The sequence below is a fragment of the Cellulosimicrobium sp. CUA-896 genome, from assembly GCF_001942335.1.
GTDB lineage: Bacteria > Actinomycetota > Actinomycetes > Actinomycetales > Cellulomonadaceae > Cellulosimicrobium.
Window position 1 is genome coordinate 57672 of record NZ_MKKH01000078.1, and the last position, 56870, is coordinate 114541.

At 73.8% G+C, this 56870-nt stretch carries 45 protein-coding genes, 2 tRNA genes and 9 pseudogenes (2 of these 56 cut by a window edge); 26 read left to right on the plus strand and 30 right to left on the minus strand.

The annotated features are described in order from the left end of the window. Positions 1 to 332: the 3' end of an aldo/keto reductase gene (locus BJF88_RS17155; RefSeq protein ID WP_075829679.1), read on the plus strand. Its footprint begins 688 nt before the window's first position; only the last 332 of its 1020 coding nucleotides appear in the window; its start codon lies beyond the left edge, outside the window; it ends in the stop codon at positions 330 to 332. 78 nt (positions 333 to 410) lie between these two features. Here the strand turns inward: BJF88_RS17155 and BJF88_RS17160 are convergent, their stop codons facing one another. Next, on the minus strand, positions 411 to 1601 hold the full coding sequence (locus BJF88_RS17160) for a heparan-alpha-glucosaminide N-acetyltransferase domain-containing protein (protein WP_075829680.1): 1191 nt from the start codon (positions 1599 to 1601) through the stop codon (positions 411 to 413). 95 nt (positions 1602 to 1696) lie between these two features. On the opposite strand from BJF88_RS17160, the pseudogene BJF88_RS17165 reads away from it, so the two are divergent. From BJF88_RS17165 to BJF88_RS17180, 4 genes and pseudogenes are all read left to right on the plus strand, one after another. Continuing rightward, positions 1697 to 2592, plus strand: a pseudogene (locus tag BJF88_RS17165) (methyltransferase domain-containing protein). A gap of 55 nt (positions 2593 to 2647) precedes the next feature. Further along, positions 2648 to 3430, plus strand: coding sequence for a fumarylacetoacetate hydrolase family protein (locus tag BJF88_RS17170; protein ID WP_075829716.1), 783 nt, complete (start codon positions 2648 to 2650; stop codon positions 3428 to 3430). Positions 3431 to 3483: 53 nt separating this feature from the next. Next, positions 3484 to 4988: pseudogene (gltX, locus tag BJF88_RS17175) on the plus strand (glutamate--tRNA ligase). A gap of 14 nt (positions 4989 to 5002) precedes the next feature. After that, complete coding sequence (locus tag BJF88_RS17180) at positions 5003 to 5785, plus strand: HAD family hydrolase (protein WP_255372143.1); 783 nt, start codon at positions 5003 to 5005, stop codon at positions 5783 to 5785. A gap of 98 nt (positions 5786 to 5883) precedes the next feature. Here BJF88_RS17180 and BJF88_RS17185 read toward each other — a convergent pair whose 3' ends face one another. After that, positions 5884 to 7161, minus strand: a complete 1278-nt coding sequence (locus tag BJF88_RS17185) for a YeiH family protein (protein ID WP_083649243.1) — start codon at positions 7159 to 7161, stop codon at positions 5884 to 5886. Between the two features lie 11 nt (positions 7162 to 7172). On the opposite strand from BJF88_RS17185, the pseudogene BJF88_RS23960 reads away from it, so the two are divergent. The 6 genes and pseudogenes from BJF88_RS23960 to BJF88_RS17210 all read left to right on the plus strand — a co-directional run. Further along, positions 7173 to 7373, plus strand: a pseudogene (locus tag BJF88_RS23960) (LysR family transcriptional regulator); the annotation flags it as partial. A 149-nt stretch (positions 7374 to 7522) separates the two neighbouring features. After that, positions 7523 to 8107 (plus strand): LysR substrate-binding domain-containing protein, encoded by a 585-nt coding sequence (locus tag BJF88_RS23965; RefSeq protein WP_369824667.1) that lies wholly within the window; start codon positions 7523 to 7525, stop codon positions 8105 to 8107. Between the two features lie 42 nt (positions 8108 to 8149). Beyond that, complete coding sequence (locus BJF88_RS17195; RefSeq protein WP_075829682.1) at positions 8150 to 9127, plus strand: aldo/keto reductase; 978 nt, start codon at positions 8150 to 8152, stop codon at positions 9125 to 9127. A gap of 201 nt (positions 9128 to 9328) precedes the next feature. Then, positions 9329 to 9400 (plus strand) — tRNA-Gln (locus tag BJF88_RS17200). Between the two features lie 99 nt (positions 9401 to 9499). Next, positions 9500 to 9572 (plus strand) — tRNA-Glu (locus BJF88_RS17205). A 124-nt stretch (positions 9573 to 9696) separates the two neighbouring features. Further along, positions 9697 to 10119: a phage holin family protein gene (locus BJF88_RS17210; RefSeq protein ID WP_075829683.1), complete on the plus strand. Its 423-nt coding sequence runs from the start codon at positions 9697 to 9699 to the stop codon at positions 10117 to 10119. Between the two features lie 53 nt (positions 10120 to 10172). Here BJF88_RS17210 and BJF88_RS20060 read toward each other — a convergent pair whose 3' ends face one another. The 3 genes from BJF88_RS20060 to BJF88_RS17220 all read right to left on the minus strand — a co-directional run bounded on the left by BJF88_RS20060 (position 10173) and on the right by BJF88_RS17220 (position 12120). After that, a complete protein-coding gene (locus BJF88_RS20060) occupies positions 10173 to 11084 on the minus strand; it encodes a PH domain-containing protein (protein ID WP_222844047.1) in 912 nt (303 codons plus the stop codon). Between the two features lie 4 nt (positions 11085 to 11088). After that, on the minus strand, positions 11089 to 11256 hold the full coding sequence (locus BJF88_RS20065; RefSeq protein WP_171905256.1) for a hypothetical protein: 168 nt from the start codon (positions 11254 to 11256) through the stop codon (positions 11089 to 11091). 144 nt (positions 11257 to 11400) lie between these two features. Next, positions 11401 to 12120: an IclR family transcriptional regulator gene (locus BJF88_RS17220; protein WP_024840729.1), complete on the minus strand. Its 720-nt coding sequence runs from the start codon at positions 12118 to 12120 to the stop codon at positions 11401 to 11403. Positions 12121 to 12281: 161 nt separating this feature from the next. Between BJF88_RS17220 and leuC the strand changes: the two are divergent. After that, positions 12282 to 13762: pseudogene (leuC, locus tag BJF88_RS17225) on the plus strand (3-isopropylmalate dehydratase large subunit). A gap of 62 nt (positions 13763 to 13824) precedes the next feature. Beyond that, on the plus strand, positions 13825 to 14463 hold the full coding sequence (gene leuD / locus BJF88_RS17230; protein WP_075829685.1) for a 3-isopropylmalate dehydratase small subunit: 639 nt from the start codon (positions 13825 to 13827) through the stop codon (positions 14461 to 14463). A 1-nt stretch (position 14464) separates the two neighbouring features. Here the strand turns inward: leuD and BJF88_RS17235 are convergent, their stop codons facing one another. The 4 genes and pseudogenes from BJF88_RS17235 to BJF88_RS17250 all read right to left on the minus strand — a co-directional run bounded on the left by BJF88_RS17235 (position 14465) and on the right by BJF88_RS17250 (position 20498). Then, positions 14465 to 15376 (minus strand): LLM class flavin-dependent oxidoreductase, encoded by a 912-nt coding sequence (locus tag BJF88_RS17235; protein ID WP_255372145.1) that lies wholly within the window; start codon positions 15374 to 15376, stop codon positions 14465 to 14467. A 45-nt stretch (positions 15377 to 15421) separates the two neighbouring features. Next, positions 15422 to 16729 carry a hemolysin family protein gene (locus tag BJF88_RS17240; protein ID WP_075829686.1) on the minus strand — a complete coding sequence of 436 codons (1308 nt, stop codon included), beginning with the start codon at positions 16727 to 16729 and terminating at the stop codon, positions 15422 to 15424. A gap of 47 nt (positions 16730 to 16776) precedes the next feature. Continuing rightward, on the minus strand, positions 16777 to 17721 hold the full coding sequence (locus BJF88_RS17245) for a DUF808 domain-containing protein (protein WP_075829718.1): 945 nt from the start codon (positions 17719 to 17721) through the stop codon (positions 16777 to 16779). Between the two features lie 210 nt (positions 17722 to 17931). After that, positions 17932 to 20498, minus strand: a pseudogene (locus BJF88_RS17250) (leucine--tRNA ligase). 282 nt (positions 20499 to 20780) lie between these two features. On the opposite strand from BJF88_RS17250, the gene lpdA reads away from it, so the two are divergent. Then, positions 20781 to 22184: a dihydrolipoyl dehydrogenase gene (gene lpdA / locus BJF88_RS17255; protein WP_075829687.1), complete on the plus strand. Its 1404-nt coding sequence runs from the start codon at positions 20781 to 20783 to the stop codon at positions 22182 to 22184. 183 nt (positions 22185 to 22367) lie between these two features. Here the strand turns inward: lpdA and BJF88_RS17260 are convergent, their stop codons facing one another. The 3 genes from BJF88_RS17260 to BJF88_RS19785 all read right to left on the minus strand — a co-directional run bounded on the left by BJF88_RS17260 (position 22368) and on the right by BJF88_RS19785 (position 25048). Next, complete coding sequence (locus BJF88_RS17260; RefSeq protein ID WP_222844048.1) at positions 22368 to 23300, minus strand: nucleotidyl transferase AbiEii/AbiGii toxin family protein; 933 nt, start codon at positions 23298 to 23300, stop codon at positions 22368 to 22370. Between the two features lie 30 nt (positions 23301 to 23330). Next, the gene (locus BJF88_RS17265) at positions 23331 to 23906 is read right to left on the minus strand and encodes a type IV toxin-antitoxin system AbiEi family antitoxin domain-containing protein (protein WP_222844049.1); all 576 of its coding nucleotides are present in this window, start codon (positions 23904 to 23906) and stop codon (positions 23331 to 23333) included. 359 nt (positions 23907 to 24265) lie between these two features. Then, positions 24266 to 25048 (minus strand): hypothetical protein, encoded by a 783-nt coding sequence (locus BJF88_RS19785; RefSeq protein WP_158068970.1) that lies wholly within the window; start codon positions 25046 to 25048, stop codon positions 24266 to 24268. Positions 25049 to 25214: 166 nt separating this feature from the next. Here BJF88_RS19785 and BJF88_RS17275 point away from each other — a divergent pair, with 166 nt between their 5' ends. Genes BJF88_RS17275 through BJF88_RS22660 form a run of 3 tightly spaced genes read left to right on the plus strand, consistent with a single transcriptional unit; the run spans position 25215 to position 28115 of the window. Beyond that, complete coding sequence (locus BJF88_RS17275; protein ID WP_075829690.1) at positions 25215 to 26153, plus strand: AAA family ATPase; 939 nt, start codon at positions 25215 to 25217, stop codon at positions 26151 to 26153. Continuing rightward, positions 26078 to 27931, plus strand: coding sequence for a hypothetical protein (locus BJF88_RS22655; protein WP_075829691.1), 1854 nt, complete (start codon positions 26078 to 26080; stop codon positions 27929 to 27931). Before BJF88_RS17275 ends, BJF88_RS22655 begins: the two co-directional genes overlap by 76 nt. Before the next feature lie 16 nt (positions 27932 to 27947). Then, positions 27948 to 28115, plus strand: a complete 168-nt coding sequence (locus BJF88_RS22660) for a response regulator transcription factor (RefSeq protein WP_255372146.1) — start codon at positions 27948 to 27950, stop codon at positions 28113 to 28115. A 14-nt stretch (positions 28116 to 28129) separates the two neighbouring features. Here the strand turns inward: BJF88_RS22660 and BJF88_RS17290 are convergent, their stop codons facing one another. After that, positions 28130 to 28402: a DUF4242 domain-containing protein gene (locus BJF88_RS17290; RefSeq protein ID WP_075829692.1), complete on the minus strand. Its 273-nt coding sequence runs from the start codon at positions 28400 to 28402 to the stop codon at positions 28130 to 28132. A gap of 160 nt (positions 28403 to 28562) precedes the next feature. On the opposite strand from BJF88_RS17290, the gene BJF88_RS17295 reads away from it, so the two are divergent. Further along, positions 28563 to 29603 (plus strand): adenosine deaminase, encoded by a 1041-nt coding sequence (locus BJF88_RS17295; protein WP_075829693.1) that lies wholly within the window; start codon positions 28563 to 28565, stop codon positions 29601 to 29603. Between the two features lie 135 nt (positions 29604 to 29738). Here BJF88_RS17295 and BJF88_RS17300 read toward each other — a convergent pair whose 3' ends face one another. Further along, a complete protein-coding gene (locus tag BJF88_RS17300; protein WP_369824668.1) occupies positions 29739 to 31100 on the minus strand; it encodes an MFS transporter in 1362 nt (453 codons plus the stop codon). Positions 31101 to 31464: 364 nt separating this feature from the next. Here BJF88_RS17300 and murA point away from each other — a divergent pair, with 364 nt between their 5' ends. Beyond that, positions 31465 to 32781 carry a UDP-N-acetylglucosamine 1-carboxyvinyltransferase gene (gene murA, locus BJF88_RS17305; protein ID WP_075829695.1) on the plus strand — a complete coding sequence of 439 codons (1317 nt, stop codon included), beginning with the start codon at positions 31465 to 31467 and terminating at the stop codon, positions 32779 to 32781. Between the two features lie 66 nt (positions 32782 to 32847). Here murA and BJF88_RS17310 read toward each other — a convergent pair whose 3' ends face one another. Continuing rightward, a complete protein-coding gene (locus tag BJF88_RS17310) occupies positions 32848 to 33294 on the minus strand; it encodes a hypothetical protein (RefSeq protein ID WP_075829696.1) in 447 nt (148 codons plus the stop codon). Positions 33295 to 33478: 184 nt separating this feature from the next. Between BJF88_RS17310 and BJF88_RS23970 the strand changes: the two are divergent. From BJF88_RS23970 to BJF88_RS17335, 4 genes and pseudogenes are all read left to right on the plus strand, one after another. After that, positions 33479 to 33688 (plus strand): annotated as a pseudogene (locus BJF88_RS23970) (histidine kinase); the annotation flags it as partial. A gap of 451 nt (positions 33689 to 34139) precedes the next feature. Further along, positions 34140 to 34745, plus strand: a complete 606-nt coding sequence (locus BJF88_RS17325; protein ID WP_075829698.1) for a DNA-binding response regulator — start codon at positions 34140 to 34142, stop codon at positions 34743 to 34745. Between the two features lie 22 nt (positions 34746 to 34767). After that, positions 34768 to 35493, plus strand: a complete 726-nt coding sequence (locus BJF88_RS17330; RefSeq protein ID WP_075829721.1) for a 1-acyl-sn-glycerol-3-phosphate acyltransferase — start codon at positions 34768 to 34770, stop codon at positions 35491 to 35493. Positions 35494 to 35546: 53 nt separating this feature from the next. Then, positions 35547 to 36557, plus strand: coding sequence for an NAD(P)H-dependent glycerol-3-phosphate dehydrogenase (locus BJF88_RS17335; protein ID WP_075829720.1), 1011 nt, complete (start codon positions 35547 to 35549; stop codon positions 36555 to 36557). Positions 36558 to 36583: 26 nt separating this feature from the next. On the opposite strand, the gene BJF88_RS17340 is transcribed toward BJF88_RS17335, so the two are convergent. The 9 genes and pseudogenes from BJF88_RS17340 to BJF88_RS17375 form a co-directional block, all read right to left on the minus strand. After that, on the minus strand, positions 36584 to 37270 hold the full coding sequence (locus BJF88_RS17340) for a hypothetical protein (RefSeq protein WP_075829699.1): 687 nt from the start codon (positions 37268 to 37270) through the stop codon (positions 36584 to 36586). 142 nt (positions 37271 to 37412) lie between these two features. Continuing rightward, on the minus strand, positions 37413 to 38657 hold the full coding sequence (locus tag BJF88_RS17345; RefSeq protein WP_083649246.1) for a PLP-dependent aspartate aminotransferase family protein: 1245 nt from the start codon (positions 38655 to 38657) through the stop codon (positions 37413 to 37415). Between the two features lie 79 nt (positions 38658 to 38736). Beyond that, a complete protein-coding gene (locus tag BJF88_RS17350; protein WP_075829723.1) occupies positions 38737 to 39912 on the minus strand; it encodes an acyl-CoA dehydrogenase family protein in 1176 nt (391 codons plus the stop codon). A gap of 120 nt (positions 39913 to 40032) precedes the next feature. After that, on the minus strand, positions 40033 to 40371 hold the full coding sequence (locus BJF88_RS22670; protein ID WP_369824671.1) for an ATP-binding cassette domain-containing protein: 339 nt from the start codon (positions 40369 to 40371) through the stop codon (positions 40033 to 40035). Positions 40372 to 40490: 119 nt separating this feature from the next. Next, positions 40491 to 40727 (minus strand): annotated as a pseudogene (locus tag BJF88_RS22675) (ATP-binding cassette domain-containing protein); the annotation flags it as partial. Positions 40728 to 40806: 79 nt separating this feature from the next. Then, a complete protein-coding gene (locus BJF88_RS17360; protein ID WP_075829700.1) occupies positions 40807 to 41565 on the minus strand; it encodes an ABC transporter ATP-binding protein in 759 nt (252 codons plus the stop codon). Beyond that, positions 41562 to 42734 carry a branched-chain amino acid ABC transporter permease gene (locus BJF88_RS17365; RefSeq protein WP_255372149.1) on the minus strand — a complete coding sequence of 391 codons (1173 nt, stop codon included), beginning with the start codon at positions 42732 to 42734 and terminating at the stop codon, positions 41562 to 41564. The genes BJF88_RS17360 and BJF88_RS17365 overlap by 4 nt, the downstream gene beginning before the upstream one ends. Before the next feature lie 149 nt (positions 42735 to 42883). Next, a complete protein-coding gene (locus tag BJF88_RS17370) occupies positions 42884 to 43768 on the minus strand; it encodes a branched-chain amino acid ABC transporter permease (RefSeq protein ID WP_075829701.1) in 885 nt (294 codons plus the stop codon). A gap of 7 nt (positions 43769 to 43775) precedes the next feature. Beyond that, on the minus strand, positions 43776 to 45035 hold the full coding sequence (locus BJF88_RS17375; protein WP_187346248.1) for an amino acid ABC transporter substrate-binding protein: 1260 nt from the start codon (positions 45033 to 45035) through the stop codon (positions 43776 to 43778). On the opposite strand from BJF88_RS17375, the pseudogene BJF88_RS17380 reads away from it, so the two are divergent. Next, positions 45017 to 46260, plus strand: a pseudogene (locus BJF88_RS17380) (LacI family DNA-binding transcriptional regulator). The gene BJF88_RS17375 and the pseudogene BJF88_RS17380 sit on opposite strands and share 19 nt — an antisense overlap. 99 nt (positions 46261 to 46359) lie before the next feature. Here the strand turns inward: BJF88_RS17380 and BJF88_RS17385 are convergent. The 3 genes from BJF88_RS17385 to BJF88_RS17395 all read right to left on the minus strand — a co-directional run bounded on the left by BJF88_RS17385 (position 46360) and on the right by BJF88_RS17395 (position 53023). Beyond that, the gene (locus tag BJF88_RS17385; RefSeq protein WP_083649250.1) at positions 46360 to 50262 is read right to left on the minus strand and encodes a PQQ-dependent sugar dehydrogenase; all 3903 of its coding nucleotides are present in this window, start codon (positions 50260 to 50262) and stop codon (positions 46360 to 46362) included. A 263-nt stretch (positions 50263 to 50525) separates the two neighbouring features. After that, positions 50526 to 51557, minus strand: coding sequence for a CNNM domain-containing protein (locus tag BJF88_RS17390; RefSeq protein ID WP_075829702.1), 1032 nt, complete (start codon positions 51555 to 51557; stop codon positions 50526 to 50528). Then, positions 51554 to 53023: a hemolysin family protein gene (locus tag BJF88_RS17395; RefSeq protein WP_075829703.1), complete on the minus strand. Its 1470-nt coding sequence runs from the start codon at positions 53021 to 53023 to the stop codon at positions 51554 to 51556. The genes BJF88_RS17390 and BJF88_RS17395 overlap by 4 nt, the downstream gene beginning before the upstream one ends. Positions 53024 to 53231: 208 nt before the next feature. On the opposite strand from BJF88_RS17395, the pseudogene BJF88_RS17400 reads away from it, so the two are divergent. Further along, positions 53232 to 54403: pseudogene (locus BJF88_RS17400) on the plus strand (D-alanine--D-alanine ligase family protein). A gap of 40 nt (positions 54404 to 54443) precedes the next feature. Here the strand turns inward: BJF88_RS17400 and BJF88_RS17405 are convergent. Beyond that, on the minus strand, positions 54444 to 54956 hold the full coding sequence (locus tag BJF88_RS17405; protein ID WP_255372150.1) for a DUF3515 family protein: 513 nt from the start codon (positions 54954 to 54956) through the stop codon (positions 54444 to 54446). Between the two features lie 55 nt (positions 54957 to 55011). Here BJF88_RS17405 and BJF88_RS17410 point away from each other — a divergent pair, with 55 nt between their 5' ends. Continuing rightward, complete coding sequence (locus BJF88_RS17410; RefSeq protein WP_222844050.1) at positions 55012 to 56061, plus strand: thiamine-phosphate kinase; 1050 nt, start codon at positions 55012 to 55014, stop codon at positions 56059 to 56061. A gap of 17 nt (positions 56062 to 56078) precedes the next feature. Here BJF88_RS17410 and BJF88_RS17415 read toward each other — a convergent pair whose 3' ends face one another. Together BJF88_RS17415 and rpmB are read right to left on the minus strand one after the other, a co-directional pair. After that, the gene (locus tag BJF88_RS17415; RefSeq protein WP_075829704.1) at positions 56079 to 56594 is read right to left on the minus strand and encodes a GNAT family N-acetyltransferase; all 516 of its coding nucleotides are present in this window, start codon (positions 56592 to 56594) and stop codon (positions 56079 to 56081) included. Between the two features lie 200 nt (positions 56595 to 56794). Beyond that, a protein-coding gene (rpmB, locus tag BJF88_RS17420) for a 50S ribosomal protein L28 (RefSeq protein WP_075829705.1) crosses the window boundary here: on the minus strand, positions 56795 to 56870 show its 3' portion. Its footprint extends 116 nt past the window's final position; only the last 76 of its 192 coding nucleotides appear in the window; its start codon lies beyond the right edge, outside the window — the gene reads right to left on this strand; it ends in the stop codon at positions 56795 to 56797.

Below are 56870 nucleotides of genomic sequence, written 5' to 3' on the forward strand. Positions count from 1 at the left end.
TCGCCAACGGCCTGCTCACCGGCAAGTACACGGGGGGTGGACGTCCGCAGGACTCGCGACTCGTGCGCGCCAAGCCGCACCTGCTCGAGTCCGCGCCCTGGGAGCGCCTCGACCGCCTGCACGCGTTCTGCCAGGAGCGCGGCGTCACCGAGCTGCAGGTCGCCTTCGGCTGGTTGCTCGCGCAGCCGCAGGTCACGAGCGTCATCGCCGGTGCGACGCGCCCCGAGCAGGTGGTGCAGAACGTCGGCGCCGCTGCGTGGCGCCCGACGGCCGACGACCTCGCCGCGCTCGACGAGATCTTCCCGGCGGCGGAGAAGGTCGCGCTGTTCTGACGGTTCGCCCGCGACGCCGAGATCCTTAGCTCACTGAGCGACACGGTTCCGCAGACTCGTGGGTCGGGCGGCGCGCAGCTACGGGCGCGCCCGCACGCCCGCGTCGGCGCTCCGGCGCGCGACGGACGCGACGAGCCGCTCCAGGGGGCCACGGCCGAACGCCCAGCGCCACGCCGTCGCGGCCGCGAGCGTCACGACGACGAGCACCAGGAGCGGGGCGTTCGTCGTCTGCTCGTACGCCTCCTCGCCCCACGCCCACAGCGCCACGATCTGTGCTGAGTACACGCTCAGGGCCATCGCGCCGACCGCGGCCAGCGGGGCGAGCACCCAGCGCCCGACCCGGCCGGCGAACAGGCACAGGCCGAGCAGCGCGACCGCGAAGCCGCCCGAGCCCACGACCTCGGGCAGCGTGTCGGTGTGCGGCCCGGCGAGCCACAGGTAGACCGACGTCGGCCACGGGTCCTCCCACGCGAGCGGCTCCGGCCGCAGCGTGCTCGACCACGCCGCCGCGGCGTCCTCCACCGCCCGCGTGCCGCCGAGCGGCTCGACGACGGCTGCCGAGACGCCGTACGCGATCGCCATGGCCAGCAGCCCGCCGCCCACGAGCGCGACCCGGACCGCCGTCGACGTCAGGTCCAGGCGCCCGATCGCCATCCCCGCGAGGACGTACGCCATCCACACCACCGCGGGGTAGTGCCCCGACACCAGGAAGTCCGTGAGCGCGCCGGAGCCGTCCTCGGGCAGCCGCAGCCCGGCGCGCGCGAGGACCTCCGGCCCGTAGTACGCCAGGACCGGCCCGGCGAGGGCGACCGCGCCGGCCGCGACCGCCAGACGGCCGGGCGACCACCGCAGGAAGGGCAGCGCGAGCACGAAGTACGCGGCGTAGAAGCCGAGGATCAGCAGCACGCGCGTGCCCAGCAGGTCGAGGAGGCCGACGAGCGCGAGGAGGAGGACCGCCCGCACGAGGATCCGGGTGCGGGCCTGGAGCGCGGGCAGCCCGTCGAGCGGGGTCCGGCCGCCCGAGACCAGCGCGAGCGACACGCCGGCGACGAGCGCGAAGAGGATCGACGAGCGACCGTGCGACACCGCGAGCCAGTTCGCGGCGCCGGTCACGGCGTCCGTCGTGTACCCGACGTGCGCGGTGAACATCCCGAGCACCGCGAGCCCCCGCGCCACGTCGACACCCGTGATGCGCCCGTCACCCCCGAGCAGGAGGGCGGCGTGCCGTCGCGCGAACGTCGGTGGGGCGGCCGGCGGGGCGACGGTCATGGGTGCGATTCTGCGCCCCGAACGCCGTCCGCGCACACCGCCCAGAGTGTGAGAACAGGGTCGAGAACCAGGTGAGGGCGCCCTACGGTGCGGGTATGACGGAAACCCCCACCAGCGGAGTCGGCACCAGCGGAGACTCCCGAGGCGACGCCCCCACCGGGGCGGCCGGATCCAACCCCGCCAAGGAGTCGGAGTCCTACACCCACGGCCACCACGAGTCCGTGCTGCGCTCCCACCGGTGGCGCACCGCGGAGAACTCCGCCGGGTTCCTCCTGCCGCACCTGCGCGAGGACATGGACGTCCTCGACGTCGGCTGCGGCCCGGCGACCGTCACCGTCGACCTCGCGGAGCGCGTGCCGTCGGGCCGGTCGTCGGCGTCGACGCGTCCGCCAAGGTGCTCGAGAGCGCCCGCGAGCTCGCGGGCCGGCGCAGCACCCCGAACATCACCTTCCAGCAGGCGAACGCCTACGAGCTGCCGTTCGCCGACGGCACGTTCGACGTCGTCTACGCCCACCAGCTGCTGCAGCACCTGTCCGACCCGGTCGCCGCGCTGCAGGAGATGCGACGCGTGACGAAGCCCGGCGGGATCGTCGCCGTCCGCGACGCCGACTACGCCGCCATGACCTGGTACCCCGAGTCGCCCGGTCTCACCGAGTGGAACACCCTCTACCACGAGGTCACGCACGCCTACGGGTTCGAGGCCGACGCCGGGCGCCGCCTCTTCGCCTGGGTCCAGGACGCCGGGTTCGACCCCGCGGGCATCGAGCCGTCGGCGAGCACGTGGTGCTACGCGACCCCCGAGGACCGCACCTGGTGGGGCGGGCTGTGGGCCGAGCGGTGCGTCGCGTCGAACTTCGCCGTCCAGGCCAAGGACTCGGCGCTCGCGGACGACGTCGCGCTCGAGCAGCTCGCGCAGGACTGGCTGCGCTGGGCCGAGGAGCCGGCCGGCTGGTTCGCCGTGCTGCACGGCGAGGTGCTGGCCCGCGCCTGACGTCCGGCGCGCCGACACCCGGGTGCGGGGCCCGCGCGGCCGATAGCCTGTGCCCGTGCGCATCGCGAGATTCACCACCGGAGACGACCCCCGTTACGCCCTGGTCCAGCAGGAGGGCGACCGCACCTACCTGGCGGTCCTCACCGGCGACCCGCTCTACATGCCCGTCACGCCGACGGGCGAGCGGCTCGAGCTGGGCGACGGCGTGCGCCTTCTCGCACCCGTCATCCCGCGCTCCAAGGTGGTCGCGGTCGGCCGCAACTACGCCGACCACGCCCAGGAGATGGGCAGCGAGGTGCCGTCGCGCCCGATGATCTTCCTCAAGCCCAACACGTCGGTCGTCGGGCCGGACGACCCGATCGTCCTGCCGGACTTCTCGCAGGAGGTCTCGTACGAGGCCGAGCTCGCCGTCGTCATCGGGCGGCTCGCCAAGGACGTCTCGCCCGACGCGGCGTCAACCTACGTGCTCGGCTACACCGTCGCGAACGACGTCACCGCGCGCGACGCGCAGCGCACCGACGGCCAGTGGGCGCGCGCCAAGGGCTTCGACTCCGCGTGCCCGCTCGGGCCGTGGATCGACACCGACCTCGACCCCGAGGACGTCGCCGTCCGCAGCCGCGTCAACGGCGAGACGAAGCAGGACGGGCGCACGCGCGACATGGTGTTCGACGTCGCCTACCTCGTGTCGTACATCTCCGAGGCGATGACCCTCCTGCCCGGCGACGTGATCCTCACCGGCACCCCCGCCGGCGTCGGGCGCATCGACGCCGGCGACCGCGTCGAGTGCGAGGTCGAGGGCATCGGCGTCCTCGGCAACCCGGTCCTGCGCCGCGGCTGACCGCGCGCGGGAGGCCGCCCGCGCGGGGGAGCGGGCGCCGTCGGGCAACTAGGCTGGGCGGCGTGATCCCCGCACCTGGTTCCTCGCCCGTCCGTGTCCGCTTCTGCCCGTCCCCGACCGGGACGCCGCACGTGGGGCTGATCCGCACCGCGCTGTTCAACTGGGCGTACGCGCGGCACGTGGGCGGCACGTTCGTGTTCCGCATCGAGGACACCGACGCCGCCCGTGACAGCGAGGAGAGCTACCAGCAGCTCCTGGACGCGCTGCGCTGGCTCGGGCTCGACTGGGACGAGGGTGTCGAGGTCGGGGGGCCGCACGCGCCCTACCGGCAGTCGCAGCGTGCGGACCTGTACCAGGACGTGATCCGCCGGCTGGTCGAGGGCGGGTACGTCTACGAGTCGTTCTCGACCCCGGAGGAGGCGGACGCGCGCAACGCCGCGGCCGGGATCAAGACCAAGGGGTACGACAACTTCGACCGCACGCTCACCGACGAACAGAAGGCCGCGTTCCGGGCCGAGGGGCGCGAGGCGGTGCTGCGCCTGCGGATGCCGGACGAGGACATCACCTTCACCGACCTCGTGCGCGGCGAGATCACGTTCAAGGCCGGGTCGGTGCCGGACTACGCGATCGTGCGCGCCAACGGGCAGCCGCTCTACACGCTCGTGAACCCGGTCGACGACGCGCTCATGGGCATCACGCACGTGCTGCGCGGCGAGGACCTGCTGTCCTCGACGCCCCGGCAGATCGCGCTGTACCGGGCGCTGCTCGACATCGGCGTCGCGACCGTGATGCCGGAGTTCGGCCACCTGCCCTACGTCATGGGGGAGGGGAACAAGAAGCTCTCCAAGCGCGACCCCGAGTCGAACCTGTTCCTGCACCGCGAGCGCGGCTTCACGCCCGAGGGTCTGCTCAACTACCTCGCGCTCCTCGGCTGGTCCATCTCGCCGGACAACGACATCTTCTCGGTCTCCCAGATGATCGAGGCGTTCGACGTCCACGACGTGCTGCCCAACCCCGCGCGCTTCGACCTCAAGAAGGCCGAGGCCATCAACGCGACCCACGTGCGGATGCTCGCCCCCGAGGACTTCCGCGACCGCCTCGTGCCGTACCTGCACGCCGGCGGCCTCGTGCCGGCGGACTCGTTCGCCGACCTCGAGCCCCGCCACCGCGAGCTGCTCACCGCGGCCGCCCCGCTGGTGCAGGAGCGCATGGTCCTGCTCGGCGAGTCCGTCGGGATGCTCGGCTTCCTCTTCACGGCCGACGACGCCTGGAGGTCGACGAGGACGCACGCAAGGGGCTCAAGGAGTCCGCGCCGCAGGTGCTCGACGCCGCGATCGCCGCGCTCGCCCCGCTCGAGGACTTCCGGGCCGAGCCGATCCAGGACGCGCTGAACGCGGCGATCGTCGACGGCCTGGAGATCAAGCCGCGCCTCGCGTTCACGCCGCTGCGCGCGGCGGTCAGCGGGCGTCGCGTGTCGCCGCCGCTGTTCGAGTCGATGGAGCTGCTCGGCAAGGAGTCGGCCCTCGCGCGCCTGCAGCGGCTGCGGGCCTCGCTGTGAGCGGGTCGGGCGCCGTGGCCGGTGCAGCGCCTCTCGAGGGCGTGCTGTTCGACGTCGACGACACGCTCGTCGACACGATGGCCGCGTTCGCCGACGCTATCTCCGCGGCGTCGCGCGTCTGGCTGCCGCAACTGCCCGAGGACCGGCACCCCGAGGTCCTCGCGCTGTGGCGCGCCGACCCCAACGGGCACTACCGCGCCTACACGCGCGGCGAGGTCGACTTCGACGCCCAGCGCATGGCCCGCGCCAACGAGCTCCAGGCCGCGTTCGGCGGGCGGATGCTCGACGACGCCGCGTACGTGGACTGGAAGGACCTCTTCTGGGGCACGTTCGAGCGGTCCTGGACGGCGTTCGACGACGCCCGGCCCGTGCTCGACGTGCTCGTGGCGGCCGGGCTGCGCGTCGGGTCGCTGACCAACGCGCGCGTCGAGCTCCAGACGCGCAAGCTCGCCGCCGCCGGGCTGGAGGACGTGCCCCTGCTGGTCGGCGTCGACACGCTGGGGTTCGGCAAGCCCGACCCGCGGGTGTTCGCCGAGGCGTGCCGCCGGCTCGGCACCGACCCGGCCCGCACGGCGTACGTGGGCGACGAGCTCGACGTCGACGCGCGCGCCGCGCTCGCGGCCGGCCTCGTCGGCGTCTGGCTCGACCGGCCCGGGACCCGCCGCGGCGGCCCGCACCCCGAGGACCCGGACGCCGCGCGCGCGTCGGGCGTGCACGTGCTGCACGGGCTCGCGGACCTGCCCGCCGTCGTCGGCGTCGCCGCGTCCACCGGAGAGCCCGCCCCGTCGCCGAGGTAGAGCCTCCGGCCGTGAGATAGAGCCCTGCGCGCTCTACCTCGCGGCCGGGGGCTCTACCTCGGCGCATTTTGCTCTCCGTGGGGCCGTGCTGCGCGCGGTCACGCGACAAGGAGGACGCCGGCGAGGGACGTCGTCGTCACGACGACGGCGGACAGCCCGCCCAGCGCGAGCGACCGGCGTCCGGTCCGCAGCAGGTGGGGGACGTCGACGCCGAGGCCGAGCGCGAACATCGCAGCGGTGAACGCGGTCGTCGTGGTGACTGCGGCGGCGTCGAGCGCGACGTCCGGCACTACGCCGGTCGACCGCAGGGCCACCGCCACGAGGAAGCCGACGACGAACCACGGCACGGGGCTGACGCGCGCCCGCCCGCCGTCCGCCCGCCCGCCGTCCGTGCGCCCGCTGTCCGTCCGCGGGTCGGGTCGCCCGTCCCTCCTCGCCCGTCGCGCCTCGACGAGGCCGGCGCCTGCCACCACGGGCGCGAGGAACGCGACGCGCGCGAGCTTCGCGACGGTCGCGGTCGCGAGCGCCGCCGCCGACACCGACCCGGCGGCGGTGACGACCTGCGCGACCTCCTGCACGCTCGCCCCGATCCAGAGCCCGGCCTGCTCGTCGTCGAGACCGATCGGTCCGGAGAGCCAGGGCAGCACCACGATGGCGAGCGTGCCGTAGACGGTGACGAGCGCAAGGGCGGCGGCGACGGCGTCGTCGTCCTCGCGCACCTGCACGGGGGCGCGGCCGGGCCGGGCGACGACGCCCCGCATCGCCGAGATCGCCGCCGCGCCGCAGATCGAGAACCCGGTGGCGACGAGCAGCGCGGCCGTGCGCGGCACCCGCAGCGCCCGTCCCAGCGCGAGCGTGGCGGCGAACGTCACGGCGAGCGTCGTCGTGACGACCACGAGACCGCGCCACCCCAGCGCGAGCACCTCCGGCAGCGACAGCTGCAGCCCGAGCAGCACGACGCCCGCGCGCAGCACGGTCGAGGCCGTCCACGCGACGCCGGGCCGGACGGCGTCGACCGCCGCCGTCGCGCGGGGTGCGCGCACGCGGCCGAGGACGAGCGAGCCGACCGCGGCGCCCGCGACGAGCGCGACGACCAGGGGCGAGACCCCGGGCACGAGCGGCGACGCGACGAGGACGACCGCCGCGGCGAGCGCGACCGCGACGAGCCCCGGGCGAGGGCGCGAGGCCCGGAGCGCGCGGCGGCCGCCGTGCCGGTGCCCGTTCCCGGGGGTGGGGCCGGGCCTGGGCTCGCGCCCGGGACGGTCGGGAGGGGGCGGGCGGCCGAGGCACGATCGGCCGTCGATGGATGGGTGGGCATGCTCCCAGCCTGGGCGCCGCCGTGGTAGGCCGGAAGGCCGAGCGGCGCGGCAACCCATAGAGTGGACCTATGGCATCGGGAACCCGCGCCGGACGCACGACGCTCGGCACCCTCGAGCTGCTCGTCGCCACCGACTCGCACGGCTCGATCAGTGCGGCGGCGCGCGCCCTCGGCATCGCGCAGCCCACGGCCTCCGCGGGCCTGCGCGCGCTCGAGCGGCGGGTCGGGCACGAGCTGCTCGAGCGCACGACGCGCGGGGCCCGGCTCACCGAGACCGGGCGCGCGACCGCGGCGTGGGCGCGCGAGGTGGTCGAGGCCTCCGACCGGTTCGAGCGGTCGGTCGCGTCGCTGCGCGAGCGGCCCGCGGAACGCGTGCGGGTGGCCGCGAGCCTCACGGTGGCCGAGCACCTCGCGCCGCGGTGGCTCGCGCGCCTCGCGCTGTCCGACGTGCCCGGGACCGCGGCGCGCTCGCCCCCGACGTCGAGCTCGTGGTGCGGAACTCGACGGACGTCGCGCAGGCCGTGCTCGCCGGCGAGGTCGAGCTCGGCTTCGTCGAGAGCGCGACCCTGCGGCGCGGGCTGCGCAGCCGGACGATCGCGCACGACGAGCTGGTGGTCGTCGTCGGCCCGGGGCACCGCTGGGCGCGCCGGAGCGCGCTGCGCGTCGACGAGCTGCTGACCGGTGGGCTCGTCGTGCGCGAGCGCGGCTCGGGGACGCGCGAGACGCTCGAGCGCGGGCTCGCGGCGCTGGGCGAGCGGCTGCCGGAGCACCTGCCGCACCTGGGCTCGACGGCCGCCCTCAAGACCGCGGTGCAGCACGGCGGTGCGGTGGCGGTGCTGTCCACCCTCGCGGTCGCCGACGACGTCGCGCGCGGTGCGCTCGTGCGGCTCGCCGTGCCCGGGCTCGCGCTCGAGCGGCGGCTGCGCATGGTGTGGAAGGACGGCACGGCCCTGTCCGCGGCGGCGCGCCGCATCGCGGCGGCGGCGAGCACCGTCGCCGGCTGACCTCGGGTTGCCGGGCGCGGTCCGTGCCCGGAGAGTGGGCCGATGCGCACCCTCGACCTCGGTACCCGTGTCCCCGCGTCCGTCGTCGGTCTGGGCACCTGGCAGTTCGGCTCGCGCGAGTGGGGCTACGGCGACGACTTCGCGAACCGGCGCGCCCGCGAGATCGTGCGGCGGGCGCTCGAGCTCGGCGTGACGTTCTTCGACTCGGCCGAGCTCTACGGGTTCGGCCGCAGCGAGCGCATCCTCGGCGAGGCGCTGGGGGAGCGGCGCGACGAGGTGGTCGTCGCGACCAAGCTGTTCCCCGTCCTGCCGGTGGCACCCGTCGTCCAGCAGCGGGCGGTCGCGTCCGCGGACCGGCTCGGCGTCCGGCGGATCGACCTCTACCAGGTGCACCAGGCGAACCCCGTGGTGCGCGACGGCACGACGATGCGAGGCATGGCCGCCCTGCGGCGCACGGGGCTCGTCGACCAGGTGGGCGTGTCGAACTACTCGCTCGACCGGTGGCAGGCCGCCGAGCGCGCGCTCGGCGCTCTCGTGGTGAGCAACCAGGTGGAGTACTCGCTCGTGCACCGCGACCCCGAGGTGGACCTCCTGCCGTGGGCGCGGGAGGAGGGTCGGGTCGTGGTCGCCTACAGCCCGCTCGGGCAGGGCGTGCTGTCGGGGCGCTACACCCCCGACGACCGGCCGCGCGACGCCGTGCGGCGCGCGAACCCGCTCTTCGCCCCCGAGAACCTCGAGCGGATCGCTCCGCTCGTCGACACCCTGCGGCAGGTCGGGGAGGCGCACGACCTCACGCCGACGCAGGCCGCCCTTGCGTGGGTCGTCGCGCGGCCCGGCGTGCTCGCCATCCCCGGTGCGTCGAGCGTCGAGCAGCTCGAGAAGAACGTCGAGGCGGGCTCGGTGCAGCTCGCGGACGACGAGGTGGCGGCTCTCGACGAGGCGTCCGACGCGTTCGAGCCGGTCGGGGTGCCGGAGCGTCTGCGCGGCTCGGTGCGGCGCCGGTTGCGGCGTGCGGCCTGACGCGTCGCGCTCGCCGTCACGCCCGCCGTCGCACCCGTCCGGCACCGGCGCAGGTCCGGGGCGGGACGGGCGCGCGGCGCATTTGGTCCCGGCCCGCCTCTCCGGTAATGTTCTCGGCCGGTGAGACCTCCACGGGAGGGAGCGAGGGGACGGGTGTCAGTCCGCTCCGCGACCCGCTCTCCGAGGACTCATATACCACCATGGGGTATGGTGTAATTGGCAGCACGAGTGATTCTGGTTCACTTAGTCTAGGTTCGAGTCCTGGTACCCCAGCGATGAGCTCCGGCTCCTGGAACGAGCGGTCAGAACCGCTCCGGACATGAGGTAGAGTTCTCACCGGTGAAACGGTCCCAGCGGATCGAGCAGCCACAGGCCCCCATCGTCTAGCGGCCTAGGACGTCGCCCTCTCACGGCGGTAACACGGGTTCAAATCCCGTTGGGGGTACATCGGAAAGGCGCGGTCATCTCACGATGACCGCGCCTTTCTCGTCGTGGGCCGACGGCGCGGTCACCGGGCCGGGGCGGCGTTCCCCGCGCCGGGTGTGACGCACGTCGCTACTCTCGGTGGCATGGTGCGACTGCTGATCCGCCTCGTGATCCTGCTGGCGTCGGCCGCTCTCGGCCTGCTCGTCGCCTCGTGGGTCATCGACGGCGTCGAGATCACGGCGACGGGGTTCGTCGTCGCCGTCGCGGTCTTCACGGTCGCCCAGGCGGTGCTGTCCCCGTTCATCGCCAAGACCGCCGCCCGCTACGCCCCGGCCTTCCTCGGCGGGATCGGGCTCGTCTCGACCTTCGTCGCGCTGCTCGTCGCGTCCCTTGTCGGGGACGGGCTCCGCATCACCGGCGGTGTCGTGCCGTGGATCCTCGCCACGCTCGTCGTCTGGCTCGTGACGGCCCTCGCGACGCTGCTGCTGCCGATGTTCTTCCTCAAGGAGAAGCTCGGGGAGCGCCGCGGCGACGGGGGCGGCCCGGTGGCGCGGGCGCAGGGCTGACGGACCGCGGAGCGGCGACGAGCCGTGGGGGCCGGACGGCCCGCGTGGCCCGGTCAGGAGGCGTCGTCGCGCCCGGGGCGCGCCTCGTCCGGCCGGGGGAGCGTCGAGCGCGCCTCGTCGACGCGCACGTACGGCGCGCGCTGCTCGTCCGAGACGGTCCACCCCGGCTCGTCCTCTGGGCCGCCGCCGGTCCCCGGAGCGCCGCGTCCGTGCCCGACGGCGGCGAGCGGCTGCGTGGGGCCGCTCGCCGGGCCGTCGGAGCGGTCGGGACGGGCCGCGTGCGCGGGGGGCGGCGGCACGGGCGGGAGCGGCGGCACGGGCGGGAGCGGCACCGGTGGGTGGCCGCCCCACGGCGTCGGCGGAGCAGCCGGTGGCGGTGCGCCCACGTCGTCGCGTGCGGGCGTCCCGAGCGGATCGGTGAAGGCGGCGGCCGGCGAGCGGGGGCGCGACGCGACGCCCGTCGGGCCGAACAGGGTGTCGCAGATCTGGCGGTAGGTCGCCTCGGGGCGCGCCACCCAGTCGATCTGCCGCAGCGCCTGGTCCTGACCCGCCGACTCGAGCAGGAACTGCCCGTACCCGAGCACGCGGCCGGCGGGGGAGCGCCCGTAGTTCATGTCCGTGACCTTCGTGAGCGGCATCATCGCCACCTTGTGCGTGATCAGCCCGTACAGCAGCAGCAGGCGCTTGTCGGTGGCGACGAACCACTCGTTGCGCCACTCGAACACTTTCCACACGAGGCGCGCGGCGACGACCAGCCAGAGCCACCCCAGCACGAGCACCCCGTCGCCCACCGTCGGGCCGGCCTGCGCCACGAGCCACCCCACGACCAGCAGCGCGCCGACCGTCGTGGCGACCGGCTCGATGAGCATGCCCCAGTGGTGGCGCGTCGCGACCACGACCCGCTCGCCGCCGAGCACGTAGCGGTCGAGGATCCGGCTGCGGGGCCGGCCACGGGCGGCAGCCACCGTGTCAGTCCAGGAGCGAGCTGAAGAACTGGCCGATGCTGCGGAAGGCTCCCAGGACGACGTCCCAGATCCCTTCGAGGATGTCGGCGGCGCGCTCCGGGCTCGTGACGATCGCGTACAGCGCGAAGATCACCAGCGCCCAGATGAGGATCGCCTTCACCTTCGGATGCATCAGGGTCCTCCCGTGTCGGGGGTCGGCTCGGCAGACGTACGCCCCCTTCGGACCGCGTGGGGCGGTCCGCACAGCATGCCAGCATTCGAGGTGATTTTGACAGGGGTGTCCCGTTTGGGTCACCCGTGCGCGCCGGTGTGTCGCCTACTCGCCCGCGCGGCGCAGCACCTCGGTGAGGCGGTTCGCCGCGGCGACGACCGAGCCCGAGTGCAGGCGACCGGGCTGCCGGGAGAGCCGCTCGACCGGCCCGGAGATCGACACCGCCGCCACGACGCGCCCCGACGGCCCGCGGACGGGCGCCGACACCGACGCGACGCCGAGCTCGCGCTCGGACACCGACTGCGCCCAGCCGCGCCGCCGGACGCCCGAGAGGATGGTCGCGGTGAAGACGGCCTCGCGCAGCCCGCGGTGGAGGCGGTCCGGCTCCTCCCACGCGAGGAGGATCTGCGCGGCGGAGCCCGCGTTCATCGTCAGCGTCGCGCCGACGGGGATCGAGTCGCGCAGACCCACGGGCCGCTCGGCCGCGGCGACGCAGATGCGGTGGTCGCCCTGGCGGCGGTACAGCTGCGCGCTCTCCCCGGTGTGGTCGCGCAGCGCGGTGAGCACCGGGTTCGCGGCGGCCAGCAGGCGGTCCTCGCCCGCGGCCGTCGCGAGCTCGTTGAGGCGCGGCCCCAGGACGAAGCGCCCCTGCATGTCGCGCGCGACCATGCGGTGGTGCTCGAGGGCGACGGCGAGGCGGTGCGCCGTCGGGCGGGCGAGGCCCGTGGCCGTGACGAGCTGGGCCAGGGTGGCCGGTCCCGACTCCAGGGCGCCGAGGACCGAGGCGGCCTTGTCCAGGACGCCGACTCCGCTAGTATTGTCCATAGGTCGATATTGACGTCTCACGCAATGAGATGCAAGTCGGCCGGGCACGGTCCACCCGCTGGACGGTTTCCCGAGGCGGTGCTCGAAGGGCGGACGATCGGTCCAGCGGTGCCCGTGCCCCCGCGGGAGACGCCGTGACACACGACGAGGAGTTGAGCAGCATGGCCGGCACGCTGGCGGAGAAGGTCTGGGACGCGCACCTCGTGCGCCGCGGTACCGACGGGTCCCCCGACCTCCTCTACATCGACCTCCACCTCGTGCACGAGGTCACGAGCCCGCAGGCGTTCGAGGGGCTCCGTCTCGCCGGCCGTCAGGTCCGTCGGCCGGACCTCACGATCGCGACCGAGGACCACAACACCCCGACGCTCGACATCGACCTGCCGATCGCCGACCTCACGAGCCGCACGCAGATCGACACGCTGCGCAACACGCGCGCGAGTTCGGCGTGCGCATCCACTCGCTGGGCGACGCCGACCAGGGCATCGTCCACCAGGTCGGCCCGCAGCTCGGCCTGACCATGCCCGGCCTGACGGTCGTCTGCGGCGACTCCCACACCTCGACGCACGGCGCGTTCGGTGCCCTCGCGTTCGGGATCGGCACCTCCGAGGTCGAGCACGTCCTCGCGACGCAGACGCTGCCGCTCGCGCCGTTCAAGACCATGGCGATCAACGTCGACGGCGAGCTGCCCCCGGGCGCGACGAGCAAGGACATCATCCTCGCGATCATCGCGAAGATCGGTACCGGCGGCGGCCAGGGCTACGTCCTGGAGTACCGGGGCGAGGCCATCCGCAGGCTCTCCATGGAGGCGCGGATGACGATCTGCAACATGTCGATCGAGGCCGGTGCGCGCGCCGGCATGATCGCCCCGGACGAGACGACGTTCGAGTACCTGAAGGGCCGCCCGCACGCGCCCGAGGGCACCGACTGGGATGCGGCCGTCGAGTACTGGCGCACGCTGCGCTCGGACGACGACGCCGTGTTCGACACCGAGGTGACGCTCCGCGCGTCCGACCTCGAGCCGTTCGTCACGTGGGGCACGAACCCCGGTCAGGGCCTGCCGATCTCGGCCACCGTGCCCGTCCCCGAGGAGATCGCGGACGAGAACGAGCGCGTCGCAGCCGAGCGCGCCGTCGAGTACATGGGCCTGACGCCGGGGCAGCCGCTGCGCGAGATCACCGTCGACACGGTGTTCATCGGCTCGTGCACCAACGGGCGCATCGAGGACCTGCGCTCCGTCGCGAAGGTGCTGCAGGGCCGCAAGAAGGCCGACGACGTGCGCGTCCTCGTCGTCCCGGCCTCCGCCCGGGTGCGCCTGCAGGCCGAGGCCGAGGGCCTCGACGTGATCTTCAAGGAGTTCGGGGCCGAGTGGCGCAACGCCGGCTGCTCGATGTGCCTCGGCATGAACCCCGACCAGCTGCAGCCGGGGGAGCGCGCGGCCTCCACGTCGAACCGCAACTTCGAGGGACGCCAGGGCAAGGGCGGGCGCACCCACCTCGTCTCGCCGCTCGTCGCGGCGGCCACGGCGATCCGCGGCACCCTGTCGTCGGTCTCGGACCTCGACCTGCCCGCCGACGTCGACCTCACCTCCTTCGACGGCACGCCGCTCGCGCCGCTCGACCCGGGCGTCCTCGTCCAGGTCTGACCCGACCACCGCCGCGAGCCGGCAAGCGCCCCGTCGTCCCCCGCACCCCGAAGAGGCTCACCATGGAGAAGTTCACGACCCACACCGGCGTCGGCGTGCCGCTGCGCCGCAGCAACGTGGACACCGACCAGATCATCCCCGCCGTCTACCTCAAGCGCGTCACCCGCACGGGCTTCGAGGACGCGCTGTTCGCGGCGTGGCGCGGCGACCCGACGTTCGTCCTCAACCAGGACGCCTACCGGACCGGGTCCGTGCTCGTCGCCGGCCCGGACTTCGGCACCGGCTCCTCGCGCGAGCACGCCGTCTGGGCGCTCAAGGACTACGGCTTCCGCGTGGTCCTCGCGTCGCGGTTCGCCGACATCTTCCGCGGCAATTCCGGCAAGCAGGGGCTCGTCGCGGGCATCGTCGCGCAGGAGGACGTCGAGCTGCTCTGGAAGGTCCTCGAGACCAACCCCGGCACCGAGGTGACGGTGGACCTCGTCGCGCGCACCGCGTCCGCGCTCGACGTCACCGTGCCGTTCCAGATCGACGACTACACGCGCTGGCGCCTCATGGAGGGCCTCGACGACATCGGCCTGACGCTCCAGCAGGAGGACGCCATCGCGGCGTTCGAGGCGACGCGCGCGGCGTGGCGGCCGAGGACACTGCCGGCGAAGACCCTCCCGAAGGTCGAGATCGAGGCGGCGCGCCCCGTCGGCTGAGTCAGCGCGGCGGGCCCCGGCGGATCGCGTCGAGGAGCGACGCCGGGGTCGCGCTGTCCGGGTTCCACCGGGACTCGACCCACCAGGTCGCGCCCGCCTCGGCGAGGCCCGCGAGCTGGTCCGCGGCGGCGGCACGATCCGGGGGCAGCTCGCCCTGGAGCACGACGTCGAACGGACGGTCGACGAGGCCGAGCTCGGCGCGGCGCGTGATGAGCCAGGAGACGAGGGCGGCGACGTCGTCGGGCGTCGGGACGTCGAACCCGCGCTCTCCGCCGAGCTGGACGACGATCCCGTCGTGGCGCAGCGCGCGGTCGAGCGAGCGCCGGGGCGGGCGCTCGGCGTCCCAGACGCCGACCGGCCAGACCGGGACGCGCGGGCCCCCGGCCGGGCGGTCGACGGGGCGGGGGAGGAACTGCATCTCGCCCGTCTGCAGGCGCGTGCCGGAGAAGGAGAACGGTTCGCCCGTCCACGCGCGGTCGAGGAACGCCAGCGCGTCGTCGAGCTGCTCGGCCCGGTCGCGCAGCGGCTGCGGCTGGTCGGGGACCGCGGAGAACCCGCCGTCGTCGAGCACGCCCACGCCGACCGGGAGCACGAGCCGCCCCCCGGACAGGTGGTCGACGGTCAGGGACTGCCGCACGACCTCCCACGGTCTGCGGCGGGGGAGCGCGAAGACCATCGCGCCGAGCGTGACCCGTTCGGTCCGCACCGCGGCCGCGGCGAGGACCGCCCACGGGTCGAACGTGTCGACGTCCATGATGCTCATGCCGTCCCACGTGAAGAAGCCGTCCCAGCCGTGCTGCTCGGCGGCGACGGCCATCTCGACCACCTCGGCCGCGGAGCCGAAGCTCCCGACGACGCCCACCTTCAGCCCTGACCCGGTGGCTCCTGCCTCGAGCCGCGTCGACGCGTCCATGGCGGCGACGCTAGACGCCGCCACCGACACCCGGGCCGCACCCGCTCAGGCGCGGTCGGTGAGGTCGAGCCGCACGAGCCGGCGCCGCGCGACGTCGGTGACGGTCAGGCGGTGGTCGCCGACGTCGACGTGGTCGCCCACGGCGGCGAGCCGCCCGAGCTGCGCGACGACGTAGCCCGCCACGGTCTCGTACGGGCCGTCGGGCAGCTCGACACCGGTCCGCCGGGCGAATTCCTCGATGGTCTGGCCGGCGTCGACGCTCGTCGCGCCACCGTGCTCGCGCGCCGCCGACGGCTCGTCGGGGTCGTACTCGTCGCGGATGTCGCCGACGAGCTCCTCGACGAGGTCCTCGAGCGTGACGATGCCGTCGGTCCCGCCGTACTCGTCCACCACGACCGCGATGTGCACGCCCTCGCGGCGCATCCGGGACATCGCGGGCAGCACGGTGTTCGTCGCGGGGAGCTCGAGGATGGGGCGCACGACGTCGCGCACGCGCACCGGCTCGCCCGTCGCCGCGTGGGTCTCGGGGTGCTCCGGGCGGTCGCGGCCGAGGAGGTCGCGCACGTGGAGGAAGCCGAGGACGTCGTCGAAGTCCTCGCCGGTGACCGGGTAGCGCGAGTAGTGTCCTTCCGCGACCGTCCTCGCTGCCTCGGCGAGCGTGGTCGCGCCCGGCATGAACGCGACCTCGCCGCGCGGTGTCATGGCCTCGGCGAGGGAGCGGTCGCCCGCGGCGAAGACGTCGTCGAGGATGCGCCGCTCGTCCTCGGGCAGGGCCTCGTGCGCGACGACGAGCTCGCGCAGCTCCTCCTCGCTCATCTCCTCGCTGCGCGCGGACGGGTCCCCTCCCAGCAGGCGCACGACGGCGTCGGTCGAGCGCGAGAGCAGCCAGATCACGGGGCGTGCGAGCGTCGCGAAGCGGTCGAGCGGGGGCGCGACGACGAGCGCGACCCGCTCGGAGCGCTGGAGCGCGATGCGCTTCGGGACCAGCTCACCGAGGACGAGCGACAGGTAGGCGACGAGCAGGGTCAGCACGACGAGGGCGACGGTCGAGGCGAGCGACTCGGGGAGCCCGAGGTCCTCGAGCACGGGCGCGAGGTCGGGGGCGAGCGTGGACGCGCCGTACGCGGCGGAGAAGAAGCCCGCGACGGTCACCCCGATCTGGACGGCCGCGAGGAACCGGTTGGGGTCACGTGCGACGGACGCGACGCGCGCGCCACGGGCCGACCGCCGCTCGAGCCGCGCGACCTGGCTCTCCCGCAGGGACACCAGCGCGATCTCGGTCCCGGCGAAGACCCCGCCGACGAGCACGAACACGAGGACGAGGGCGATGTTGGTCCATGTACCGGAGTCCATCGATCCATCCAAGCAGGCGGGGAGCGGTCCCGCGGGCCGGGGAAGGATCAGGCGTGCGCGCGACGGTGGCGCAGGCTGTGCACCAGGTGCACGACGGCGACGACGACCGCGCCCACGACCACGCCGACGACCGCAGAGCCCAGGGTGTCGACGAGCCAGGCCAGGAGACCGCCGACGCCCGGCACCCCGTGCACGCCGTCCTCGAGGTGGTGCAGCAGGTCGTACGGCGCGTGCCACCCGAGGTCGTACGTCCCCTGCAGGAGGATGTGGCCACCGACCCACAGCATCGCGGCGATCCCGACCGTCGAGATCACCGCCATGACGCGCGGCATCGCGACGACGAGCCCGCGCCCGAACGACTGGACCCACCCGGTGCGCCGGCTGGCGAGGTGCAGGCCGATGTCGTCCATCTTCACGATGAGCGCGACGATCCCGTAGACGAGCACCGTGATGAGCAGGGCCACGACCGCGAGGATGATCGCACGCGACCAGAAGCCCTCCGACGCGACCTCGTTGAGCGCGATGACCATGATCTCGGCGCTGAGGATGAAGTCGGTGCGCACCGCGCTGGACACGACCCGGTCCTCGTCCACCGCCTTCTTCGCCGCCACGTCCTCCGCCGCGGCGTGGTGCCGGCCCGAGACCGCCTCCCACAGCTTCTCGGCGCCCTCGAACGCGAGGTACGTCCCGCCGAGCATGAGCAGCGGGGTCAGCAGCCACGGCAGGAACTGGCTGAGCAGCAGCGCCGCCGGGAGGATGAACAGCAGCTTGTTGCGCAGCGAGCCGGTCGCGATGCGCCGGATGACGGGCAGCTCGCGCTTGGCGGCCAGCCCCTCGACGTACCGGGGGGTGACGGCCGTGTCGTCGATCACCACGCCCGTCGCCTTGGCGCTCGCGCGCCCGGCGGCGGCACCGATGTCGTCGACCGACGCTGCGGCGAGCTTGGCGAACGCGGCGATGTCGTCGAGGAGGGCGGCGAGTCCGACGGCCATGAGGGGGTCTCCGTCCGCGGGCCCGTGGTGCCGCGGTCGGGTCCGCCGGGTCGAGTCGGGGCGCGGCCGCAGCATCGTAGCCGCCGGGGCGTCCGCTCGCGCCGCCGCGTCCGTCGTCGCCGCCGACGTGTCTGCCGAGCACGGGACCTCCCACCGTCCCGGCCGGATCCCGGTGGACGATCCCGTGCTCGGCGGGGCTGGGTGTCATGGTCAGCCGGCCGTCGTGCGCGTCACGACGTTGACCAGGCGTGGCGCGCGCACGACGACGCGCACCACCTCGCGCCCGCCCGTCGCCCGGGCCACCGCGGGCAGGGCGAGCGCCCGGTCGCGCAGCGTCGCGTCGTCGACGTCGGCCGGCGCGACGACGCGGCCCCGCACCTTCCCGTCGACCTGGACGACGGCCTCGACGGTGTCGTCGACGAGCAACGCGGGGTCGACGCGCGGCCACCCGGCGTCCGCGACCGACGGCGCGTGCCCCAGCCGCTCCCACGCCTCCTCGGCGGTGTACGGGGCGAACAGGCCGAGGAGAGCGGCGACGGCGTCGGCCGCCTCGCGCACGGCGGCGGCATGGGCCGCACCGTCCTCGCCCGAGGCGGGCCCGTCGGCCGCGGCGCGCCGGGCCGTCGTCACGAGCTCCATGACGCGCGCGACGACGACGTTGAACCGCGAGCGCTCGAGCAGCCCCTCGGCGTCGTGCACCGTGCGGTGCGACGCGCGCCGGAGGGCGTGCGCGCGCGTGCCGGGACGCGCGTCGCCTGCCGTGCCCCGGCCGTCGGACGCCGGAGCTCCGACGCCGTGCCCGACGCCGGCCTCGACGCCGTCCCTGACGCCCTCCCTGACGCCGCGGCGGCGTCGGCGAGCCGCAGCACGCGGTCGCAGAAGCGGCGCATCGCCGCCGGGTCGACGTCCGCCCAGTCGACGTCGTCCTCCGGCGGCCCGGAGAACACCATCGCGAGGCGCACGGCGTCCACGCCCCACCGGTCAAGCTGCTCGCCCAGCGCGACGCCGTTGCCGAGGGACTTGCTCATCGAGCGCCCGCCGTTCAGCACCTGTCCCTGCTTGAGCAGCGTCGCGAAGGGCTCGACGACGTCGACCCACCCCAGGTCGTGCAGCACCTTGGTGACGAACCGGCTGTAGAGCAGGTGCAGGATCGCGTGCTCGACCCCGCCGACGTACTGCGCGGCAGGCATCCAGCGGCGCGCGTCCCCGGGTCGGAAGGGGACGTCGTCGGCCGCGCCGGGCCCACCGGACGCGCCGAGCGAGCAGTACCGCAGGAAGTACCAGGAGGAGTCGACGAACGTGTCGAGCGTGTCCGGGTCGCGCTCGGCGTCGGCGCCGCACCGCGGGCACGGCACGCGGCGCCACGCGTCGGCCGCGGGGGAGGCGAGCGGCGAGCGGCCGCGGGGCAGCAGGTCGTCGCCCGCGAGGTCGGGCAGGCGCACGGGCAGCGCGTCGTCGGGCACGGGCACGACGCCGCACGCGTCGCAGTGCACGACCGGCACCGGGGCGCCCCAGTACCGCTGCCGGGACACCAGCCAGTCGCGCAGCCGGTACGACGTCGCCCGCTCGCCGTGGCCGGCCCCTTCCATCCGGTCGACCGCGTAGTCGACGGACGGCCACGTCGCGCCGTCGCCCGCGGGCAGGCCGTGGGCACGCGCGAAGGCGGCGTCGCGCTCGTCGTGCGCGGGCACGCCCATGACGACGCCGGTCCCGTACCCGGGCAGCACGTAGTCGGCCGCCCACACCGGCAGCCGCGCGCCCGTCACCGGGTGCTCCGCCCAGACGCCGAGGAACACGCCGCGGCCCCGCCCCGGGCCGGACCGCGCGATCTCGCCCGCGTCGAGGGCGTCGCGGCGCAGGGCGGCGAGCGCGTCGGCGCTCTCCGGCGTGCACAGCGCGGACGCGACCGGGCTCTCGGGCGCGACGGCGAGGAACGTCGCGCCGGGCAGGGTGTCGGGGCGCGTGGTGAAAACGGTGACCGGATCGGCGCCGGGCAGCCGGGCGCCGTCGGGACCCGTGACGTCGAACCGGACGCGGGCGCCCTCGCTGCGCCCGATCCAGTGCCGCTGCATGGCGAGCACGCGCTCGGGCCACGCGCCCTCCAGCGCGGCCATGTCGTCCAGCAGGCGGTCGGCGTAGGCCGTGACGCGCACGAACCACTGCGTGAGCTCGCGCTGCACGACGGGGGTGCCGCAGCGCTCGCTCCGTCCGCCGACCACCTGCTCGTTCGCCAGGACGGTGCGGTCCTGCGGGCACCAGTTCACGGGCGCCGTCGCGCGGTAGGCGAGGTCGCGCTCGAGCAGGCGCAGGAACAGCCACTGCGTCCAGCGGTAGTACTCGGGCCGGTGCGTCTCCAGTCGGCGCGACCAGTCGAACGAGACGCCGTACCGGCGCGCGGTCGCGGCCTGCGTCGCGATGTTGGTCTCGGTGAAGACGGCGGGGTTCTCTCCGCGGCGGATCGCGGCGTTCTCGGCGGGCAGCCCGAACGAGTCCCAGCCGATCGGGTTGAGCACGTCGTACCCGCGCAGTCGCCAGTACCGGGCGACGACGTCCTCGAGGGCGAAGACCTCCGCGTGACCCATGTGCAGGTCGCCGGAGGGGTAGGGGAACATCGTCAGCAGGTAGCGGCGCGGGCGGGTGCCGTCGTCGCGAGCGCGGAAGGTGTCGTGCTCGGACCAGTACCGCTGCCAGCGGTCCTCGGTCTCGGCGGTCGACGGACGGGTGTTCTGCGGGGTGTCGACAGGTGCGTCGACGGGGGAAGGGTGTGCAGCGTCCACGGTGGGGCTCCTCGAGACGGTGGCTTCGCCGTCGGGCACTCGCCGTGCGCTCACCGGGGGTCGTCACCGGGACGTGCAGGCACCGCCGCGCTGAGCGTGCCCGCCCGGCGGGCTCAGCGCGGCCGGCGAAGGAGGAGCCGCATGCGTCGCATCCCGGACATCGTGACGCGGGGCGGTGCAGCGGGTCAAGGCCCGGAGGTGGCCCTGGGGAGCGGCGCAGTGTGGCGGACGTCGCCCGCGCACCTCGTCCGCGGCGAGCCGCGCGCCAGTAGGCTGGTCGCCATGGCATCCCACTACGACGTCGTCGTCCTCGGTGCAGGTCCCGGTGGTTACGTGGCCGCGATCCGTGCAGCCCAGCTGGGCCTGCAGGTCGCGGTCGTGGAGGAGAAGTACTGGGGTGGGGTGTGCCTCAACGTGGGCTGCATCCCGTCCAAGGCGCTCCTGCGCAACGCCGAGCTCGCGCACCTGTTCACGCACGACGCGAAGACCTTCGGCATGTCCGGTGACGTGAGCTTCGACTTCGGCGCGGCGTTCGACCGCTCGCGCCAGGTCGCGGAGGGCCGCGTCAAGGGCGTGCACTTCCTCATGAAGAAGAACAAGATCACCGAGTACGACGCGCGCGGGACGTTCCGCGACGCGAACACGCTCGACCTCAAGCTGTCCGACGGCTCGAGCGACCAGGTGACGTTCGACAACGTGATCATCGCGACCGGGTCGAAGGTGCGCCTGCTGCCGGGCGTCGAGCTGTCCGACAACGTGGTGACGTACGAGAAGCAGATCCTCACGCGCGAGCTGCCGAAGTCGATGGCCATCGTCGGCGCCGGCGCGATCGGCATGGAGTTCGCCTACGTCATGAAGAACTACGGCGTGGACGTCACGATCATCGAGTTCCTCGACCGTGCGCTGCCGAACGAGGACGCGGACGTCTCCAAGGAGATCGCCAAGCAGTACAAGAAGCTCGGCGTCAACATCCTGACGTCGACGGCCGTCCAGACCGTGAAGGACGACGGGTCGTCGGTGACCGTCTCCTACAAGGGCGTGAAGGACGACAAGCCGGGCGAGATCGTCGTCGACAAGGTGCTCATGGCCGTCGGCTTCGCGCCGAACGTCGAGAACTTCGGCCTCGAGAACACGGGGGTGGAGCTCACCGAGCGCGGCGCCATCGCGATCGACGACGTCATGCGCACCAACGTCCCGCACATCTACGCCATCGGCGACGTCACCGCGAAGCTCATGCTCGCGCACGTCGCGGAGGCGCAGGGCGTCGTCGCGGCCGAGACGATCGGCGGCGCCGAGACCCTCACGCTCGGCGACTACCGCATGATGCCGCGCGCCACGTTCTGCCAGCCGCAGGTCGCGAGCTTTGGCCTCACCGATCAGCAGGCCAAGGACGAGGGCTACCAGGTCAAGGTCGCCACGTTCCCCTTCATGGCGAACGGCAAGGCCCACGGCCTCGGCGACCCCGTCGGCTTCGTCAAGCTCATCTCCGACGAGACCTACGGCGAGCTGCTCGGCGGCCACCTCATCGGCCCCGACGTCTCCGAGATGCTGCCCGAGCTCACCCTCGCGCAGAAGTGGGACCTCACCGTCAACGAGCTCGCTCGCAACGTGCACACGCACCCGACGTTGTCCGAGGCCGTCCAGGAGTCGATCCACGGCCTCGCGGGGCACATGATCAACTTCTGACGCCCGGAACACAGCGGACAGGCTCGACCGTCCGGCCAAGAGGCCTTGACCTGCGCTACCGCCGCAGGTCAAGGCCTCTTTCTGTGCCTCGATCACGGTGGACAACCGGAGTCGGCCGGGGACGGGAGGAGCGACGCGCACGCGTCGGGGCGGCCACGCCGATGTCAAGGTGGTGCTGCGCCATCAGAAGGCGACGTTGGTCCGCGACGTCGAGCTCGCCGCGCGCATGAGCGCGGGCGTCAAGCTACCGAGCTCGTGCCAGACGGACTCGGCCGGGTCCCACGCGAGGCCAGCGGCCTGGCGGGTCAGCACGGGGTCGGCGAACGCGACGGCGTCGTCGAGCACGGGTGCGATGTCGGCCGGCAGGTGAGGCGATCCCGAGCCGCGTAGCCAACGCGACCAACGCGCCTGGGCGAGCGGAGCGAACCCGTCGAGCACGTCGGCCAGCGGGTGCAGCGTCGCCTTGCGGTAGCGCGCGACGACGTCGACGGCGCGGATGACGTCGTCCGCGTGGACAGCGTGGTTCCTGGACAGGCTCCACACATCGCCGAAGTCGCGCCATCGAGTGTTGGCCAGGCCGCGCTGGACGGCGGTGACGATCTTCTCGGCGTAGACCATGTGGATCGGGTGGCCGCTCAGGGTGATCGGTTCGCCGCCGAGCAGGCGTGGGACGGCGACGTCTGAGGGCGGAGGCCAGATCGGGTCGCCGACGTTGACGTCCACGTGGAAGGGAAGGCGGGCTGTGGCCAGGCGTGCGTCGACGTGCACGCGTACGCCCTGGTATTCGTCGTCCTCGCGGATCGCCTCCGCTCGCGCTGTCTCCGGCAGGAACTCGATTCCGTCGTCCTCCGGTAACACGGTCGCGGCGACGTCGGCCACGAGTGCCCTGACGGTGTCGACATCGTTGGCGGTCTCGAGCGCTGCGAGGTCGATGTCCTTGGTGGGGCGGCGCGACCCGAAGGCCGCCAGCAGCACGCCACCCTTGAGGACGAAGCGGTCGCGCTCGGAGCTCGCGGCCAGTCGGGCGAGGAATCCTTCGAGCACGTACAGCTGGTGCAGCTCCTGGGGTGGGCCGCTTGGCGCGGCGGGCTTGGTTCTGCAGACCCAGGTAGGCATCTCCTGCGGGCGTGCCGTGCGTCGGTCGGGTCACAGCAGGATCTCCATGGTCTGTCGCAGAGGGGTCAAGGTGCGAGGAAAGTCGCGGGCCATGCGGAGCAGCTCCGATGGCTGGCCGCCGCTCCGCAGCCACCGCTTGAGGGACTCGTTGGCGAGCTCAGGACCCTCGAGGTTCCGCATCCGGAACGCGTCGATGATGCTGCGCTCGGCCGAGTACAGCCCGATGGTCGACTCGTCCCCGATGTCCAGCAGGACCCTACCGATGCGGAATGTCCCGGTAGCGAAGTGTCGCCAGCGAACAGGCGCCTCTGTTCTCGGCGTCCATGCTCCGCGAGGTATCGCGATGTCGATCTCGGCGGGGATGTCGTCGACGAGGTCGTGACGCGCCAGGGCCGAACGTAAGCAGAGGGTCGCATCGGGGGTGCGGGAAGCGATCTCGATGAGGTCGTCGTCGCCCGTGAGGCCGCGCTTGCGGTACAGGCCGCGGGCGATCGCGATGATCTCACCCTCGTCGACGAGCTTCCGGAACTGCCGTTCGTTGAGGAGCTCCCGAGCTTGGGAATATCGGAACGTCGGCGGCAGGGCGGTGAGCAGGTCCGCGGACACGACGATCACCTCCGTAGGACGACCTCTACACCAACGGGTGTACTGTAGAGGTTTTCCTACGGCGAGTCGAGGCCTGGCGATGGCGGGTCGGGCCTCCCCGGCATCATCCGCGCGTCCATGAGCGCGCCCGTCCCGTGGGACCGGCCGCCGCGTACCGACACCTTGACAGCAAGGTTGCTGTCAAGGGTTCCCCTCGTGCACGTCAGAGCCCGTTGGGCAACAGATCGGAGGACGTGTGGGCGGGAAGTCGGACAGGCGAGTCCCCGGTCCGGAAGGTGCGGGCGACGAACGCACGACCGAAGGCCCGGACCTGCAGACTTCTGGAGGTCCGGGCCTTCTCCCGTCGACCGAGACGTGCGTCACCGGTGTTGCAGGTGCTGCGGCCCGTGCGTGCCGACGTGCGCGTCGTCCGGGACCAGCGTCGTCACCAGCGCCTCCATCGCGGCCAGGGACGCCGCTCCGCCGTCCGTGCCCCGCGGAGCCTGCGCCTCGACGAGGAGGTTGCCCGCACCGCCTTCGACGACGTACACGCGCTCGACGGTGCAGGGTGTGCCCAGCACGACTTTGGCGTCGCCCTCGCCCGTCAGCGTGGTCCGCGGCGTCACGGCCTGCGTCCACGGCAGCGACGTGCACCGCGACGTCGTCGCGTACGGCGGCGCTCCCTGCCCGACGGCGGCCGCCGCGGGTGTGTCGGCGTCGAAGACGACGAGGATCCCTGCGTCCCCGCTCACGGACCGCGGCAGCCCGAGGCCGGCGGTGTCCGACAGCTCCGCCACGAGGCTCGAGCTGTCGGCCGCGCCGGCGTCCGGGCCGACCGCGGCGTCGACGACGACGCGCACCCGTGCCCCCTGCGCCACGAGCACGGCGCGGTCCGACCGGTCGGTGACGACCGACCAGCCGCCGTCGGCCAGCTGCGCGGCGGCGAGCGAGGCGCGGCCACCGAGCACGGTCCGCTGCCCGGTGCCCTCGTCGTCGCCCGACGGTTGCGCGGAGGCCGGGACGGTCACCGCGAGCGACGCGCCGCACGCCGCGGCGAGGACGCCGACGAGACCACGGGCGCCGCGCCCGCCCTTCCGTGTCCGCCCGCTCGGCACGGCCAGGTCGGCACGTGTCGAGCCCCGTGGCGTGCTCCGTCCGGTCATGGCTCCCACTCCTTCGGGACGGGGCCCTCTGCCGGGGCCCTCTGCACGCCACGCTAGGAACGACGGTCGCAGCGGAGCATGACCGGCAAGGACCATCTTGCCCGCCGCCGCGCATGGTCAAGATGGACCATCGACCCGTGCCGACGCCCGGCGTAGCGTTGTCGGCGTGTCCAGCTGGTCGACGGGGTCACGGCGCTGGAGCGACGCGGCGCAGAGCTGCTTCGTCGGGCGGAGGGCCGAGCGCGGCCAGCTCCAGGAGGCATGGGCCGCGGCGCGCCGGGGGACGCGCCAGGTCCGGTTCGTGGGCGGAGAGCCCGGCGCGGGCAAGTCGCGTCTGCTGGTGCAGCTCGCCGCCGAGCTGACGGCCCAGGGCGCAACCGTGCTCACCGGTACGTGCCCCAGCACGCTCGCGTCACCCTACGAGCCGTTCGTCGCACCGGTCGTCACGTTGCGGACGGCGATCGCCGACGGCTCGCTCGCGCCGGCCGACGGTCAGACGGACCGCTCCGACCTGGCACGCACGGTCGCGCTCCTGGACACGGTGGCGGGCGAACGTCCGGCGGGTCGTGCGTCCCGGCGCGACCTGCTCGACGCGGTCGTCACCGCGGTGCGCTCCGCCGCGGCCATCGGGCCGCTCGCGCTGCTGCTCGACGACGCCCACTGGGCCGGCGAGACGGCGTGGGAGCTGCTCTCCTTCCTCGTGGAGCAGACGGCGGACCTGCAGCTCCTGCTCGTGGTGGCCCAGCGCACGACCGGACCCGACCGGGTCGGTCACGTCCTCGACCACGTGGCGCGCCTCTACCGCCTCGACGGGGTGCGGCGCATCGACCTGCCCCCGTTGGCGACCGACGACGTCGAGGAGTACCTCGTCCGGGAGTCGCAGGTACCACCCACCCTGGCGCGGGCCGTGGCGCCGGACGTGCACGACCGCACCGGCGGCAACGCGTACTTCGTCCGGGAGCTGGTCCAGACCCTCGCGCCCGCGGCCCGTCCGGATTCGTCCACCCGGACGGTCGCACGCCGCCGTCGGTGCAGGACGCGGTCGAGGCGCGCCTTGGCACGCTGGACCCGGGCGCGCGTGCGACGGTCGAGCTCGCCGCGGTGATCGGCGACGTCGTCGACGTCGACCTGCTGGTCGCCACCGGCCGCGTGATGCCCGAGGAGGCCCTCGCGCACCTCGACGCCGCGCTCGACGCGCACCTGCTCGAGCCCGTCGACGGGACGCCGACGCGGGTCCGGTTCCGGCACGCCATCGCCCGGGAGGTCGTCCTCGGAGCCATGTCGTCCTCGCGCCGCACGGAGCTCCACCTGCACGTCGCCTGCGCGCTCGAGGCACGCGGAGGCCGCGGTGCGGCGCACGTCGCCCAGGTCGCGCACCACTTCGAGGCCGCGCACATCCTCGGTCACCGCGTCGAGGCCGTCCGTTACCTGCGCCTCGCGGCCGCGCTCGCGGCGGACGGACTGGCGCACGACGAGGCAGCCGACCTCTACGAGCGCGCCGCCGCGATCGAGGACGACCCTGCGGACGCCGACGACGCCGTCCTGCTCGCAGCCCGCGAACGCCTGCTGACCGGCGCGCTCGTGCGGTCGCGACGGCTCGCCGAGCCGATCGCGGCCGACGTGACCTCCCCGCACCGGCTGCGGGCCGCCGTCCAGTACGAGGACGCCAACTGGCGCAGCAACCTGGTCGGTGGGCGCTCGGTCGCGCTGCTGCAGGGGGCTCTCGAGGCGCCCGGTGATCACGACGAGGAGCTCCAGGTGCGGGCGCTGGCCGGTCTCGCCCGGGCCCTCGCCTTCGACTGCAAGGACGCGCAGGGGCGCTCGCTCGCGGATCGTGCCGTCGCACGCGCCCGCGAGCACGGGGGCGACGACCTCCTCCTGGACGTCCTCGTCGCCGCGCTCGTCCAGGGGAACTCGGTCGACGACGCCGACCTCAAGCTCGCCTGCGCCGCCGAGGTCACGGAGGTCTGCCTGCGGACCGGCGACCTCTGGAGGCTGGGGCCCGCCGCCTCGTACCGGACGCTGCTCGGGTACCAGCGGGGCGACAAGGCCCTGGTCCGGTCGGGGCGTGACGACCTGCGGCTGGTCGCCGAAGGCACCCACCAGCCGTACTTCGCCTACCTCGGGGGCTGCGTCGACTTCTCGCGCCACCTCGCCGCCGGCCGCCTGGACCGAGCCGCGCAGACGTCCGAGACGCTGCTCGAGATCGGTGCCGCCGTCGAGCTTGACGAGGACGTGGGACCCGACGGGCAGTACGGGGTGCAGCAGTTCGTGCTCCGCCGGGAGGCCGGTGGGCTCGACGACGTGCGCGGTCTCGTCAGCGAGGACGAGGACCTCGGCGAGCGGTGGGTCCCGGGCCTGCTCGCGCTCTACGTCGAGCTCGGCATGCACGACGCCGCCCGCCGAGCGCTGCGGTGGCTGCTCGAGCCCGGGGCGATCGACTCGTCGCCGGGTGCCCGGGTGGGGGTCCTGACGATCGTGGCCGACGCCGCGGTCGCGCTGCGCGACGAGGACGCGGCCGGACGGGTGCGGGCCGCCATCGCCCCCTACACGGGGCTCAACCTCATGTTCGGCTCGCTCGTCACCGCGATGGGCAGCGCCGACCGTTACCTCGGGTCCTCGACGCGCTGCTGTCCACGGGCGACTGGGAGGCGGACTTCGCCCGGGCCGAGGCGATGGACCGGCACATGGGTGCGGACCTGCACGTCGCGCACACGCTCGCGGCGCACGCGTCGGCCCACCGTACGACCGGAGCGAGCGGCTGCGACGTCGGCGCTCTCGTCGCCGAGGCGCGGCGTATCGCGACGTCGATCGGCTCGCGGCGCGTGCTGCGCATGCTCGACGAGGTCGAGGGGACGCGGTCGCGGCGTGCCGACGGCCTGACCGAGCGCGAGTCGAGGTGCTGCGGCTCGTGGCGCAGGGGCTCAGCAACCGCGCGCTCGCACGCTCACTCGTGATCAGCGAGCACACCGCCGCCAACCACGTCCGGAGCATCCTCCTCAAGACCGGCTGCGACAACCGGACCCGCGCCGCGCGGTACGCGGCGACCCAGGGCCTGCTGGACTGAGCGGCACCTCGACCTCAGACGACCGGCTCGAGCGCGCCGGTCGGCAGGACACGGCCGACGACCTCGACGACGCGGTCCGCAGGGATGCCCGCCGCCGCGGCGGCGCTGAGGATCATCTCGGCCGTCGGCGCCTCGTAGAGGCAGTACGTCTTGCGCCGGTCCAGCGAGAGGAACGAGAACAGCCAGCGGACGCCCTCCGTCGCGTTGACCTCGTTGAGCCCCTCGAAGGCGCCCAGGTACGGCTCGACGCGCTCCGCGTACTCGCGCTCGACGATGAAGAGCGGCACGGTGGGACCTCCTCCCGTCCTCCCTGCCCTCCCAGTCTGGCACCGCGACGGCGCCGTGCCAGCGGGGCCGGCCCCGCGACGCGGGTCCGGTCGACGGCGCCGCGGGGCGAGGGCGCCGTCCGGGATGATGAGATGGGCGGACCGACCACGAAGGAGACCCATGCCCCTGCCCGCCACGCCCACGCGCGAGTTCATCACCGGCCTGCCGAAGGCCGAGCTGCACCTGCACCTCGAGGGGACGCTCGAGCCGGAGCTCAAGCTGCGCCTCGCGGAGCGCAACGGCATCGACATCGGCCAGACGACGGTCGAGGAGGTGCGCGCGACGTACGAGTTCGACTCGCTCGCGAGCTTCCTCGCCGTGTACTACCCGGCGATGGAGGTGCTGCAGACGCCGGACGACTTCTACGAGCTCGCCGACGCGTACCTGGCGCGCGCAGCGGCCGACGGCGTGAAGCACGTCGAGATGTTCTTCGACCCGCAGGCGCACACGTCGCGCGGCGTGTCGTTCGACGCCGTCGTGACGGGCTACCACCGCGCGGCCGCCGAGGCCCCGGAGAAGCACGGCGTGGACGCGCACCTCGTCCTCTGCTTCCTGCGCGACATGTCGGCCGAGAGCGCCGCGGAGGCGCTCGAGGCGTCGGTGCCGTACCGGGACAAGATCGTCGGCGTCGGGCTCGACTCCGACGAGCGCGGCAACCCGCCGGAGAAGTTCGCCGAGGTCTTCGACCGCGCCCGCGACCTCGGTTACCGCCTGACGGCGCACTGCGACATCGACCAGGAGGGCAGCATCGACAACATCCGCACGGTGCTCGACCGCATCGGTGTGGACCGCGTCGACCACGGCACGAACGTCGTGGAGGACCCGGCGCTCGTCGACGTCGTGCGCGAGCGCGGCCTCGGGCTCACGTGCTGCCCGATCTCCAACTCGTTCGTCACCGACGACATGAAGGCCACCGAGATCGCCGGCCTGCTGCGCGACGGCGTGCGCGTCATGCTCAACTCCGACGACCCCGCGTACTTCGGCGGCTACGTCGCCGACAACTACGTCGCTCTCGCGGAGGCCGCCGACCTCACCACGGTCGAGGTCGTCCAGCTCGCGCGCAACTCGTTCGAGGCGTCGTGGCTGACCGACGAGCAGCGCGCGGCCTACCTCGCCGACATCGACGGCTACGTGGCCGCGTACGAGGCCGACGCCGTCTGACAAACGCACACGACCCGCGAGATAGAACGGCACGTCGCGAGGTAGAACTCCCAGAGCTCTATCTCGCGACATGCGTTCTACGTCGCGGCACCGCGTCGATGGCTCGGCGTGCTCGACGCCGGCAGCCTGCGGGCGTCAGGAGACGTAGTCGCTGTACGCGACGTCCTTCGTCTCCTTCGACACGAGCAGCGCGACGAGCGTGATCACCGCCATCGCGGACAGGTACACGCCCACGAGCACGGTCGAGCCGCCGGCGGCGGTCCACAGCGCCACGGCGATGAACGGCGCGACGGCCGCGCCGAGGATCGACGAGACGTTGTAGGCCACGGCCGAGCCCGTGTAGCGCACGTTCGCGGGGAACAGCTCGGGCAGCACGGCGGCCATCGGGCCGAACGTCAGGCCCATGAGCGAGAACCCGACGACGAGCAGCGCCATGACGCCCACCGTCCCACCGGAGAACAGCGGCACGAACAGCGCACCGAAGACGATGATCCCGACGGTGGTCCACAGCAGGTGTCGACGCCGCCCGAACCGCTCGGCCATCGGTCCCGACGCCAGGGTGAAGGCCCCGAAGAACACGACGCCGACGATGAGCATGATGAGGAAGTCGGTGCGCTCGTACCCGAGGCCGGCGGGCGACGCGTCGTCGGCCGCGGTGCCGTACGTCAGGGTGAACGTCGTCATGAGGTAGAACAGCACGTACGTCGCGAGCATGATGAACGTGCCGGCGACGATCTGGCGCCACGAGGTGCGGAACACGCGCGCGACCGGCACCTTCGCGACGGCCTCGGCCTCGACGACCTTCTGGAACGCGGGCGTCTCGATGAGCTTGAGGCGCACCCACAGGCCGACGATGACGAGCACCGCGCTCGCGAGGAACGGCACGCGCCAGCCCCACGCCTGGAACTGCGCGTCGTCGAGCGTCTCCGCGAGCACGAGGAACACCGTGTTGGCGAGGATGAAGCCGATCGGCGCGCCGAGCTGGGGGAACGTGCCCCACACGGCGCGCTTGCCCTCCGGGGCGTTCTCCGTCGCGAGCAGCGCCGCGCCGCTCCACTCGCCGCCGAGCCCGAGGCCCTGGCAGAAACGCATGAGCACGAGCAGCGCGGGGGAGAGGATCGCCCAGCCGGGCGTGCTCGACGGCGGCAGCACGCCGATGAGGAACGTCGCCACGCCCATGGTGAGCAGCGAGGCGACGAGCGTGCCCTTGCGGCCGACGCGGTCGCCGAAGTGGCCGAAGAGCACCGAGCCGACCGGGCGGGCGACGAACGCGACGCCGAAGACGGCGAACGACTGCAGGAGCGCGTACGTCGGGTCCTCGCTCGCGAAGAACACGGTCGGAAAGACGAGCACGGCCGCGGTCGCGTACACGTAGAAGTCGTAGAACTCGATCGACGTGCCGATGAGGCTGGCGAAGATGACACGGCCGCGAGAGTTGCTCGGGGCAACTGGTGTGGCCGGGGTGCCGGTCGTGGTGGTCACGGGGGTCTCCTGCAAGACGCTGCGGAACGAGGGCGTACCGACGGGTACGCTGCCCCGACGGTAACCACGCTTCTCGCATGCCGAACTCACCGTCTCATCATCCGAGCGGCCACCGGCGTGTCGTGGTCCGCCTCACGCCCGGCGCGTCCGCGCCGGTCGCGCCGCGGATCCCCGCGCTCCCGCGCCCCTCGCGTGCCGGCGCCTCGCGACACCTCCACGGGTCCTCCACCGTCCGGAGGGTCGTGACGCGCCCCGGGGTGAATAATCCTCGGGTGCCGCGCGTTGGCCCCACCGGGTCGACACGGTGCACCGCGCCCGGACCCCGGGCCGGTCACCGGCTCCACACCACCTGGCATCTGCGAGAGGGCGACCTGAGCTCATGAACGACGTGCTGTACGTGAACGGCGGGACCCCGCTCGAGGGGACGATCACCGTGCGCGGCGCGAAGAACTTCGTGTCCAAGGCGATGGTGGCGTCGCTGCTGGGCGAGTCGCCGAGCGTGCTGCGCAACGTCCCGCAGATCCGCGACGTCGGCGTGGTCACCGGCCTGCTGGAGCTGCACGGCGTGGCGGTGAAGTCCGACCCGGAGGCCGGGATCCTCGACCTCGACCCGTCGAACGTCGAGTCTGCGCACGTCGCGGACATCGACGCCCACGCCGGCTCGAGCCGCATCCCGATCCTGTTCTGCGGCCCGCTGCTGCACCGTCTCGGCGAGGCGTTCATCCCCGACCTCGGCGGCTGCCGCATCGGCGACCGGCCGATCAACTACCACCTCGACATCCTGCGCCAGTTCGGCGCCGTCGTGGACAAGCGCGAGAACGGCATCCACATCCGTGCGCCGCGCCGCCTCCAGGGCACGAAGATCGAGCTGCCCTACCCGTCGGTGGGCGCGACCGAGCAGCTGCTCCTCACCGCCGTGCGCGCCGAGGGCATCACCGAGCTGTCGAACGCGGCGATCGAGCCCGAGATCATGGACCTCATCGCGGTCCTGCAGAAGATGGGCGCGATCATCTCGGTCGACACCGACCGGGTGATCCGCATCGAGGGCGTCGACCGCCTCGAGGGCTACACGCACACCGCGCTGGGCGACCGCATCGAGGCGGCCTCGTGGGCCTCGGCGGCGCTCGCCACCGGCGGCGACATCATGGTCAAGGGCGCGACGCAGCCCGAGATGATGACGTTCCTCAACACCTTCCGGAAGGTCGGTGGCCGCTTCGACGTCCAGGACGACGGCATCCGCTTCTGGCACCCGGGCGGCGACCTCACGCCGATCGTCCTCGAGACGGACGTGCACCCGGGCTTCATGACGGACTGGCAGCAGCCGCTCGTCGTCGCGCTCACCCAGGCCAAGGGCCTGTCGATCGTCCACGAGACGGTCTACGAGAACCGCTTCGGCTTCACCGACGCGCTGCGCGGCATGGGCGCGACCATCCAGGTCTACAAGGAGTGCCTCGGCGGGCGCGACTGCCGGTTCGGCCAGCGCAACTTCCACCACTCCGCCGTCGTGTCCGGCCCGACGCCGCTCGAGGCCGCCGACATCGAGGTCCCGGACCTGCGCGGCGGGTTCTCCCACCTCATCGCCGCGCTCGCGGCGAAGGGCACGTCCACGGTCCGCGGCATCAGCCTCATCGACCGCGGCTACGAGAACTTCCAGGACAAGCTCACCGCGCTCGGCGCCGACGTCTCGCGCGGCTGACCGCGCCGTCGGGCACCCCTCGCGGGTGGCCCGGGACGCGCGCGACGCCCACCCTCATGACGCGTGTCACGGGGGTGCGCCGACGTCGTGACAGGCTGACGTCGTGAGTCCCTCGCGCACGTTCCTCGAGGCGTGGACCCGACGGTCCGCGCCCGCGCGGTTCGACGCGTACACGCGCTGGTCCCTGTACGTGCTCTCGGCGAGCGAGCCGTTCGTCGCGCTCTTCGTCGTCGGGGCCGACCCGGGGTTCTCCCGGTCCACGGTCGCGGCGTGGGTCCTCCTCGCGCTCGTGCACACGGTCGCGTGCGTCGTCGTGCTGCGCCGCGGGATCGACCAGTTCCTCGGCGGCCCGCGCGTCCCGCCCTGGCAGCTCGTGGCGCTCGCCGTGCTCTCGATCGCGCTCGCCGTCCTCGCCCTGCCGACGTTCCCCGTCGAGGGCCCCGAGGGCGTCGCGGGCAGCGGTCGCTTCTGGGCCCTGCTGCTCGGTCCCGGCTTCGGCGTGCTCGCCGTCACGCCCCTCGTCGCCTACGGCCGGCTCGCGCTCGTGGCGCTCGTGCTCGCCGTCGGGCTCGGCTGCTCCGCGTGGATCGGCACGGGCCCGATCTCGGCGACGACGATCGGCATGGCGGTCGGCCTCGCCCTGTCGTTCGCGCTCATGCTGCTCGCGCTGTTCGGCTCGTACCGCGCGTCGGTCTGGATGCTCGGCGTGGTGTGGGAGCAGGAGCGCAACCGCGTGCTGCACGCCCGGCTCGCGGTCGCGGAGGAGCGGCTGCGGTTCTCGCGCGACCTGCACGACGTCTTCGGGCGCACCCTGTCCGTCGTCGCGGTGAAGAGCGAGCTCGCGGCCGAGCTCGCGGCGCGCGGACGCCCGGGGGCCGAGGAGCAGATGCTCGAGGTGCGCCGCATCGCCCAGGACGCGCTGCGCGAGGTGCGCGCCGTCGTCGCCGGCTACCGCTCCGCGGACCTCGCGGCCGAGCTCGCCGGGGCGCGCTCCGTGCTCCGCTCCGCCGGCGTCGACACGGTCGTCCACGGCGACGAGACACCCGTCGGCCCCGCCGCGCAGGAGGCGCTCGCCTGGGTCGTGCGCGAGGGCGTCACGAACGTCGTGCGGCACTCCACCGCGTCGTCGTGCACCATCACGCTCCAGCACGACGGCCGCGAGAGCGTCCTCGAGGTCGTCAACGACGGCGTCCCGCCCGGGACGCGCGCGGCCCCGGGCTCCGGCCTGCTCGGCCTCGCCGAGCGCCTCGACGGCGCCGGCGGGTCGCTCGACACCTGGGTCGAGGACGGCCGGTTCGGCCTCGTGGCCCGCGTGCCCGACGACGTCCCGCCCGCACCCTCGGAAGGACCACCGACGCGTGATCCGCATCCTCCTCGCCGACGACGAGAACCTCATCCGCGACGCCGTGGCGTCCCTCCTCGCCCTCGAGGACGACCTCGACGTCGTCGCGCAGGCGGCCTCCGGCCCCGAAGCCGTCGCCGCCGCGCTCAAGCTGCGACCCGACGTCGCGGTGCTCGACCTGCAGATGCCCGGGCTCGACGGCGTCGAGGTCGCCGAGCGGCTCGCGGCCGAGCTGCCCGCCTGCGGGGTCGTCGTCGTCACGAGCCACGGGCGCCCCGGGTACCTCAAGCGCGCGCTGGAGGCCGGCGCGCGCGGCTTCCTGCCCAAGACCGTGTCGGCACGCGTGCTCGCCGAGGTGGTGCGTCAGGTGCACGACGGCGGGCGCTACGTCGACCCCGAGCTCGCCGCGGAGGCGATCGCGGCCGGGGCCAGCCCGCTCACCGCGCGCGAGGCGGACGTGCTCGAGCTCGCCGCCGGCGGCGCGCCGGTCGAGGAGATCGCGACGCGCGCGCACCTCGCGCCCGGGACCGTCCGCAACTACCTCTCGTCGGCCGCGGCCAAGCTCGGCGCCGCGAACCGCCACGAGGCCGCGCACGTCGCCCGACGGCACGGCTGGATCTGACCGGCGGGTAGGCTCGGTGATCGTGCCGAGCCTCCCCCCCACGCCGCGCGCGTACCGCGTCCTCGCGTTCTTCCTGCGCCCGCTGCTGTTCCTCATCACGCGCCGGGACTGGCAGGGCGCCGAGCACCTGCCGCCGCGCGGGTTCATCGCGGCGGCGAACCACGTCACCGAGGTCGACCCCGTGACGCTCGCGCACTTCCTGTACGACCAGGGCCGCGCACCGAAGATCACGGCCAAGGCGTCGCTGTGGAAGGTCCCCGTCGTCGGCGCGGCCCTGTCGCGCACGGGCATGATCCCCGTGCACCGCGGCACCGGCGGTGCCGCGCAGGCGCTCGTCGACTCGACGGCTCGTCTCGACGAGGGGGAGTGCGTCGTGTTCTTCCCCGAGGGCACGCTGACGCGCGACCCCGACGGCTGGCCGATGGTCGGCAAGACCGGCGTCGCGCGCCTCGCGCTGACGAGCCGTGCGCCCGTCGTCCCGATCGGCCAGTGGGGCGCGCACCGTCTGCTCGCGCCCTACGGCAAGGTTTTCAAGCCGTTCCCGCCCAAGCGCGTCGCCGTGCACGCCGGCCCGCCGGTCGACCTCGACGACCTCTACGAGCGTCCGCTCGACACCGCGACGCTGCGCGAGGCCACCGAGCGCATCATGGCGGCCATCACCGCCCAGGTCGAGCAGATCCGCGGTGAGACGGCGCCCGCCGAGCGGTTCGACATGCGCAAGCACCCCGGCTCGGAGCGCCGCCGGTGACGGCGCAGGGAACCGCCGCCGACGCGGTCGTGGCCGAGGACCGCGCCGAGCCCGTGGTCGCCGCCGTCCTCGGGTCGGGCAGCTGGGGCACGACGTTCGCCGCCGTCCTCGCCGACGCCGGGTGCGAGGTGCGGCTGTGGGGCCGCGACCCCGACGTGGCGGAGCAGGTCAACACCCGCCGGCGCAACGAGAAGCGCCTGCCCGGCATCGACCTTCCCGCCGGCATCGTCGCCACCACCGACGCGGCGCAGGCGCCTGGCGGCGCGGGGCTCGTCGTCGTCGCGATCCCGTCGCAGGTGGCGCGCGGCACGCTCGAGCAGCTGCGACCGCACGTCGAGCCGGGCGCGGTCGCCGTCTCGCTCATGAAGGGCGTCGAGCTGAGCACCGACCGCCGCATGAGCGAGGTCATCGCGGAGTCGCTGCAGATCGCGGCCGAGCGCGTCGCCGTCGTCTCCGGGCCGAACCTGGCGCGCGAGATCGCGCACCGGCAGCCGACCGCCACCGTCGTCTCGTGCACCGACGAGGACGTCGCGCGGTACGTGGCGCGGGCGTGCTCGTCCGCCTACTTCCGCCCGTACACGAACCACGACGTCGTGGGCGTCGAGCTGTGCGGGGCGGTGAAGAACGTCATCGCGCTCGCCGTCGGCATCGCCCAGGGGCGCGGGTTCGGCTACAACACGACCGCGACCGTCATCACGCGCGGGCTCGTCGAGATCACGCGCCTCGGCCTCGCCCTCGGGGCCGACGCCGAGACGTTCCCGGGCCTCGCGGGGCTCGGCGACCTCGTCGCGACGTGCTCGTCGCCGCTGTCGCGCAACCACACCCTGGGCCGGCACGTGGGCCAGGGCAGGACCCTCGACGAGGCGGTCGCCGCCACGGGCGGCACCGCCGAGGGCGTGAAGTCGTGCCGGTCGGTGCTCGAGCTCGCGCAGTCCGTCGGCGTCGAGATGCCGATCACCGCCGGGGTCGTCGCCGTGCTGCACGAGGGCATGCCGGTCGACGAGATGGCCCGCGGCCTGCTGTCCCGGCCGCAGAAGGCCGAGGGGCTCTCCGCCGAGCGGTGAGCCCCCCGACCCGGGCGTGCGGGGCGTCAGCCGGCGTGACGGACGTCGACGACGACGCGCGTCGGGTTCTCCAGGAGGAACGCGCGGAAGGGCCGCTGCTCGTCGTCGACCCCGATGAACGCCTGCGTGTACCCCTCGAAGACGCCACGCAGCAGCACCTCGTCGATCTCGCCGTCCTCGGCCTCGACCGGGTTCGGCTCGGAGTACTCCTCCACGCCCGTGTCCATCGGGTAGCCCGAGCCGGAGATCATCACCTGCAGGTAGGCGTCGCCGTCCATCTCGATCACGGTGCCCTTGCCGTCCTCGACCGGCTGGTCGACGTACTCGACGCGCCAGCCCGGCGTCCCCTCGCCGCCCATCTCGAACACCACGCGGTCGTAGTCCTCGTGGTGCCCGAGCCGGATGTCCGTGACGGTGAGCATCGCGCCCTCCGACGGCTCGAGGACGTCGGGCTCCGTGTTCGCGGGGAACGGGACCGACGGCTCCTCGGACTCGTCCGCGGGAGCGGTCTCGTCGTCGGTCGGCGCGTCGGTGCCGTCGTCCGTCGGGTCGGGCGAGACGGTCTCGGTCTCCGTGGTGGTCTCGGTGACGGTCGCGTCGTCCGCCGGCTCGTCGGCGGCGCAGGCGGTCAGCCCGAGGGCGAGCGCCAGCGGCACCGCCCACAGCGCAGGGGCCCGGCGGGCGAGGGTCGTCGTCCTGGTGTCGTGAGCCATGCCCACGATCGTAGGGACGGCCCCTCGCACCCGCCCGGAGGCGCGGCCACGGGCGTGTCTCGGTCCCGTCTCGATCCGGTCACGACGAGACGGGCCGGTCGGCGCCCCGGTGTCCGCCCGTGCCGACCCGCGTCGGGCGGTCTCAGGTCGTCGCGCCCCGCCGTGCCTGATCGAGAGTCCCGTCGAGAGCCTGGTCGAGCGCGCGGTCGAGGTCGCGCCACAGGTCCTCGACGTCCTCGATGCCGACCGAGAGTCGCAGCAGGTCCTGCGGGACGGTCGCCGACTCGGTGGCGAACCGCCGTCGGCGCTCCATGCTCGACTCGACGCCGCCCAGGCTGGTCGCCGGCACCCACAGCCGGACCGCCGCGACGACGGCGTCCGCGGCCGCCGGCCCGCCGACCGGCCGGAGCCCGAGGATCGACCCGAACCCGGTCATGAGCCGCGCGGCGCGCTCGTGCCCCGGGTCGTCGGGCAGGCTCGGGTGGCGCACCTCGGCCACGCCGGGGTGCGCGGCGAGGCGGCGCGCGAGCTCGGCGGCGCTGGCCTGCGAGCGCTCGACCCGCAGCGCGAGCGTGCGCAGCCCGCGCAGCGCGAGCCACACCTCGAACGGTCCCGGGACCGCGCCGTGCAGCGTGCGGTACGCCCGCACCTGCTGCGCCAGCTCGTCCGTCGACGCGACGACGGCACCGAGCACGACGTCCGAGTGCCCGGCGAGGTACTTGGTCACCGAGTGCACGACGAGGTCCGCGCCGTGGTCCAGCGGGCGCTGGCCGAGCGGCGTGGCGAACGTGTTGTCGACGGCCGTGAGCACCCCGCGCTCGCGGGCCGCGCCGAGGAGCGTCGGCAGGTCGGCGACCTCGAGCATCGGGTTGGTGGGCGACTCGAGCAGCAGCAGGGACGCGCCGTCCAGCGCGGCGACCACCTGCTCGGTGTCCGCGACGTCCACCCGCACGACCGTCACACCGGCCCGCCGCGCGAGGTCGTCCGCGAACCCGAGCGTCACCTGGTAGGCGTGGCGCGGGACGACGACCGTGCCGCCCGCCGGGACGAACGCGAAGACCGAGGCGATCGCGGCCATGCCCGAGGAGAAGGCGACCGCGGGCCGCCCGGCGCCCTCGAGCGCCGCGAGCGTCTCCTCGAACGGGTGCCACGTCTCGGTGTCCATGCGCGCGTAGAGGAGCTCGCCCGGGCCCTGCACGCCCTGCGAGACGTACGTGGAGGACAGGACGAGCGGCGGGTTGACCGGCGCACCCTGCGCGCGCTCGGGGCGTCCCGCCGCGACGACGACGGTCGCGGGGGACAGGTCGGCGTCGTGGGGTCCGGCCGGGCCGCCCGGGCGCGTGCCGGGCGCGGGGCGCGGGTCGTCGGGCAGGGCGTGCTGGGTCATGGCGGCAGGCTACGCCGCCGCCGCGGTCGCGTGCCCCGGGCGACCACCCCGCGAGGAGCCGCTCGAGAGCGTCGAGGAGCTACTCGAGCGGGCCGAGGAGCGACTGCGCGACCGTCGAGTGCGCGGACTCGTCGTCGGACGGGTGGAAGAGGCCCGCGAGCACGTCGCGGTACAGCCGGCCGAGCTCGTTCCCCGCGAAGTAGCTCGACCCTCCGGCGACGCGCACGGCCTGGTCGACGACCGTCTTCGCCGTCTCCGTCGCCCGCACCTTGAGCCCGGCCGTGGCCCGGAACCAGCCCGCGCCCCGGTCGACGAGCGCGTCGATCTCGCCGGCCGCCGCGTCGAGCTGCGGCCAGATCCCGTCGAGCTCGAGGGCCGCGTCGGCCAGGCGCCAGCGGATGTCGGGGTCCTGGGACAGCGGCGCGCCGTCGTTCTTCATCGACGTGCGGCGCCGGGCGGCGGCGACGCCCAGCTCGAGCGCGCGGTCGGCGATGCCCGTGTACACCGACGCGAGGAGGATCTCGAACGTCGTGAAGATGCCCACGACGAGCGGGTCGAGGCTGGGCCCGGGCGCGAGCCGCCGCACCACGCGGTCGGCCGGGGCGGGGGCACCGTCGAGCAGCGTCGAGCACGACTGCGACGCGCGCATGCCCATCGTGTCCCAGTCGTCGGCGATCTCGACCCCGCCGCCGTCCCGGGTGACGAACGCGTGCACGAGGCGCGGCGCGTCGTCGGACACCGTGTCGAGACCCAGGACGCCGAGGCGCGTCCAGCCGGGGGAGTTGGAGGTGAAGATCTTGCGGCCGTGGAACGTGTAGCCGCCGCTGCCGTCCGGCCGGGCCTCGGTGCGCGAGCCGAGCAGGACGAGGTCGTTGCCCGCCTCCGAGTACCCGAACCCGAAGACCTCGCCACGGCCCGCCTCCTCGAGCAGCCAGTCGAGCGAGGAGTCGCCGCGCTCGTGCAGGTAGCGCGCGACGCCCGTCCACACGTGGTGCATGTTCACCGCGAGCGCCGTCGCGGGTGCCGCACCGGCGAGGCGCGCCTGCTCGCGCGCCGTCTCCCGCAGGCCGAGGCCGGCCCCGCCGAACGACTCGGGGACGAGCGCGCGCAGGTACCCCGCCTCGCTGAGGTCCGCCATGTCGTCGTCGAACCACGTGTTCTCGCGGTCGTGCCGGGCGGCGCGGGACCGGACGGTCTCGAGGAGGTCGTCGTCGAGGAGCGTGCGGGGAGCGGGGAACGGGAAGGGCGTCGGCATGGCCTGCCTTCGGGTCGGGTCGGGTCGGGGGACGCGAGCGAGGGGCCCGGCGGACGTGCCGCCGAGCCCCTCCACCGTACGCCGCCGGCGGTCCGTCACCGCGCGGGCCGGACCGCCGCCTCAGCCCCGCGGGCTCGCCGCGTGCTCGCCCGGCCGGCCCCCGAGGTAGAGCTCGGAGAGCTGGGGGTCGGCGAGCAGCTCCGGCGCCGGCCCGGAGATGTGCACCCGGCCGAGGTCGAGCACGCAGCCGATGTCCGCGGTCTCCAGGGCGCGGCGCGCGTTCTGCTCGACGAGCAGCACCGCGACGCCCGCGTCGCGCATGCGCACGACCTGCTCGAACACCGTCGCGGTCGTCTTGGGGTCCAGCCCCATCGACGGCTCGTCGAGGAGCACGACGCGCGGGCTGACCATGAGCGAGCGCGCGAACTCCACCTGCTTCTGCTGGCCGCCCGACAGCAGACCGGCGAGCTGCTTCCACCGCTCGCGACGATCGGGAACAGCTCCTGCACGAACGCCACGCGCTCGGCCACCTGCGCCTTGTCCCGCAGCGTGTACGCGCCGAGCAGCACGTTCTCCGCGACCGTCATCTCGCGGAACACGCTGTGCCCCTGGAGCACGTGCGCCAGGCCGGACGAGAGCATCTCCTGGGGTCCCTGGCCAGTGACGTCCCGCCCGCCCACGAGGACGCGGCCCGAGCGCGGCTTCAGCAGCCCGGACGCGACCTTGAGCACCGTGGACTTCCCGGCGCCGTTCGGCCCGACCAGGCACACCACCGTCGAGGCCGGGACCTGGATCGTCAGCCCGCGCAGGACCATCGCCGCGCGGCCGTACCCGGCCTGGACGTCGTCCAGCTCGAGCAGGTACTCCTGCTGCGCCCCCGCTCCGGGGGTCCGCTCAGACACCAAGGTAGGCCTCCAGCACTCGGGGGTCGGACTGCACGACGGCGGGCGTGCCCTCGGCGATGGGCCGGCCGCGGTCGAACACGATGACGTGGTGGGACAGGCTCATCACCATGTCCATGTTGTGCTCGACGACGAGGAACGTGCGCCCCTCGGCGTTGAGCTCCTGCACGAGCGTCCCGATGCGCCCGATGAGCGCCGGGTTCACGCCGCCGGCGGGCTCGTCGAGCATGATCGTGTCCGGGTCGCCCATGAGCACGCCCGCCAGCTCGAGCAGCTTCTGCTGCCCGTAGGACAGGTTGCGCGCCTCGGCGTTCTCCAGGTGGTCGATGCCGACGCGCACGAGCAACGCGCGCGCCTTGTCGATCTCCTCGGGGTTGCGCGCGCCGCCGAGCAGGTCGCGCAGCCGCGGGGGCCGCACGGCCACGAGCATGTTCTCGAGCACGGTCATGCGCGGGAAGATGCGGCACAGCTGGAAGCTGCGCCCGATCCCGGCCCGCGCGATCGTGTGCGGGGCCTTGCGCGTGATGTCGTGGCCGCGGAACGTGACCGTGCCCGAGTCCGGCTTGATCATGCCCGTGACGCAGTTGAAGAACGTCGTCTTGCCCGAGCCGTTCGGGCCGATGAGCGCGTTGATCTTGCCGTGCTGGAACGTCACCGTCGCGTCGCGCACGGCGTGGACGCCGCCGAACGACTTGGTGAGCCCGACGGTCTCGAGGTTGCGCGTCCTCTGCTCGGTCGCGGTGGTCGTCATCGTTCCTCCTCCGGGCCCGTCCGGGGACGTGGGGCCGCGTCTTCCATCCGCTCGCTCGTCCCTCGCGAGCTCCCGCCAGGCCCGCCACGACGCGGCCCCACGTCCTCTCCCTGGCCCTCGGTGGGCGTCGCACCGCCGCGTCGTTCGAGGTGGCCGACGGCGGTCGTCCCCTCGGCGGTCGCGCCGCCGGCCGCGACGGCGCGGTTGTGCTCGAGGAGCTCGGCCGCCGTCATCTCGCGGATCGAGGAGTCCTGCGGGCCGAACCGGCGCACGAGGGACTGCACGGCGGGGATGATCCCGTCGGGCATGAACAGCACGACGACGCCGAGCAGGATCGCGGTCGCGACGAGGTGGAACTGGGTGTCGCCGAACTCGAGCTTGAAGTACTCGAGGCCCGTGCCGACGACGAGGGCGCCCAGCAGCGGGCCGAACAGGTGCCGCACGCCGCCGAAGAGGGCCATGAGCACCATGTAGGAGCCGAGCATGATCGAGAACTGGAAGATCGGGTCCAGATCGCCGAACCACAGCGCGTACATCCCGCCGGCGAGGCCGGTGAACGTGGCCGAGACGACGTAGGCGACGAGCTTGTAGTTGCGCGTCGGCACGCCCAGGGCCTGGGCCTTGTCCTCGTCCTCGCGCACCGCCTTGAGGCCGGTGCCGAAGCGGGAACGGTCGATCGCCCACCAGACGAGCAGCATGACCGCGAGCAGCGCGGCGAACAGGTAGAAGAACACGCGGTGGTGCTCCGGCCGCAGGAGGTCCGGGAACGGGCGCGGGACGACGAGGCCGTCCGAGCCGCCCGTGAACGAGCCCCAGGCCTGGAAGACGAGCAGCAGGATGAGCACGAACGAGATGGACACGATGACGAACGACGCCCCGCGCACGCGCAGCGCCGCGATGCCGAGCGGGATCGTGATGACGAGGACGATCGCCCCGGCGAGGAGCCAGGCGACGAAGCTCGGCAGGCCCAGGTCGCGGATGAGGATGCCCGTGCCGTACGCGCCCAGGCCGAAGAACGCGGCGTGACCGAGCGAGACGTAGCCCGTGAAGCCGCCCATGAAGTTCCAGGCGGTCGCGGTGCAGGCGTAGCTCGCGACGACGATGCCGGCCGACAGGATGTACGCGTTGGGCGCCATCGTCGGGAACGCGAGGACGAGCGCGACCCCCACCGCGAGCGCGGCGAGCCGGGCGACGCGTACCCACCGGCGCGGGCCCGGGGGCCGGGGGAGCGGTGGTGGCCCGCGCGCCGTCGGCCACGTCGTCCCGTGGCGGCGTGGTGCCCGCGGGACGACCCGCGGGACCGACCGCAGGACGGGTGTCAGAAGCGTTGCGCAAGACGACCTCCGAAGAATCCCTGGGGCCGCAGCATCAGCGTCGCGAACAGCGCGACGTAGAAGATGGTCTGCGCCCACGTCGTGCCGAGCGGCACCTGGAGCAGGCTCTGCCCGACGCCGAGGACGAGCGCCGCGATCGCGGCGCCGGGGATCGACCCCAGGCCGCCGACGACGATGATCGCCATGAGCGGGCCGATCCAGTGCCAGTGCAGCGACGGGTAGATCGTGGCGTCGAGCGACAGGGCCGTCCCGCCGATCGCCGCGGTCGCGAGGCCCAGCCCGAAGCCGAAGCCGGCGACGCGGTCGGTCTTGATGCCGACGAGCTGCGCCGCCTCGCGGTGCTGGATCGTGGCGCGCAGCGCCTGGCCGAAGCGGCTGTGCTTCATGAGCACGTACAGCAGGGCGAGCGACAGGGCGGCCAGCGCGAACGCGACGAGCTTGACGACGGCGATCCGCGCGCCGAAGAACTCGACGCTCGCGCCCGAGTACGGCAGCTGGATGCGCCGCTGGGTGCCGCTCCAGACGAACCCGATCATGCCCTCGATGAACAGGGCGACGGCGAACGTCAGCAGGACCGACATCATGGTGAGCGTCGCGGGGCGCAGGCGCGTGATGAGCAGGCGCTGCATCCCGACGCCCACGGCGAAGAACAGCGGCACCGTCACGACGAGCGACAGGAGCGGGTCCATCCCCGTCTGCTGGTTGAAGTACCACGCGAGGTAGGCGGCGAGGATGAGGAACGCCGAGTGGGCGATCATCACGACCCGCATCACCCCGAAGTACAGGGTCAGGCCCGCTGCCAGGAGGGCGTACAGCCCTCCCAGCAGCACGCCGAGCATGAGGCTCTGGAAGAGGAGCGACACCGTCACGGACGGATCACCACGCCGGCTTCGGGAAGACCATCTCGGCCTCCTGGGCGTCCTCGGGCAGGACGATCTGGATCTCGCCGTCCACGTACTGCTGGATGAGGTGCGCGCCCTGCGGCTTGCCCGTCTCGTCCCACGTGAGCGGCCCGACGACCGTCTCGACCTCGTTGTCGCGCAGCCAGTCGACGAGCTGCTGCTGGCACTCGCCCTGCTCCGCGCAGCCGACCTCCTCGACGGCCGCGGCGACGACCTGGCCGGTCGTGTACGCGTTCGCCTCGTCCTCGCCGGGCGGGTTGCCGTGGAGCTCGGTGTACCGCTCGACGAACTCGACGTTCGACGGCCAGCTCGCCGTCTCGGTGTACCCGGTCGGCGAGAGGATGCCCTCCGTCTTGGCGCCGATGGCCGCGGAGAACTCGGGGTTGGTCGGGGCGGTCGAGAACGCGGCCATCTCGGGCTGGTAGTCCAGCTGCTGCAGGGCGACGATGAGGTTCACGGCGTCCTGGTACTGCGTGCCGCCGACGACCATCTCCGCCCCGGAGTCGGCGATCTTCGCCGCGATCGACGAGAAGTCCGTCGTGTTGGGCGGGTAGACCTCGTCGACGACGACCTCGACGCCGGCGTCGGCGAGCTTGTCACGCAGGCCGTAGGCGGTGCCCTGGGCGAACGGGTCGTCCATGGCCGCCACGGCGACCGTGGCCGGCCGCTCGTCCTCGGGCATCGCGAGGATGTGGTCCGCGAGGTAGTTGTAGTGGTCGTCCGCCACCGCGGGTGCCGCGTAGAAGAGGTTCTCGAAGCCCTGCTCGAAGACCTCGTTCGCGGCGCCGGCCGGCTCGACGAAGAGCATGCCGTACTCCTCGGCGACGCGGGCGCTCGGCACCACGAGGCGCGTCGAGAACGGGCCGAAGACGAGGTCGACCTCGTCCTGCGCGATGAGCGCCTCGTAGTCCTGGACCACGCGGTCGGCGTTGGACTGGTCGTCGAGGATCTTGAGCTCGACCTGGCGCCCGAGGAGCCCGCCGTCCTCGTTGACGAACTGCGCCCAGGCCTCGTAGCCGCGCTGCACGCCCTTGCCGGGTTCGGAGAAGTCCCCGGTGAGGGGCAGGGAGATGCCGATGACGATGGGGTCGTCGGCGGCGTCGCCGCCTCCGCCCGAGCCGCCGCCGGAGCAGGCGGTGAGCACGAGCGCCGACGCGGACAGGCCCGCCGTGACGGCGAGCGCGCGCTGCTTGCGGGTGCGCGGTGACGGCCGCGATGCCTTGCGTGGGGACATGGAACGGGTTCTCCCTACCTCGTCGTAGTGAGTACGTGGTGCGTACCTCTGTGTACGTAAGCGCTTTCGCAAGCGCTTCCGTCAGGTTACGCTGCTCTGCAGGGTCGTGGCAAGCATCACGTCGGAGCCGGTCGAGGGAGACGGGCCGCCGTGGCGCCGGGAGGAACGAGGTCCGCGTGCGGCGCGAGAGCAGGGCAGCAGGTCGTGACGGGCTCCGGCTCGCCGACGTCGCGGAGCGGGCCGGGGTGTCCCTCGCGACCGCGTCGCGGTCGCTCGCGGGACGCCAGGGCGTCTCGGAGCAGGTGGCGGCACAGGTGCGGCAGGTCGCGGCCGAGATGGGCTACGTGGCCAACCCGCACGCGCGGACGTTGGCGGGCGGCGCGACGTCGGTCGCCGGTCTCGTCGTCTACGAGATCGGCGACCCGTACTTCTCCGAGATCGCGAGCGGAGTCGTGCGTGTGGCGGCGCAGCACGGGTGGAGCGTGCAGATCAGCCACACCGAGCGCGACCCGGACGCGGAGGTCGCCCAGATCCGCCTCATGCGGGCCCACCGGGTGGGCGCGATCGTGATGGCCGGGTCGGGCTACGTGGACGCCGCGCTGGAGTCCGACGCGGCGCGCGAGCTCACCGCGTACCAGGAGGGCGGCGGGCGCGTCGTCGTGGTCGGGCGCCACCACCTGCGCTGCGACGCCGTCCTGCCCGACAACGCGCCGGCGGGCGAAGCGTGGCGGAGCACCTGCTCGGGCTCGGCCACCGGCGCCTCGCCGTGGCCGCCGGTCCCGCACAGCTCACGACGATCGCGGACCGGCTCGCCGGCGTCCGCGCGGCCGTGGCGGAGCACGGCCTCGACCCGGACGCGCTGCCCGTCGTGCACGCGCCCTTCACGCGCGAGGGCGGCCGGGACGCGGCGCGCCGGCTCCTCGACGAGCACCCGGGCACCACGGCGGTCCTCGCGCTCAACGACGCGATGGCGACGGGCGTGCTGTCCGTCCTGCGCGAGCGGGGGATCTCCGTGCCGCACGACGTCTCCGTCACGGGGTTCGACGACATCCAGGTGGCGCAGGACCTCGCGCCGGCGCTCACGACCGTCCGGCTGCCCATGAGCGAGATCGGCGCCGCCGCCCTCGAGCTGGCCCTGCGGCCGGCGTCGGCGCGCCCGCGGCGGCGCACCACGGGTCACGCGCTCGTCGTGCGCGACTCGACGGCGCCCCCGCCGCGCGGCTGACCGGCCCCCGCGACGCACGCCCCCGGTGGCGCCGGGGACGGCCGAGGGGGCGTGCGCGTCGCCGCGCACGCCCCCTCGTCCCGAAGAACGCCGTCGGCGTCAGCCGCAGGCGTGCGCCGCGTGCTCGACGACGACCTCGGACGACACCTCCTCGCCGTCCACGGTCGCGGTCGCGGTCACGGTGACGGACCCGGCCTCGAGCGCCGCCGCCCGGACGGGGAACGCCTGGTAGGCCGCCGCGCCCGGCGCGACGTCCGTCACCGTCCGGGTGCCGTACGCGGTCGCGAGCGTCACGTCGGCCGGGGCGGCACTCGCGTTCGTCGCCGCGACCGCGAGGTACACCCGCCCGGCGAGGCACCGCGGCGCGACCTGGACGTCGAGCTCGACCCCCGCCGGCTCCTCGGCCGCGGTGACCGTGAGGCTGCGCAGCCGCCCGGTGTTGTCGAAGGAGCCGAACCCGACCCGGCCCTCGGCGAACGTCGTGTCGGTCGCCGTCAGCAGCGGGGTGTCGAGGCCGTCGACGTAGACCGCGACGTCGCCGCTGTCCGCGCACCGCACGACGCGCACGTCGTGCCACTCCTCGTCCGTGACCGCCGGCGGCGCGCCGACGCCCCCGTCCCACTGGTCGTCGATCCGCTCCCGGTCCCGGCCGTCGACCTTGAAGATGCCGTTGTGGGCGTAGATCGTGTTGTCCTGCGACAGGTGGGCGTAGTAGTACTGCGTGTCCGACTGCCAGCCGAAGACGACGATGACGTCGCGGTTGTTGACGGACGCCGGCGCGTCGAGCCGCACCTCGGCCTGCAGCTCGAACGAGCCGAGCTCGGGCCCCTCGGTGAGCACGGCGTACTCGAACGGGCGGCGGATGCCGTCGTCCGGGTTGGTGCCCGCCTCGGCGAGCACGACCTCGTCGCCGGGGAACTGCCACTTGGACGGCGTGCGCGGCGCCCAGTGCTCGGCCGCCATGACGTCCGTGACCTGCTCGCCCGCCGGCGCGCACGACGGCGGCGCCGGCTCCTCGGCCGGCTCGGCGGCGAACAGCGCGTACTGCGCCGCCACCTGCTCGGCCGTGGGGACCGTGTCGAGGAACATGAGGTCGTCCATGCGGCCGTGGAACGGGTTGGCCTCGCGCGTGTCCTGCGGGAAGCTGCCGCCGATCTTGATCCCGGCCGGGTCCGTCGGTGACGTGGCGCCGGGGCCCCACGGGTTCGTCGAGGACGTGTACTCGCCCTCGAGCCGCTCGCCGTTCATGAACAGCTGCATCTCGCCGCCCGCGAAGTCGAACGTCGCGGCCAGGTGGACCCACTCGCCCTGCCGGAGGATCTCGTCCCACGGCAGGTCCGCGGCGAACGTCCACGAGCCGGCTCCGTCGACGCGCCGGCCGAGCGCGACGAGCTTGAGCTCGCCGTTCACGGTGATGACCTCGAGCAGCGCCCGTACGCCGTGCCCGTCGGAGTCGCCGCTGAGGACGCCCGCGAGGCCGATCGCGTTGTAGCGGTCGTCCGGGTTCGCGGTGCTCGAGTTGAGCGCCGGGTGCTCGCCCGTCGGCTTGAACCAGCCCATCACGGAGATCTCGTCCGTGCCGGCGAAGGCCCCGAGCGAGTCGACCCCCTCAGCGTCGTAGACCCCGGCCTTCCAGTCGTCGTTGGACGACGTCCCCGGGCTCATCTGCTGGGTCTGGAGCGCTTCGCCGGCCCCGGGGTACGCGCGGTCCGCGACACGCATCTCGGTGCCGCCGTTGACCAGCTGCACGTCCGTGCCCGACCAGCCCTGGTCGGCCTCCCACGTCGCGTCGGCCGCGACCGGGTGGTCGAAGTCGTAGTGCGCGACGAGGTTCGGTGCGAGCTCCGGCAGGGCGACGGGCGACGAGGCGCCGGCGTACCGCGCGCCCGTGACCTTCCAGACCTTCCCGTCGGCCTTCGACACCAGGTACAGCTCGCCGTCGGCGTCGGCCCCGAACCGCAGGTCGACGCGCGCGTCCCCGACGAGCTCCTGGAACGTCGTCTCCTGCCCGTCGTGGAAGACCTTGAGGTGCTCGATCTCCGCGAGGTCCTCCGGGTCGCCGTCGTTGCGCTGCATCTCGTCGGCCTGCGTCGACAGCACCCAGCCGCGCACGAGGTCGGTGAACAGGTAGCGGCCCCGGAGCTCGGGGATGTCGCCGCGGTAGACGAAGCCGCCGTTGAGCGCCACGCCCGCGTCACCGGTCTGGCCGGGGTCGCGGTTGTGGTCGTACGCGGCGACCGGGTAGGTGAAGCCGTTGTCGGCGTCGTCCTCGGGCAGGGGGAAGATCTGCCGGTTCTCGGCGACGAACGGCCCCTCGCGCTCGGACCAGCCGAAGTTGTCGCCCGCCTCGACCTCGTAGACGGACTCGACCTGCCACTCGCCGATGTGCCCGAGGTACATCGCGTGGTCCCCCTCGGGGTCCCAGCTGATGCGGTGCGGGTCGCGCATGCCGACGGCGTAGATCTCGCCGAGAGCGCCGGGGGTGCCGACGAACGGGTTGTCCGCCGGGATCCCGTACTGCCCGTTCGCGCTGTCGTCGCCCGTCGGGTCGATGCGGAAGATCTTGCCCTGCGGCGTGGACAGGTCCTGCGGGTTGCCGTTGCCCACACCGTTGCCGCCGTCCCCGACGAGGACGTAGAGCATGCCGTGGTCGGGGTCGCCCGGCTCGACGGTCGGGTTGAAGGCGATCTGCTGGACGGTGTGCACGCGCCCGGCGAACGGCACGCGCATGAGCTCGCGGCTCGTGCCGGCGAAGGTCTCGGCCGAGGGGTCCGTGGCCGTCCACTCCGTGATCACGCTGTGGTAGTTCGTCCCTCCGAACGCCGGGAAGTCCGGCGTGTCCTCGGTCAGCGCGCTGCCCGCCTCGGTGTGCACGGTGTAGAAGACCCCGTTGTCCGCGAACTCGGGGTGGAACTCGACGAACCCGAACCCGGTGCCCAGGCCCGCGTGGTTGTGGAAGTTGTCGACGAACCGGTCGCGCACGTTCAGGTAGGCGACGTGCTCCCCGGTCTCCTCGTCGACCATGTAGAGGATCTCGTTCATGTCGGGCACGGCGAGACGGCCGGAGCCGTCGGGCACCTCGTCGAGGTGGGTGATGCGGTTGTGCCGCACGAGGCGCTGGTCCTGCGTCGCGGGCGTCGTCTGCGACTCGGGCAGCTGGGCGAGCTCCGTGACCTCGATGCCCAGCGCCGACGGCGTGGGGTCGGGGAGCGGGTTGAGCAGCGGCTCGCTCGGGGTGGTCCCGCCGGCGGCGCAGTCGCCCGGGTTCCCGGTGGCGATCTCGAGGTTCTCGCCGGCCGGGTCGACGGCGACGTCGTCGAGCATGAGCCGCCCGGCGCTGCTCGCGCCGTTGATCCAGAAGAACCGGTCGAGCGCGGTGCTCACGCCCTGGCGGAACCCGAACTGCTGCTCGGTGCCCTCGGGCAGGCGCGTGATCTCCTCGTACGGGCCGCCCTGGCTGTACACGCTCACGCGGTCGGCCGCGTTGTCGGCCACGATCCACACGCACTGCCACGTGTCGCGCGACCACACCCCGGCGGGCTTGAACCCGCCGCCGTCGCGCACGAGCATGACGTCGGAGTTCTGGTTGTTCACGTACGCCCGGCTGTTGACGTAGTCGGACGGCGCGTCGACGTCCGTGAGGCCGAACGACGTGTCGACGCTGCCCGTGCGCATGAAGCGGAAGAACAGCGTGCCGGTGGTGCCGTCGGCGACCGGCGGGACGGCGCGGTAGGACTTCTGGCCGCCGCCGACCATCTCGAGGATCTGGTTGTTGGCGTCGAGCGGGTCGGCCACGACCCGGGCGGCGGACGACGCCGTCCACCCGTCCTGGCCGTCGAGCGCGGTGCGGTCGTACTCCTCGAAGTCGAGGAGCTCGGTGAATCCTTCGTCGGCCGCGACCTCCGCGGCGGCCGGCGGGCCCAGGAGGGTCCCGCCCAGGACGGTCGCGAGGGCGACCGCGAGAGCGGCCCTGCCTCGGCGACGGGAACGCGTAGACGTCATCGTCTGCTCCACTTCGTCGGATGGTGCTGCCTGAACGTCGGTGCTGCCACGGCGCCGTCGCCGTGGGTGCCGCGCGGTGAGCCCCGCGGGTCCGGCCCCCTGTCGTGTCGGGTGCACGTCCCTGTGCGCGACTCCTGCAGGCTAGGAAAGGGCTTTCCCGGTGTCAAGGGACCGAGCGCGCGAGGGCACGGTCGCGCGGGGCCCCGGACGCACGAGGGCCCGGCAGCCTGCGCTGCCGGGCCTCGTGCTGCGACCGGCGGTCGTCAGCCGACGAGCGTCGCCACGGGCTCCTCCGGGCGCGGGAGGATGCGACGCAGCACGTCCGCGAGCGTGACGACGCCGACGAACCGGTCGCCGTCCATGACGATCGCGAGGTGCTCGCTCGACTCGCGCATGCGCGCGAGCGCCGCGTGCACGGTCGTGCCCGACTCGAGGACGAAGCCGGGACGCGCCAGGTCGTGCACCCGTCGGTCGTCCGGCTCGAGGAGCGTGTCGCGCACGTGCACGACGCGCGGCACCACGCTCCCGTTGCGGACGAGGATGCGCAGGTGCCCGGACGCCGCGGACGCCGCCCGCACGTCGGCGGCGGTCGCGTGCGACGGGACCGCCGTGGGGGCGCCGCCGGCCGGGACGAGCGCGTCGACCGTGAGGGTCTGCAGCTCGAGCGCGCCGGAGATCTGCGCGCGGTAGGACGCCTCGAGGGCGCCCACGCTGGCGGAGTGCTCGACGAGGTGGCGCAGCGTCGCCGGGTCCTGGCCGCCGCCCTCGACGTTCTCGACCGGCTCGACGCCGACGGCGCGCACGCACCGGTTCGCGAGCGCGTTGAGCCAGCGCAGCAGCGGGCGGAAGACCGCCATGAACCCGCGCATGGGCAGCGCGAGCAGCGTCGCCGAGCGCTCCGGGTGGGCGATGGCCCACGACTTGGGCGCCATCTCGCCCACCACGAGGTGGAGGAACGTGACGACCACGAGCGCGAGCACGAACCCCGCGACGTCGGCCGCCCACAGCGGCACGCCCCACGCCTCGAAGACCGGGGTGAGCCAGTGGTGCACCGCCGGCTTGGTGATGGCGCCGAGCGCGAGGGTGCACGCCGTGATGCCGAGCTGCGCGCCCGCCATGAGGAGCGTGAGCTCGTTGGAGCTGCGCAGGGCGGCCCGCGCGGCGCGGCTGGTGGGGGCGGCGTCCTCGAGACGGTGCCGCTTGGCGGCCAGCAGCGCGAACTCCACGGCGACGAAGAACGCGCTCAGCGCGATGATGGCGACGGTCGCCACGACGACGACCCACGGGTTGCTCATCGGGTCTCCTCCCCGGCGGTCGTCGGTCGCGCGGACGCGCCGGTGGTGCGGTCGGCGTCCTGCTCGTCGGGCTCGGCTCCCCGTGCGCCCGCGGGCGCGTCCGGGGCGGACCCGTCCCCGCGCCGCTCGTCGAGCCGGACGCGCACCAGACGCGGCACGTGGCGCTCGACCGACAGCACGTCGACGACGAGCGTGCGCGTCACCGGCTCGTCGTGGACGAGGTCGGCGGGGTCGTCGGGCAGCGTGACCTCGATCGTCTCGCCCGCGCGCGGCAGCGCCCCGTGCTGGGCGATGAGCAGGCCGGAGACGGTCTCGTGGTCGCCGCGCGGCAGGTCGTGCCCGATGGCGCGCTCCGCCTCGTCGACGTGGACGTCGCCGCCCATGACCCACACGTCGTCGCCCTCCGCGGTGACCGTGACGGGCTGCTCGGGGTCGTGCTCGTCGGTGATCTCGCCGACGACCTCCTCCGCCAGGTCCTCCACGGTGAGCACGCCGGTGAACCCGCCGTACTCGTCGATGACGCACGCGAGCTGGTTGCTCGTGCTCGTCAGGGCCTCCAGGGCGTCCGGCAGGGTCATCGACGTCGGCAGGACGACCGCGGGACGCATGAGGTCGGTGACGGGCGCGTCGTCGGGCAGCGGCGTGTCCAGGACGTCCGCGAGCTGCACGACGCCGAGCGGCTGGTCGGTGTCGTCGACCACGGGGTAGCGCGTGTGGGCGTGCGCCATGAGCTCGCGCACCTCGCCGACCGTGGTCGCGGGGCGCACGGTGCCCACGCGCGAGCGCGGGATCATCGCGTGCTCGACGTCGCGCTGCGGGAAGTCGAGGATCCGGTCGAGCAGGACCGACAGCTCGTCGGGCAGGTCGCCGCTCTCGCGCGACTCGGCGACGATGTGCTCCAGGTCGCGCGCCGTGGCGGTGCTGTCGACGTCGTGCACGGGCTCGATCCGCAGCAGGCGCAGCAGGGCGTTGGAGGCCTTGTCGAAGACCGCGATGAGCCAGCCGAACACGGTGAGGTAGGCCGACGTCGAGCGGGCGAGCCCGCGGGCGAGCGGCTCGGGGCGCGCGATCGCGAGGTTCTTGGGGAACAGCTCGCCGAACAGCATCTGGATGATCGTCGAGAGCACGAGCGCGAGCACCGTGCCCACGGCGACACCGACGCCGGTCGGGACGCCGACGCCGCCGAGCATCGTGCCCAGCGACTCGCCGATGAGGGGCTCCGCCACGTAGCCGACGAGGAGTCCCGTGACGGTGATGCCGAGCTGCGCGCCCGACAGGACGAACGAGGTGCGCCGCGTCACGGCGAGCGCGCGCCGCGCGGACTCGTCACCGGCGTCGGCCCGTGCGCCCAGGCGCGAACGGTCGACGGTCATGTAGGCGAACTCCTGGGCGACGAAGTAGGCCGTCGCCGCCGTGATCGCGAGGACCACGAGGAGTCCGAGGAGGAGGGAGAGGAATGTCGTCACCGGGCCCGCACCGCCCCTCGGTCGTCACGGACGCGGTGTCGCGTCCTGGTGATGCCGGGGCCGGTGCGGCCGGGACTATGGTCGGGGTCGTCGGCCGCGGGGGCCTCGAGAGTCATCTCTTCCACGGCACCTACAACGCCGGCGCCGCCGGAAAGGTTCCCGGATCCGCGGACGAGTTCCGCGGGGAGCCACGGTAGGGTCGTCCGCGATGTCCAGCGAGCAGCCCTCCCAGCACCGCGCCGAGCAGGCACCGGCCGACCACCCGTCCGCACCGCGCAAGGTGCGCGTCCTGCTGCTCTTCGGCGGCCGGTCGGGCGAGCACGCCATCTCGGCCGCGACCGCGGCAGGGGTGCTGCGCGCCATCGACAGGACGCGGTACGACGTCGTCCCCGTGGGCATCACGCCCGACGGTGCGTGGGTCCTCGCGGCGGACGACCCCGCGCGGTGGGAGATCACGGCCGGACGCCTGCCGCGGGTCGAGCCGACGGGGGAGGACGTCGTGCTGCCGCTCGCGACGGACCGCCGCGACGTGCGCGTCCTCGCGCCGGGCGAGATCCCGCGCGAGCTCGGCGAGGTCGACGTGGTCTTCCCGCTGCTGCACGGCCCCTACGGCGAGGACGGGACGGTCCAGGGCCTGCTCGAGCTCGCGACGTGCGCTACGTCGGTGCGGGCGTGCTCGCGTCGGCGGTCGGGATGGACAAGCACTTCATGAAGCTCGTGCTCGCGGGCCAGGGCCTGCCCGTCGCGCCGTACACGGTGCTGCGGCCCGGCGAGTTCGAGAAGAACCCGCAGGCGTGGACCGAGACCGTCGCCGGGCTCGGCCTGCCGGTGTTCGTCAAGCCGGCGCGCGCCGGCTCGAGCCTCGGCATCTCCCGCGTGGACGACCTCGCCGACCTGCCCGCGGCGATCGCCGAGGCGCAGCGCCACGACCCCAAGGTGCTCGTCGAGGCCGGCGTCGTCGGCCGCGAGATCGAGTGCGCCGTGCTGGGCGGCCGCGGCGGCTCCCGTCCGCGCGCGTCCCTGCCGGGCGAGATCGTCGTGACCGGCGCCGACCACGCGTTCTACGACTTCGAGGCGAAGTACCTCGACGAGGCGGGCGTCGAGCTGTCGTGCCCGGCGGACCTCCCCTCCGGCCTCGTCGAGGAGGTGCAGGACGTCGCGGTGCGCACGTTCGAGGCCGTCGGCGCCGAGGGGCTCTCGCGCGTCGACGTGTTCGTCACGGACGACGGCGAGGTCGTCGTCAACGAGATCAACACCATGCCGGGCTTCACGCCGTTCTCGATGTACCCGCGCATGTGGGAGAAGTCGGGCCTCAACTACCCCGACCTCATCGACGAGCTCATCACGCTCGCGCTGGAGCGCCCGACCGGGCTGCGCTGAGCCGACCCTCGTCCGCACGGGCGGACGGAGCGGCGGGACCTCAGCCGGTGAGGTCGGCCACGTCGAGGCACCGGCGCGTCTGGGGCACGGACTGGACCGCCGGTCCGAGGTCGGCGACGAACGACGTCGAGTGGTTCGCGCTCACGGCGGGCGGCACGACCACCTGGACCGCGGGGTCGCGCCCGTAGGTCGTGAACGTCCACGTGCCCTCGCCGTCCTCGACGACGAGCCAGTCCACCGTGCCCGAGCCCGTGCCCACGGACTGGCACAGGTCCGTCGTCGGGCCGGGCACCTCGACGCCGCACCGCAGGGTGACGGCGGCACCCGGCGCTCCCCACGCGGCCGTGGCCTGGCTGGTCGTGCCGACCTGCGGCAGGTCCTCGCCGAGCGCGTCGGGGAGCGCGAGCACGACCTCCGCGCAGAGCGGGTCCGCCGCGTCGTCCGCGACCGGGACGCCGATGCGCGGTGCGCACCCGGTGGTGGCACCGGCCAGGCCCACGGCCAGGACGGCGCCGAGCGCGCGGGCGAGGGAGCGGGGGAGCACGTCGGGCACGCGACCACGGTAGCCGCCCGGCGCGGGTGCGCCGCACGCGCACTAGGGTGACCGGGTGAGCGAGACGCCCCTGCTGGTCCGCGACGTGGCCGAGGAGGCGCTCCTCGCCCGGATCTTCCCCCTCCTGCCCGCCGCGCCGACGACGATCGTCGGGCCCGGCGACGACTGCGCCGTGGTCGCCGCTCCCGACGGGCGCTACGTGGTGTCCACGGACGTGCTCGTGGAGGACCGTCACTTCCGCCGCCGGTGGTCGTCCGGGTACGACGTCGGGTGGCGCGCCGCCGTGCAGAACCTCGCCGACGTCGTCGCGATGGGGTCCCGGCCGGCTGCGCTCGTCGTGTCGCTCGTGATGCCCGGGGACCTGCCGGTCGACTGGGTCACCGGGCTCGCGCGCGGCCTCGCGGCGGCCTGCACGCCGGTCGGCGCGGCCGTCGTGGGGGGCGACCTGTCCGGCGGGGACCAGGTGGTGGTCGCGGTGACCGTCCACGGCGACCTCGAGGGGCGCGAGCCGGTGCTGCGCTCGGGCGCACGCCCGGGGGACGTCGTGGCGATGGCCGGGACGCTGGGCCGGTCCGCGGCAGGCCTCGCGCTGCTCGAGCTCGGCCGGCCGGACCCCGAGCTCGCCGATGCCTACCTGCGTCCGGACCCGCCGCTCGCCGCCGGGCCGCTCGCCGCCGACGCCGGGGCCACCGCGATGATGGACGTCTCGGACGGGCTCCTGCGCGACGCCGGGCGTATCGCGCGGGCCAGCGGCGTGCGCCTCGACCTGACGAGCGCCGCTCTCGACTCCGACCGCGCCGCGCTCGCCGACGCGGCCCGCGTCGCCGCGGCGGGCGGTCCGGTGGGAGCCGGGGGGCCGGGGACCGTCGTGGCGGTCGAGGGCGCGGTCGAGGGCGCGGACGACTGGCGCGTCCTCACGGACGACTGGGTGCTCGCCGGGGGGGAGGACCACGCGCTGCTGGCGACGTTCCCGCCCGGGGCGAGCATGCCCGCGCCGTTCCGGGCGATCGGGACGGTGGCGGCGTCCGGCGGCTCACCGGGCGTGGCCGTGGACGGGGCGCCGCCGCGCCGTCGGGCGACGGGCTGGGACCACTTCGGCGAGTGAGCGACGCCCCGGGGGGCTCAGCGGCGCCGGAAGCGGACCATCGTCAGGTCCTTGCCGCCGATGTCGTCGCGGCGCTCGACGCCGTCCGGCGAGAAGCCGTGGCGCCGGTAGAACCGCAGCGCGCGCTCGGCGTCGGCCAGGACCCACAGCGTCACGGTCACGCCCGGCGGGACGTCGGCGAGCATGGTGCGCATGAGGTCGCGGGCGACGCCCCGGCCCCACGACTCCGGGTCGAGGTAGATCGCGTAGATCTCGAGGTCGCCCGGCTCCGCGTCCTCGTCGCGGCACGGGCCCAGGGTGGCGAACCCGATGGTGCGGCCGTCGGCGTCGGCGAGCCACGTCCGCGCCCCCGCGGTGGAGAGGCTGTCGACCCAGTGCTTCTCCCGCTGGTCGACGTCGAGCGAGGCCAGGTACTCGTCGGGGACGATGCCCGCGTAGGCGCCGCGCCAGGAGGCGACGTGCACCGCGGCGATCGCGCTCGCGTCCCCGGGACCGGCAGGGCGGATGGTTACCTCGCTCAGTTCCGTCACCATGGGCAAAGCCTGCCACCGGCCCCCGGTTCCGCCAAACCGGAATGTCCGTGCTCCAGAGGATCTCCGCAATCGCGCGGCGGTGCTCGCGCCGCGGCCGCGGGGGCACGGTTCGTGGCGTGCCGACCGTGGCGTGCCGAGGACGACGCAGCGCCCGCCGGCGATGCCGACGGGCGCTGCGAGGAAGGCGGGTTCGCGCGGGCTCAGGCCGGGCGCGTGACCTTGCCGGCCTTGAGGCACGAGGTGCACACGTTGAGGCGCTTGGGCGTGCCGCCCACG

What these genes read in the sequence shown, in the direction of transcription:
- BJF88_RS17160 (WP_075829680.1), bottom strand. Translation starts at nt 1,601, where the DNA reads ATGACCGTCGCCCCGCCGGCCGCCCCACCGACGTTCGCGCGACGGCAC.
- BJF88_RS17185 (WP_083649243.1), bottom strand. Translation starts at nt 7,161, where the DNA reads ATGGGTTGCCGCGCCGCTCGGCCTTCCGGCCTACCACGGCGGCGCCCA.
- BJF88_RS17195 (WP_075829682.1), top strand. Translation starts at nt 8,150, where the DNA reads ATGCGCACCCTCGACCTCGGTACCCGTGTCCCCGCGTCCGTCGTCGGT.
- BJF88_RS17210 (WP_075829683.1), top strand. Translation starts at nt 9,697, where the DNA reads ATGGTGCGACTGCTGATCCGCCTCGTGATCCTGCTGGCGTCGGCCGCT.
- BJF88_RS20065 (WP_171905256.1), bottom strand. Translation starts at nt 11,256, where the DNA reads ATGCATCCGAAGGTGAAGGCGATCCTCATCTGGGCGCTGGTGATCTTC.
- BJF88_RS17220 (WP_024840729.1), bottom strand. Translation starts at nt 12,120, where the DNA reads ATGGACAATACTAGCGGAGTCGGCGTCCTGGACAAGGCCGCCTCGGTC.
- leuD (WP_075829685.1), top strand. Translation starts at nt 13,825, where the DNA reads ATGGAGAAGTTCACGACCCACACCGGCGTCGGCGTGCCGCTGCGCCGC.
- BJF88_RS17235 (WP_255372145.1), bottom strand. Translation starts at nt 15,376, where the DNA reads ATGGACGCGTCGACGCGGCTCGAGGCAGGAGCCACCGGGTCAGGGCTG.
- BJF88_RS17240 (WP_075829686.1), bottom strand. Translation starts at nt 16,729, where the DNA reads ATGGACTCCGGTACATGGACCAACATCGCCCTCGTCCTCGTGTTCGTG.
- BJF88_RS17245 (WP_075829718.1), bottom strand. Translation starts at nt 17,721, where the DNA reads ATGGCCGTCGGACTCGCCGCCCTCCTCGACGACATCGCCGCGTTCGCC.
- lpdA (WP_075829687.1), top strand. Translation starts at nt 20,781, where the DNA reads ATGGCATCCCACTACGACGTCGTCGTCCTCGGTGCAGGTCCCGGTGGT.
- BJF88_RS17260 (WP_222844048.1), bottom strand. Translation starts at nt 23,300, where the DNA reads ATGCCTACCTGGGTCTGCAGAACCAAGCCCGCCGCGCCAAGCGGCCCA.
- BJF88_RS19785 (WP_158068970.1), bottom strand. Translation starts at nt 25,048, where the DNA reads ATGACCGGACGGAGCACGCCACGGGGCTCGACACGTGCCGACCTGGCC.
- BJF88_RS17295 (WP_075829693.1), top strand. Translation starts at nt 28,563, where the DNA reads ATGCCCCTGCCCGCCACGCCCACGCGCGAGTTCATCACCGGCCTGCCG.
- murA (WP_075829695.1), top strand. Translation starts at nt 31,465, where the DNA reads ATGAACGACGTGCTGTACGTGAACGGCGGGACCCCGCTCGAGGGGACG.
- BJF88_RS17340 (WP_075829699.1), bottom strand. Translation starts at nt 37,270, where the DNA reads ATGGCTCACGACACCAGGACGACGACCCTCGCCCGCCGGGCCCCTGCG.
- BJF88_RS17345 (WP_083649246.1), bottom strand. Translation starts at nt 38,657, where the DNA reads ATGACCCAGCACGCCCTGCCCGACGACCCGCGCCCCGCGCCCGGCACG.
- BJF88_RS17350 (WP_075829723.1), bottom strand. Translation starts at nt 39,912, where the DNA reads ATGCCGACGCCCTTCCCGTTCCCCGCTCCCCGCACGCTCCTCGACGAC.
- BJF88_RS17360 (WP_075829700.1), bottom strand. Translation starts at nt 41,565, where the DNA reads ATGACGACCACCGCGACCGAGCAGAGGACGCGCAACCTCGAGACCGTC.
- BJF88_RS17375 (WP_187346248.1), bottom strand. Translation starts at nt 45,035, where the DNA reads ATGTCCCCACGCAAGGCATCGCGGCCGTCACCGCGCACCCGCAAGCAG.
- BJF88_RS17385 (WP_083649250.1), bottom strand. Translation starts at nt 50,262, where the DNA reads ATGACGTCTACGCGTTCCCGTCGCCGAGGCAGGGCCGCTCTCGCGGTC.
- BJF88_RS17390 (WP_075829702.1), bottom strand. Translation starts at nt 51,557, where the DNA reads ATGAGCAACCCGTGGGTCGTCGTCGTGGCGACCGTCGCCATCATCGCG.
- BJF88_RS17415 (WP_075829704.1), bottom strand. Translation starts at nt 56,594, where the DNA reads ATGGTGACGGAACTGAGCGAGGTAACCATCCGCCCTGCCGGTCCCGGG.